Consider the following 41,565-nt stretch of genomic DNA (forward strand, 5'->3'; position numbering starts at 1 on the left):
CTCGGGGGGGGGCCACAGCCGTGCCTGCTGAGGAGAACGAATGAGCAATCCCCCCACGCATGCCCGCCGCCTGCCCGCCGCAGTGCTCTGGGACATGGACGGCACGATCGTCGACACCGAACGTCATTGGATCGCGGCGGCGGAACGGATGCTGGCGGACGCAGGCATCGCGGCACCGCAGAACGCCCTCGACCGACTGGTCGGACTCGCCCTGCCCGATGGGGCGCGCGTCATCCGCGAGCTCGGTGGATCAGGGTCCGGTGACGCGCTCCTCGAGCACTGGATCGAGCTGGCGACCGCCCACACGAGGCGGGAGGGGATCACCTGGCGGCCGGGCGCGCGGAATCTGCTCGCCGCCCTCGGCGCGACCGGCGTGCCGCTCGCCCTGGTCACGATGTCGTACCGCGACTACGCCGATGAGATCCTCGCGGCGCTGCCTCCCGGCACGTTCGACATCACCGTCACCGGAGACGAGGTCTCCCGGGGCAAGCCTTCTCCCGACGCGTACCTGCGCGCCGCCGAGCTGCTGGGCGTCGACCCGGCCGACTGCGTCGCGATCGAGGATTCCCCCGTCGGTCTCGCCGCGGCCAGGGCCGCCGGTGCGGCCACGATCGGCGTCCCTCACGACGTGCCGCTCGTCGAAGCCGCCGCCGATGTGCTCTGGCCGACGCTACGAGGACGCGGGCTGCAGGACTTCCGTCTTCCTCTGCGCGCAGACACGAAGATCGGTGGTTTCGCCCAGCAAATCACCGGTTAGCTCTTCCAAGTGGGAATTTGCGCAGGTAAGCTCGCGGTTATGCGCGAAGATCCAATCCCGCAGTGGCCGCGCCACGGCGTCGAAACACTTCCCTGGCAGCAGCAAGTTCGTGGTGGCACCCGCGAAGACCGGATGATGCGGCACGTGGATGGGACCATCCCCCCATTCATCCGCGAGCTCGACTACATGCCGCCGCTGATGGTGATGGTCCACACCGAACGCGCACTGCTTGCTGTAGCCCAGGCCGACACCGACGCTGAGGGCCACTCCGCCGCCCTCAGCCGCTTCATGGTTCGCTCAGAGTCCGCCGCCTCGTCGAAGATCGAACGCATCAACGCTTCCGCCCGCGACTACGCCAAGGCGCTGGCCGGCAACAAGGGCAACAGCTCCGCCACCAGCATGGTCGCAGCCTCCGCCGCACTCCACGAGCTGATCACGAAGGTCGGTGAGAGCGGTCACTTCAAGCTCGACCATCTCAAGAGCGCCCACCGTGCGCTCATGGCCGATGATCCCCAAGAAGCCGACTACGCCGGTCGCCTCCGCGACATGCAGAACTGGATCGGCGGTAGCGATCACTCCCCTCGAGGCGCACTCCACGTTCCCCCGGCGCCCGAACGCGTGCCCGAACTGATGGATGACCTCATCGCCTACCTCAACCGGGACGACGTACCAGTGATAACGCAGGCCACGATCGGTCACGCCCAGTTCGAGTCGATCCACGCCTTCACCGACGGCAATGGTCGCGTCGGCCGAGCTCTCGTATCCGCCGTGCTGCGGCGTCGAGGTGTCACCCGAAACGCGGTGGTCCCCCTCGCCAGCGGCCTGCTCGCGCATCGCGACGACTACTTCGCCGCCCTCGACTCCTACCGACTCGGCGACCCTGCACCGCTCATCGATCTGTTCGCGCTCTCTACGCGTGCGGCCGCCGAATGCTCCCGGGAGACCATCGCCCGCCTCAAGGGGATGCCCGCACTGTGGACTGCAGAGTTGAAGCCACGCGCGAAATCCGCTGCAGCTGCGCTTATCCAGACGTTCTACGACCACCCCGTCATGAGCGCCGACGAGATCGAAGCCGCAGTCGGTTCCCCCACCGCCGCCTACAGGGCGATCGACCAGCTGGTCGGCGCCGGCTTCATCGAGGAGATCACGGGACGCAAGAAGGACCGTGTCTGGGCCGCATCCGAAGTGATGGCCGAGCTCGACGACCTTGACCGCCGCATCCAAGCAGCCATGCACGAAGTAACGCAGGACTGATGTTCGACTGGATCTGAGAGCGAAACAGAAAACCCCCGGTTCCGTAGAACCGAGGGTACTGTCTCAATTAATGGTGCGCCCGAAGGGACTCGAACCCCTAACCTTCTGATCCGTAGTCAGATGCTCTATCCATTGAGCTACGGGCGCATATCTCGGCCCACATCTCTCGAAGTGGGCCTCAGCAAGAATACATGACGAAGCACCCCAAAGCGAAACCGGGCGTCAGGCGCCCTGCTCCTGCTCGCGCTTGCGCCGCGCCCGCTGCTCGGATGACAGCGCCTGCAGGTCGACGAGCCGCAGCGCCTGCATCCGCGCTTCGCGCATGACGGCGTAGTCGGGGTCCTGGTCGGGACGCATGCCCTCGACGTGGAGACGGCGATCCAGGTTGCCGCGCACATCGGCCCACGCGGCTTCACGCGCTCCTTCGACGAGGGCGCCGAGCTGCTCGGGGTCTTCGGCGATCGCCCTCAGCTTCTCGGCCACACCGGCCGACTGCTTCGCCCGGCGACGGAGGTTGCGCACATCGCGGTCGCGGTAGTCGTGCGTGCTCGCCGGATCGGAATGCCGCCCCCGCGCGCGCTTGCGCCACGTCGTCACCCGCTCCGCTGCCTGCTCGGATTCGGCGGCCATCGCCAGCAGCGCTTCGCGCGCATCGGCCAGATATCGCGCGGCGTCGAACACACCGCCCTGGGCGATCGTGCCGACGAGGATGCGATTCTTCACCGTCAGGCGCGCCGCAGCCGTGCCGATGGCGACGCCTTCGGCCACGGCATCCGCAGTTCGTCCCACCACAACCTCCTCCCGAAATCGTACCGTCACCATCTGACGCCGGAGGGGGGCCAGAATGGAAACGACAGGTTCTCCCCACCTGCGATGAAGCGAACGGCACGAACCCGAACCGTGCCAGGAGGAGGATGCATGAGCCGGCTGACCCTTGCCGGGAGCACCACCGTGATCACCGGCGCCGCCAGCGGCATGGGCGCGGAGCTCGCGCGGCTGCTCGCCGCCTCGGGCGTGCACCTCGCCCTGCTCGATCACAACGCGCAGGCGTTGGCCTCCGTCGCGGCCGATCTGCCCGGCACCGTCACCACGCACATCGTCGATCTGCGCGACGATGACGCCGTCGCTCTGACCGCCGCAGAGGTCGTCGCCGCGCACCCGCGGATCAATGCGCTCATCACGTGCGCTGGGTCGTCGATGCTGGGCAGCCTCGAGCAGCTAACGATGGAGGAGATGCGCTGGCTGGTCGACATCAACCTCTGGGGCACGGTGTCGATCACCAAGGCGCTGCTTCCCGCCCTGCGCTCGCAGCCGGCCGCGCACATCACGCACCTCGCCAGCGTCTACGCGCTCGCCGCCCCCGCGGGGCGCATCCCGTACGCGATGAGCAAGTTCGCCGTGCGGGGCTTCTCCGAAGCGCTGCGGCATGAGCTGGAAGGCAGCACGGTGACCGTCGGCGCGATCTATCCGGCCGGCGTGCGCACCGGCATCATCCTGCACGGCCGCTACGCCGCCGCGATCGACCCCGCCGTCGCCGCGCGCGCAGCATCGGCGCAGGCGGCGATGTATCACACGGAACCCGCGGATGCCGCTGCGCGCATCATCCGCGCCACGCAGCGGCGCAGCATCCGCACGATGGTCGGACGTGAGGCGCGACTGGTCGATGTGCTGACGCGCCTGGCGCCGAACCGCTACTGGCGGGTCATGCGGACAGCGCTGCGGCAGGCCACCGACACGACGACGCCCGTCGGCTGACCGGCCGGGCTCACGTCTCGTCGACCCCGAACCGCTCGAGCGCCGCGATCGTTCCGAGCTCGAGGTGCCTGGTCACGAGCTCTCGAACGAGTTCGACGTCGCGGCCACGTATCGCCTCGTACAGCGCACGGTGCTCCACGGCTTCGGCCATGAGATCCTCGTGCCGCCCGAACAACCACCTCAGGCGCGTGACGAACACCGCCGCGAGCTCCATGAACATCTCGTTGCCTGCCAGCACCGCCATGCATTCGTGGAATCGCCCCGCCAGGTCCATGGCTTCATCGACTCGACCGGCGACGGCGGCTCGTTCTTCTCTCTCGAGCACCTCGAGCAGCCGCTGCAGCCCCTCGGCGTCATGGCGCTGGGTCGCGAGGATGAACAGCTGCGTCTCGACGGTCGCCCTCACCTCCGCGAGGTCCTCGACCTCCTTGCGTGTGAAGCGACGCACAGTGGCCCAGCTGCGTGGGCGGCCGGTGACGATGCCCTCGTTCACGAGCGCACGGATGGCCTCACGCACCGGAAGACGCGACACGTTCAGCTCGGCTGCGATGTCGCGCTCCACCAGCCGTGCGCCCGGAGGCCGCCGCCCCAGCACGATATCGTCGCGCAGCATGCGTCTCACGCGCACAGATTCGAGTTCCCCGTTTTCCGCCCCCATTTGCGCATTCTCGCACTCATACGGGCTTTGCACCAGGTTTGGTATCCCGAATGCGCGCGGTCGGCGGCCGCTGTCAGGGCAGCCGATCGGCCTTCTCGAGATTCGCCCGCAGCTCCGACGCCGTCTGACGCACGACGTACGCCGGACGGTCGCGCTCGACCCGCCAGGACTCGCTCAGCGGACTGACGTCGACCGTGTCGAACCCGAGCTCGTCGTACAGCCTCGTCACGAACTCGACCGCCTCGGGGAAGTCGCTCGAGGTCGCGAGGGCGCGGCGGTTCGGTGCGCCTGCGGGCGCGACGTCGACGGTGATGTCGCGGGATCCAATGTGGTTGAACGCCTTGACGACCTTCGAGGTGGGAAGGTGCTCCTGCACCAGTTGGGAGACGGTCGTCTCACCCTTGTCCAGGGCCTCGATGCGTCCGTCGCGCTCGAAATAGTAGTTGTTGGTGTCGAGCACGATCTTGCCCGCCAGGGGCTCGACCGGGATCTTCGACAGCGCGTGCAACGGCACCGTCACCACGACGACGTCGCCGGCCGCACCGGCCTCGGCAGCCGTCGCCGCCTTCGCCTTCGACCCGAGTTCTGCGACCAGATCGGAGAGCGTCTCCGGTCCGCGCGAGTTCGATATCACGACGTCGTATCCGGCGGCGATCGCGGCGCGTGCGACCTGGCTGCCGATGTTTCCTGCACCGATGATTCCAAGAGTTGTCATACCAAGGGGCAACCGGCAGTGGCCCTCGCTATTCCTCCGTGACGGAAGATGACGCGCTGGGCGTCACACCCGTGTCAGTCGCCCCTCGGGGAGGATGCCGACGGCGACGGGCCGCCCGCGGGTGTTCGACCACTGGCTCCATGATCCGGGGTACACGAGGGCGCGGATGCCGGACTGCTCCAGCGCGAGCGCGGTGTGCATCGCCGCCACTCCTGAGCCGCAGTAGACCGCGACCTCGGTGCCGGCCCCCACACCGGCGGTCGCGAAGATGCGGCGCAGTGCATCCGGATGCTGCAGTCGCCCGTCGCCGGTGACCGTCGCCATCGCCGGCAGGTTCACCGCCCCGGGGATGTGCCCGCCGACCGGGTCGGTCGCCGTGTGAGCACCGCTGTACTGCTCGGGTGTGCGCACATCGAGCAGGACGCCGTCGCCGCGGAACGCCTCGACCTCGTCGAGCAGGATCACTCCCCCCGGTTCGCCAGTGAGAGTGATGCGGCCCGGTTCGGGGAGCACGTCTCCGCGCTCCAGGGGCATGCCCTCGCCCGCCCAGGCGCGGATGCCCCCGTCGAGCACCCTCACGTCGACCCCGAAGCGGTGCAGCAGCCACCACACCCGCGCGGCGGGCACGCTGCGGTTGTCGTCGTATGCGACGACGATGTCGCCGTCGCAGAGACCCCACCCTCGCGCCGCGCGCTGCAGGTCATCGATGTCGGGGAGCGGATGCCGACCCTCCGTCGGCTCGCCTCGGCGCGCGAGCTCGTGCTCCAGATCGACGTAGACGGCACCGGGAAGATGCGCCGCCAGGTACTCCGGCCGTCCTTCAGGACGATCGAGCCGCCAGCGCACATCGAGCAGCCGCACGGCGGGGCCGGTGCGGTGCTCTTCGGCGCGCTGCAGGTGGATCAGCTGCGCCACGCTGACCAGGTGGCTCATGTCCCCAGCATCCGCACGAAGACCGCAGCGGTCACGCGTCGACGACACGGTCGTTAACGCAACGACACACGACGTCACATGCGGGGCCGGGGCCCGCTGGTCAGCGCAGTTTGCGGATCGCGTCCTCCGCCGCGACCCATGCGAGCATCGCGCACTTCACGCGGGCGACGTAGCGCGAGACGCTGCCGAGCGCCGCGGCATCGCCGAGCAGCTCCTCATCCGGCTCGATCTTGCCCCGCGAGCGCATGGCCTCGCGGAACGCATCGATGCGCGTGGTGATCTCCGGCACAGTCATGCCCTCGACCAGTTCGGCGAACAGCGACGCCGACGCCTGCGAGATGGCGCAGCCGTGCCCTTCCCACGCGATGGCCTCGATCGTGCCGTCGGCAGCCGCGTGCACCTGCAGCGTGATCTCATCGCCGCAGGTCGGGTTCAGCTGATGCGACTGCGCCTCGACCTCATCGCGCAGACCGAAGCCGTGCGGGGTGCGCGAGTGGTCGAGGATCAGCTCCTGGTACAGGTTCTGCAGATCGCTGGAGGTCACGAGCGCACTCCGAAGAACTCGATCGTCGCCGCTACGCCCTCGAGGAACGCATCCACCTCATCCTCGGTCGAGTACAGATAGGTGCTCGCGCGGGTCGACGAGGTGACCCCGAGGCGACGGTGCAGCGGCTGGGCGCAGTGGTGCCCGACGCGAACAGCGATCCCCTGATCGTCGAGGTACTGCCCCACGTCGTGGGAGTGGATGCCGGGGATGTCGAAGCTCGCCAGTCCCACCCGCGGCAGATCGATGCGCGCCCCGAGTACCCGCACGCCGTCGATCGCGGCGAGGCCGTCGATCAGCCGACGCCCGAGAGCGGCCTCGTGCTCGGCGATCCGCGCCATCCCCACCGCCGAGAGGTAGTCGACCGCTGCGGCGAGCGCGATCGCCTGCGACACCCGCTGGGTGCCGGCCTCGAAACGCTGCGGCGGCGGCAGGTACTCGGCCTCGGTCGTGGTGACGGTGGTGATCATGGATCCACCGGTGAGGAACGGCGGCATCACCTCGAGCAGCTCGCGACGTCCGTAGAGCGCGCCGACGCCCGTCGGGCCGAGCATCTTATGCCCGGAGAACACGGCGAAGTCGACGTCGAGCGCCTTCACGTCCAGCGGCAGGTGCGGCGCGGACTGGCACGCGTCCAGCAGCACGAGCGCACCGACCCCATGGGCGGCGGCGATCAGCTGCTCGACCGGGTTGATGACGCCCAGCACGTTCGAGACGTGCGTGACGGCGACGATCCTGGTGCGAGGACCGATGAGCGCGGCGGCTTCGTCGAGGCGCAGCGCGCCGTCGTCGTCGAGCGGGATGACACGCAGCGTCGCGCCCGTCCTGGCGGCGAGCTCCTGCCACGGGATGAGGTTCGCGTGGTGCTCCATCTCGGTCGTGACGATCTCGTCGCCTTCACCGAGCCGGAACCTCTCGGCAGCCGCTCCCCCGCGTCCCGCAGATGCGTTCGAGAACGCGTATGCGACGAGGTTGATCGCCTCGGTGGCGTTCGAGGTCCAGACGATCTCGTCGTGCTCGGCACCGACGAACCGCGCCACAGTGGCCCTGGCGTCTTCGAAGACCTCGGTGGCCTCGGCGGCGAGCGTGTGCGCACCGCGATGCACTGCGGAGTTGAGGGTGGTGAGGAACTCGCGTTCGGCATCCAGCACGGCCAGGGGGCGCTGCGAGGTCGCACCGGAATCGAGGTAGACGAGCGGATGCCCGTTCACCTGCGTCTGCAGGATCGGAAAGTCCTCACGGAGGCGGAGTATCTCGGCATCCGCCATTGAGGTGACATCGAGGGAAGCGCTCATCCTTCAAGTTTCTCACTCGCGAGCGCCACCGGGGGCATCGGGATCAGGCCGGGGAATCGTCCGGGTTCAGCGACTCCAGCGTGTCCTCCTCGACGGCGTTGTCTGCGTCGAGCTGCTCCTCGGTGGTCTCGTCGCCACCCAGGGGCGCGCCTTCCTCATCGTGCGCGGCCGGGGTGTCGGGGCGTCGTTCCTCAGCGGGGTCGGGTCGGTGATCGTCCATACCGAGCACGGTACGCCTGTGCGCTCGCGTGCGCCACGCCTGGCCTCGATCAGGCGGCCGGCGCCGTGCTCTCGTTCTTGACCAGTGCACCCGCAGTGATGAACGCGAGCGCCGCGACGAAGTGCGCAACGACCCAGATCCACCCGCTGAACCCGAACGGGAAGATCGGATTCCACAGCACGGCGACGGCGATGAAGACGATGCTCCACCACCACTGCCCCGCCTGGAACGCGAACCAGGCCACGATGACGGCGAGGATCGCGACGAGATACAGGATCACGGTCGCCACCACACCGTCCGGGAACAGCGGAGCGAGGAAGAGCGCGATCGCCGCGAGCAGGCCGGGTGCGAGTGCGTTGCGCTGCGTCTGCGGGGCGGAGGAGGTCATGTCATCCATCTTCCCGCACTTCCAGTTTACCGGTGGGACGGGGGCTTGCGGCAAGGGCCCCGTGCGGGCGCATACTTGTCGATCGTGTGCACGTCCTCCTGCGCGCACGAACGATTCGGAGCCGTCATGAATCTTGCCGCGACCAGCGCTTTCCACCTTCCCGACCGTCTCGCCGCGAAAGCCCATCCCGCCCTTGTCGTCTCCGACGAGGAGCACTTCGCCGCGATCGCCCGTACCGTCGACGACAGCATCGCGGACGCCTCCGCCCGCCTCGACCGCGCACTGAGCGCCCCCAGCGGCGTCGGCGGCGAGGCCGTGGAACGCGACCTCGAGATCCACCGGCTGAACGCGCGCCTTGCCATGTTCCGCCGCTACGGGATCGACATGTGCCTGGGCCGCATGGTCACCACCGATGGCACCCGCATCTACATCGGCCGCCTCGGACTCACCGGTACGGACGGCCGCCAGCTGCTGGTCGACTGGCGCGCACCCGCGGCCGAGCCGTTCTTCGGCGCGACGCTGGCTCAGCCGATGGGGCTCCTCAGCCGCCGGCGCTACCGATGGAGCGGCGGTCGCATCAGCGACTACTGGGACGAGGCGTTCACCCCCGAGGCCTTGGAACAGGGTGGCGCGCTCGATGATCAGTCGTCCTTCATCGCGAGCCTCGGCAGTTCCCGGTCGACGCGGATGCGCGACGTGCTGGCGACGATCCAGGCCGATCAGGACGCCATCATCCGTGCCGGATCGCAGGGCGCCCTCGTCGTCGACGGCGGCCCCGGCACCGGCAAGACCGTCGTCGCGCTGCACCGCGCCGCGTATCTCCTCTACTCCGACACGCGCATCTCCCGCGGCAGCGGTGGCGGCGTGCTCGTCGTCGGCCCTCACCAGCCGTACCTCGCCTACGTCGACGACGTGCTGCCCAGTCTCGGCGAGGACCGCGTGCAGACGTGCACGCTGCAGGGCCTGGTTCCGGATGCCGGGCGCAGCCCGCTCGAGACCGACCCTGCCGTCGCGCGGCTGAAGGCCGACGGCCGGCTCGTCGACGCCGTCGAGACCGCAGTGCGCCTGTACGAGCAGCCGCCGCAGCGGACGACGATCGCCGAGACCCCGTGGGCCGATCTGCGCGTGCAGGCGACGGACTGGCAGGAGGCCTTCGACACCGACACGGATGCCCCGCACAACGAGGCGCGCGACGAGGTGTGGGATGCGCTCCTCGACATCGTGCTCGACAGGTTCGCCGAGCAGATCCCGCGCAGCCGGCTGAGACGGGTGCTCGCGCAGGACGAGGCGCTCACGCAGACCTTCAATCGTGCCTGGCCGCTGCTCGATCCGATGGGACTGATCGCGGCGCTGTGGAGCAGCCCCGGCTTCCTCAAGCGCTGCGCCCCCTGGCTCAGCGACGCCGAGGCGAGACTGCTGCAGCGCGAGGACGCACGGGCGTGGACGGCATCCGATCTGCCGCTTCTCGACGCCGCGAGAGGGCGCATCGGCGACCCGCATGCCGGACGCCTGCGCCGCGAACGCGAGCGAGCGAAGGCGGAGGAGAGGGAGTACAGGGCGAGTGTCGCCGACTATCTGATGCAGTCCTCGGATGACGATCTCGGACTCATGTCGATGCTGCGCGGAGAAGACGTGCAGAACAGCCTCGACGATGACGACGCGCTCCCCCGGCGCAACGCCGATCCGCTGGCCGGCCCCTTCGCCCACATCATCGTGGACGAGGCGCAGGAGCTCTCGGATGCCGAATGGCGGATGCTGCTGCGCCGCTGCCCCTCACGCAGTTTCACGGTCGTCGGCGATCGCGCCCAGGCGCGTCACGGCTTCACCGAGACGTGGCAGGAGCGCCTCTCGCGCGCCGGCCTCAAGGACGTCCACATCGCCTCTCTCACGGTCAACTACCGCACGCCGGAGGAGATCATGATCGAGGCCGAGCCGGTCATCCGTGCTGCCCTTCCCGACGCGAACGTCCCGACCTCGGTGCGGGCGAGCGGCGTACCCGTGCGTCACGCTTCTCTGCACGAGCGCGACGCGATCGTCGACTCCTGGCTCCGCGACAACGAGGAGGGCACGGCCTGCGTCATCGGCGATGAGACCTTCGCAGCCACAGAGCGCGTGCGCTCGCTCACGCCCGCGTTGTCGAAGGGTCTCGAGTTCGATCTGGTCGTGCTGGTCGACCCCGAGAGCTTCGGCGGCGGGAGCGGCGGCATCGAGGGCGCCGTCGACCGGTACGTCGCGATGACGCGCTCGACGCGCGAACTCGTGGTGCTCACGCCCTGACCGATCACGCCGGCGGGAAGTGCGGGATCTCGTTCGGCCGCGTCGCGCGGGAGACGGTCACTCCGCCTGCGACGGCGGTGTCGAGCTCGGCGAGCAGTTCCTCGAGATCTCGGTAGCGGGAGCGTGTCGGGCAGGGGCTGCGCAGCCAGAGCACTTCGAGCGTGCCGGTGTCGTTGCGGTCGACGTACGCCACCAGGCGCCCAGGGTCGGTCTGCTTTCTGGAGCCGTCGCTGATCCGCCACGCACCGTGTCCGAGGGGGATGACCTCCCAGGTCGTCGCGTCGGACCTCGGAGGCTCCGGGGCTGTCATGGTCATAGTGGTTTTCCTCCTGTCACCGGCAGTACGGCGCCGGATACGTACGATGCCTCGCCCGACGCGAGGTACACATAGGCCCCGGCGAGCTCGGCCGGCTGTCCGGCACGGCCCAGCGGGGTGTCTGCGCCGAACTTCCGGACCTTGTCGGCATCCCAACCGGTGGCGGGGATGAGGGGCGTCCAGATCGGCCCGGGGGCGACCGCGTTCACACGCACGCCTCGGGGGCCGGCCTCTTCGGCGAGCGCCCGGACGAATGCCACCTGAGCGGCCTTGGTCATCGCGTAATCGATCAGACCGGAGGACGGTTCGAAGGCCTGGATGGATGCGGTGACGATGATGCTGGAACCCGGCTGCAGGTTCGGGAACGCCGCCCGCGCCGAGAACAGCATCCCGGCGAGGTTGGTGTCGAACACCCGGCGCATCGCCTCGGTGTCGAGATGCGCGAAACCCGCGACATCGTGCTGGTAGCCCGCGTTCAGCACGAGGATGTCGAGATCACCGAACGCCCGCCTGGCCTCCAGCACGCATTCCGTGGCGAAGTCCTCGTCGCGGACATCGCCGGCGAGACTGAGCCCGGTGCGGCCGGCCTCTCGGACCAGGCGCAGGGTCTCGTCGGCATCCGACTGCTCTTCCGGCATGTGGACGATGGCGACGTCGGCTCCTTCACGGGCGAACGCGAGGGCGACCGCCCGGCCGATTCCCGAATCACCGCCGGTGATCAGAGCCCGGCGTCCGGACAGTCGCCCGTGGCCCTCGTAGGAATCCTCTCCGTGGTCGGGTGTCGGTCGCATCTCCTCCGTCTGACCGGGCTGGGTCTGCTGCTGCGCGGGGAATCCATCGTCCGGGTGTGCAAAGCGGGGATCCTCGGTGTGCATTCTGATCTCCTCTCGCTGTCGAGTGTCCACACACCTTCCTTCGAACCACCCGACCCGGCCAAGGGGGTTGACACTTCGGCGGCCTAATGAGATCGCGTGCAGATGTCAACGGGGAGGCGGCGCGCACGGATCGGTTGAGAGGATGCGGCAACGACGGATGAAGGGAGCCGACATGAGTGACGTCACGATCCTCGCCCCCTCTCCGACACTGACGGTGACGGTGGAGGATCACCCGCAGGGTTCGGAGATCCATGTGCACGCGGGCGGGCAGGGCGTGTGGCAGGCGCGGATGCTGCGCAGGCTCGACGTCTCGGTCACCATGTGCTGCGTGCTCAGCGGCGAGATCGGCCGCACGCTTCAGCATCTGCTCGAGGATGAGGGGATCACGGTCGTGGCCGTCGAGCGCGAGGGTCGCGGATCGGCGTACCTGCACGATCGACGTCAGGGTCAGCGCATCGTGATCGCCGAAGAGGACGGCGACCCCCTCGACCGTCATACACGCGATGACCTCTACGGGGCTGTGCTGCGCAGCAGCGCCGATTCCCGAGCCGTCCTGCTGAGCGGACCTGCCGGTGCGGAGACGGTGCCAGCAGACATCTACCGCCGCCTGACGATCGATCTGCGCAGCGCGCAGCGCCCGGTCATCGCCGACCTTTCGGGCGAGCGTCTGCAGGCCGTCGTCGACGGAGGCGTGGACGTGCTCAAGGTCAGCCATGAGGAGCTGAAGGCCGACGGGCTCGCCAGCGACGGGTCGGTGCCCGAGATCGCGAGAGCGATGCACGAGCTGCGCAAGCGCGGCGTCGGGGCAGTGATCGTCACCCGGTCGTCGGAACCGCTGCTGCTGCTCGATGAGCACGGCGTGCTGGAGGTGTCGCTGCCGCGCCTGGAGGAGAACGAGACGCGCGGCGCCGGCGACTCCCTCACCGCCGGTGTGGTCGCCGCTCTGACGCGCGGCGAGGTATTGCGCGATGCCGTGACCCTCGGGGCTGCGGCAGGGGCGCTCAACGTCACGCGTCACGGCCTCGGCACCGGTGACGCGGATGCGATCGCGCAGTTGCGCGAGGGCGTCCGGGTGCACGAGCTTCCGCAGTTCGATGCGGATGCGGCGGTTCCTCAGGGAAGGGTCAGTCCCGACGGATTGGCCGCGCTGGCCGAGACGGACGAAGAGGAGGAGTGATGCACCGCGCACTGATCACCAACGACGACGGAATCGATGCGCCCGGATTGGCGGCGCTGGCGGATGCTGCGGTCGACGCCGGCCTCGAGGTGACGATCGCCGCACCCGCGACGCAGTCGAGTGGCTCCAGCGCGTCGATCATGGCCGGCGAGTCGCACGGACGCATAGCCGTGGACCGGCGCACGCTCGATGCGCTGCCTGACGTGCGCGCCTTCGCCGTTCACGGCGGTCCGGGGCTGATCGCCATGATCGCTGCGCGTGGAGCATTCGGCCCTCCCCCGGATCTGGTGCTGTCGGGTGTGAACCACGGCGCCAACGTGGGGCGGGCGATCCTGCATTCCGGTACGGTCGGTGCGGCTCTCACCGGTGCGCTCAACGGTGCATGGGCGATGGCCGTGTCACTCGATGTCGGTATGAACCCGACGTCGTTCCACTGGGAAACCGCCGCGCGCGCCGCGATCAGCCTGCTCCCGGTGCTGAGCGCGCAACCGCGCGGCACGGCCCTGAACGTGAACGCGCCGAACCGGCCCGATCCCCGCGGCGTGCGTCAGTGCACGCTCGCACCGTTCGGAATCGTGCAGACCACGGTCGCGGAGAGCGAGGAGAGCTACGTGCGCCTTGCCGTGGAAGAGCTGCCCAACGTCCCCACCGAGGACAGCGACGCCGCGTGCCTCGCCCAGGGGTGGGTGACGCTCACGAGCGTGGACTCGGTCACCGAACGACCCATCGACGTCGAGCCCGATCAGCTGATCGGCGGCACCGTCGACATCTCGGCGGTCCCGGGGGCATCCCCGTTGTCCGCCGGCTCGGGCACGAGATAGAGGCCGGCCGGCGAATTGGCGGTGAAGGCGAGCGCGTCGACCCACGCGCGATTCACCGACGGCTGACGCCCGCCGTAGTACTTGTAGACGATCGAGCTGCCCGGGTGCACCCACACCGTCGTCCGGCCGCCGCCCACGCTGGCGTCCTCGCGCCAGCTGAACGCGAACGGCTCTCCTCGGCGCAGCTTCGCGCTGATCACGAGCTGCATGTGCAGCAGGGCGCGATCTTCGATCTCGACCTTGACGCCGCCCTCGTAGATGAACTTACCCATGGGTGCCAGCCTCCTTCACGTTCGCTGCTCGTCCGCGCGTGCGCTCTCCCGAGCGAACGCCTCTGATTTACCCTAATGCGATGGGAATGATCTACTACGGCGGCGCCGCCGAACCGATCTCCGTCGAGGATCGTGCGCTCGCTCACCTCAAGGTCGTCATCGCCACGAAACTGCGTCGCAACGAGAGCTTCACCCTGTCCTGGAAGCACCCGGAGGGCGACCGTCCCGGCCGTTCGACGATCTGGTTGCATCCCTCGATCCCGTTGCGCTTCGTGTTCGATGAATCGGAGCCGCCGACGCTGAGCGCCGAGTGGATCACGGCGATGGCCAACTCCGCGAACTCGAGCGGAGGCATCACGCTCGTGCCCGAGTACATCCGCAGCTCCGCGGGCTAGCCGCGACGGCACCCAGGGTCAAGGCCCTCGCACCGGGGCTCGCGGCCGTCCTACTCTGACGGTTCAGCGAGCTCGAAGGGACCGGACATGACCGACCAGACTGCCCCGGGATACGACCCGACAACGACCCACGCCGAGTGGGGAGCGGGAGATCCCCGTCTGCTCATCTCGCGCGAGGATGACCGTACCGTGCATCACATCACCACGGACACCGTGCGCATCGGCCGCGCGGACGGCAACGAGCTCCGGCTCGCCGACACCGACCCGGTGCATGCGACCATCACGCATGACGAACGGGACGAGTACGTGCTCACGTTGCACGGCACGGGCGAGATGAACGCGAATCCCCAGTCCGCGGAGACCGACGGAGGAGACCGGTCGGAGATCCTGCGCACAGGCGCACGCTTCACGGCAGGACCCTGGACGCTGGTCTTCAACAGGGACGAGTTCGCCGACCACGGCCGCCCTTTCGGCGGGCGGGAGGGCGGAGAGTTCGACGACCAGCCGCCGCAGCCGGCGCGCCCCGACTACACCCAGGACACCAGCGCCGGGACGGACGCGGGGCTGGAAGTGAAGGACGGCTAGAACCGCCCGAGTGAGCACGACCGGAAGCTGTCAACCCCCTCTGCGACGCCGACGGCGCACGTCTATCGTCACCCGGAGCGAACGAACGATGAGACGCAGCGAAAGAACACGAGAGGAAACGACCATGACGCTGACGCGGGACATCATGACCCCTGCACCACGGTGCATCGGCGAGAACGACTCACTCAGCATCGCCGCATCCCTGATGTCTGAGTTGGATGTGGGCGCATTGCCGATCTGCGGCGAGGACAGGAAACTGAAGGGCATGCTCACCGACCGCGACATCGTGGTCAGAGCCGTCGCGGAGGGTCTTGATCCCGAAAGCACGCCGGCACGCGCACTCGCACAGGGGAAACCTGTGACCGTCGACGCGGGCGACGACATCCGCGTCGCATTGGAGAAGATGCAGGAGCATCAGATCCGTCGGCTTCCCGTGATCGACGATCACATGCTGGTGGGAATCATCAGCCAGGCCGATGTCGCGCGTTCGTTGGCCCCCGAAGCCACCGGCGTGACGGTCGAGAGCATCTCCCGCTGAGGGCGGTGGACATGCCTCCTGGCGAAGACGTCACCCGCCTCAGCGAGCTGGCACGTGCGGACGGTCTGCGGATCGCGGTCGTCGAATCGCTCACGGCCGGGGGCCTCGCCCACGCGGTGGGCGGCGGTGAGGGCGCGAGCGACTGGTTCGCCGGCGGGATCGTCGCCTACATGACAGACGTCAAGCAGCATCTGCTCCACCTCTCGGCCGGCGTCGACCCGTGCTCGGCGGAGTGCGCGGAGCAGCTCGCGGTGGGCGGCCTCGATCTTTTCGCCGCGGACGTCTGCGTCGCGACCACCGGAGTCGGCGGACCGGATGCGGAGGACGGTCATCCTCCGGGTACGGTCTACCTCGGATGGGCGATGCACGATCAGCACGGGCATGAGCATCGGCAGTTCGACGGCGGACCTGACGCCGTGATGTCTGCGACCATCGACGCGGCCGTAGCGATGCTGCGTGTGCGAGCGGAGGCTTTCAGCCCTGACACCGACCGTGTCGGCGCACGGGCGCACCACTCTGTCTGACCGAACATCCATGGAAGGAGAAGATCATGCCACGCGGAGCGAACTCGCGGCTGAAGGATCCGGAACTCTACGAGGAGCTTCGAGACGACGGCGCGTCGAAGGAGAAGGCCGCACGCATCTCGAACGCGACCGGCGGCACGAAACGCGGACGTTCAGAGGTCGGCCGACGCGGCGGAAAAGCCGGTGATTACGACGACTGGACGGTCGACGAGTTGCGCGGTCGCGCGAAGGAGCTCGGGCTCACCGGGTACTCCAAGAAGCGCAAGTCCGAGCTGATCACGGCCCTTCGGAACCACTGAGCGCCAGCACGCGGTCGAGGTGCCCGTTGCGGAACTTTCCCTGCGGATCGACGCGCGATGCCAGCGCGGCGAAGTCGCCCAGACGCCGGAAGGCGCCGGCCTGATCGAACTCCGTCGAGTACACCTTGCCCCAGTGGGCCCGCGGTGCGAACGGTCGGAGCGCGGCCTCGACATCGGGGAGGAGTGCTGCGACCTCGGCGGGGCGCTGCCGCCAGGTGAAGTGGATGGCGAGGCGTCCGCCGCCTTCTCCCCCGCTGAGCCAGAGGTCGTCGCCTGCGAACGTGCGGAATTCGCTCACGTGCAGCAGCGGGTCGATCCGATCGCCGAGCGGGCGCAGAGCCCGCAGCGCGTCGACGGCGAACTCACGCGGCACGAAGAACTCGGACTGGATCTCGTCGCCTCCCGCGCTGGGGGCGCGATCGAAGCGGAAGTGCGCGAGCCTGCCAGACCAGGCCCCGCTGGTCCCGAGCGGCGTCATGTTGTCATCGGGTGCGTCGCCGTCGATCACGGCATGCACTTCGGCGGTGACGCGTTCGCCGCCGAACAACTGCCGTGCAGCATCCGCCTGGCCGATCTGATTCGCGAGAGACCGCTGCTTGAGCCAGAGAGTGGAGAGCGTCGGGACGCTCCAGCGTCCGAGCACACTGACGCTGTACGCGGCACCCATGATCTCGTCGAACTCCTCGAGGAGCACGTCCCAGCTCACGCCCGTGTACACCTGCTGCGTCACGTCGAACGTCGGTTCGACCGCCAGCCGGATCCGGGTGATGACGCCGAGTGCCCCGAGCGCCACGACGCTGCCGTTGAAGTCCGGGTCGCCGGACTGCACCCAGGTCAGCTCGCCGTCCGCGCCGATGCGCTCGATGCCGCGGACAGCGGTGGACAGCACGCCGTTGCCGTCGCCTGAGCCGTGCGTGCCCGTCGCGGTGGCGCCCGCGACGGAGATGTGCGGCAGGGAGCCGAGATTGTGCAGCGCCCAGCCGTGCTCCTGCAGGAACGCGGCGACAGCGCCGTAGGGTGCGGCACCAGGCACGGTGACCGTGCGGGCGTCCTCATCGAGTTCGAACGGCGAGGAGACGTCTGCGAGCGAGATCAGCTGGGGGGCATCGGCGATGTCGTTGAACGAATGCCCTGTGCCGAGCGCCCTGATGCGAGCAGCGTCTGCGACGAGCTGCTGCGCCTCCGCGACGTCTCGGGGGCGCAGGACGTCCGTCGGTGTGAAGACGACGTTGCCTGCCCAGTTGCGGATCGCGTTGAGTGCCATCCGACCATCATGCCGCGACCGGCGTCTGCCGGTGAACGGATGACGTCGCGCGTCACCTGCGCGGCAGCACCGTCAGCACCCGCTGCACATGATCACGGAACTCGTTCATGTACGTGCGGAGGAACTCCTCGGTGTCCGGTTTCGTGATCGTGCCGTCTTCATGGAAGACCTCTTCGGTGAAATGGATGTACGCCTCCGGCGAGGTCATGTGACGCGTGTTGCAGAACGCGAGAACCGCACGGAGGCTCTGCTGCGCGACCGCGGTGCCGATGACGCCGATGGATGCGCCGATCACCGCGGTGGGCATGTGATCGAACGAGTTCTGCCCCCACGGCCGTGATGCCCAGTCGATCGCGTTCTTGAGCGCGCCGGGGATCGATCGGTTGTACTCCGGAGTCACGAACAGGATCGCGTCACTCGCGCTGATGGCCTGCTTCAGTGCACGCGCCTCGGCCGGATAGTCGTCATCGTGATCGGGGCTGTACAGGGGCAGGTCGCCGATCGGGATCTCCGCGAACTCCAGCTCATCCGGGGCCACCTGCATCAGTGCCTTCGACAGCACCCTGTTGATCGATCTGGACGACAGGCTTCCGACGAAATATCCGATTCTGTACGACATCTGTGCTCCTCTCGACTGAGTGAAGACACCAGTGTGCGCCCCGAGCGCCGGGAACGATACCCCCTTTCCCATCCGATGCACCGTTGTCAAGGGTGCTCCCCCGCGCGACGGTGTGGGCGAGGATCGTGTCCATCACGAGAGGAGCAGACGTGCCGGACAACCACGTGCCACGGGTCGCCATGCGCACCGCATTCTGGTCTTGGACGGTGATCATCGTCACCGGGCTGGTCGTCATGATCGCCCTGCCGCTGGTGGGACGGTGATCGGCGTGCGTCGCTTCCTTCGCAGCAGCAGCCTCAGCATCGCCTTCCTGATCATCTTCGCGCTCGCGATCATCGGGCAGGCGATCGCTGGGCACGCCTACAACAACGAGCAGCTCTCCCAGCACGGGCAGCCCCCGGTGGGCTTCTTCGACTTCGTCACCTCCTCCGAGTTCGTGATCGACGTCGCAGAGAACTGGCAGTCCGAGTTCCTGCAGTTCTTCCTGTTCATCCTCGCGACCATCTGGCTCATCCAGCGCGGCTCACCCGAATCGAAGAAGCCCGGCGACGAGGGCACGGGTACCGACGAGGAGCAGCTCGTGGGCGAGCATGCCGAACCGGACTCGCCGCGCTGGGCGAAAGTGCGGGGCGTACGGCTGTGGATCTACTCCAACTCGCTGCTGATGGCGATGGGGGCGGTGTTCCTGTTCTCGTGGCTGGCGCAGTCGCTCGCGGGCCACGTCGTCGCCAACCAGGAGAACGCGCAGCACGGAATGCCGCCGGAGACCTGGGGCGATTACCTCATGTCCGCCGACTTCTGGAACCGCACCCTGCAGAACTGGCAGTCCGAGTTCCTCGCCGTGGGCGCGATGGTGGCGCTGTCGATCTACCTGCGCCAGCGCGGCTCGAGCGAATCCAAGCCGGTGGGGGTTCCGCACCACATCAGCAGCGTCGAATCGGAGTGACGATGACCGCTCGCCTGCGAGGCGCTCTTCTTGCGCTGGTGATGATCGCATCTCTGACAGGATGCGGGATCACGGTGCCCACCGATCCCGACGGCACACTGCACAGCGTCACCGGCGGCGAGTTGCGGGTCGGCGTCTCCGCCGACGAGGGGCTCGCCGATGCATCCGGTGCGAATCCGACCGGACCGCTCGTCGATCTCGTCGACGGATTCGCCGCGTCGCTCGACGCGGAGGTCGACTGGACGGTCGGCAGCGAGGAGACGCTCGTCGTCATGCTGGAGGAAGGTGACCTGGATCTCGTGGTCGGCGGGCTCACCGACCAGACGCCATGGGCCGACCGAGTCGGCGTCACACGCGGATACCAGGGGATCGACGGCGCCGAGAACCGCGCGATCGTGATGTTCGTCCCTCTCGGTGAGAATGCATTCCTCACGAGCCTGGAGACGTTCCTCGACACCGAGGTCGGACCGTGAACGCGTATCACCGCTTCGGCCGGACCGATCTGCCCGCCGAGCAGCGGGAGGCTCTGAGGAAGGCCGTGCGGTGGGAGTACGCCACCATCTCGTACACGATCCTCACGATCGTCCTCGTCGCGTTCGTGGTCGGGAACTCGCAGGCCATGCGCACCGCGTGGATCGAGGACATGCTCTCGCTCATCCCGCAGATCGCGTTCCTCGTCGCCCTGATCTTCGTGCGGCGGCGTCCGAGCCTGCGCCACCCGTACGGAATGCATAGAGCGATGGGCGTCGGGCACATGGTGGCGGGCGTCGCTCTGCTCGCCGTCGGGCTGAACCTCGCCTACGAGGCCGTCTCCGGGCTCGTGGCGACGGAGCATCCCACGATCGGCACCGTCGTCGTCTTCGGGCAGACGATCTGGCTGGGCTGGCTGATGATCGCCGTCATGAGCGTCATCGTGATCGGCCCGTTCATCTACGGCCGGGCCAAGGCGAAGCTCGCGCCCGTGCTGCACAACAAGCTCCTCTATGCCGACTCCGACATGGCGAAGGCTGATTGGCAGACCAATGCCGCCTCGATCGTCGGCGTTCTCGGCGTCGGGTTCGGCCTGTGGTGGCTCGACGGCGTCGCGGCGCTGTTCATCTCGCTCGGCATCATCTGGGACGGAGTGCGCAACACCAAGGGTGCCGTGATCGATCTCATGGATCAGCGCGCGCGCAGTTACGACGACAAGGAACCGCATCCGCTCGCGCGCGAGATCGTCGAGCATCTCCGCGCGCAGCCCTGGATCCGGGATGCCGCGGTGCGCATGCGCGATCAGGGACAGGTGTTCCACGTCGAGGCGTTCATCGTCCCGCGTCGACGGCGTGTGCCGATCGCGCGGATCGACGAGATCTCGGAGAGCATCGCCCGACTGGACTGGAAGATCCAGGACGTGGTGGTCATCGCCGGCAGCGCCCTCCCCGACGAGGCGGACACGGGCCTGCGCCCCGAGAACGACTCGACGATCGGGTGAGCGTGTGCCCTCGGGCGCAGGCTCAGAGCTCGACGCGCAACGTGTCCGGCTCGGTCTCCGCGACCTCAGGGTGCCGTGCGAGGTTCACGATCGCGGCGATCAGTCCGCCCCAGACCGTGACCATCGCGATGATCATCATGGTGATTGCCGTCGCGGTCATGCGCCCGCTCCCTTCTCGTGCGTCGCTGCGATCCGGATGGTGTCGGTCTCCGGGTCGGGGTCGTAATGCTCGTCGACGAGGAACTCGTCGTAGTCAGGGTCGTCCTTGGCGTGCGAGCGTCCGCTCCACGGCATGAGCGAGAGCAGGACTCCGATCACGACCAGTGCGATCACCATGCCCCAGCCGAAGAGGCCGAGGAACCAGGTGGGGTACCCGCCGTAGGGCTCGGAGATCTTCGTGATGAGTTCGCTGACGAGCAGATAGCCGAGCACGACCGGTGCGAGCACCCCGACCAGCAGCATCCAGATCCGGCCGACGCGGAAGCTCGATCGTCGGTTGAGGTGCGCCTTCAGCACGGGCAGCTTGTAGAACACCCAGGCGACGACGATGACCGCCACGAGGGCGACGGCCATGATGCCGAAGGCGTTGACGAAGGCGTCAGCCGTGTCGAGCACCGTCAACGCGGTCGTCGTGGAGAACAGCGCCATCGAGATCACCGCGAGCGGGATCGACACCGTGAGGGTGGTGCGCACACGGCTCCAGCCGAGCTTGTCCTGGAGGGCAGCGACGATCACCTCGAGGATGGAGATGAGCGAGGTGATGCCAGCGAACACGAGCGCCCCGAAGAACAGCACGCCGATGATCGAGCCGCCGGTCGCCTGCGAGACGATGGTCGGGAACGCGACGAACGCGAGTCCGATCCCCGAGGATGCCACACCGGACACGTCTGTGCCCTGCGCCTGCGCCATGAACCCGAGTGCGGCGAAGACACCGATTCCGGCGAGGATCTCGAAGCCCGAATTGGCGAATGCCACGACGAGACCGGAGCCTGTCAGGTCGGTCTTGCGCTTGAGGTACGACGAGTAGGTCACCATGATGCCGAACGCGACCGACAGCGAGAAGAAGATGTGACCGTACGCGGACGCCCATACGCCCGGATCGGCCAGCGCCTCCCAGTTGGGGGTGAAGAACGCGTTGAGGCCCTCCATGGCCCCCGGCAGGAACAGCGACTGCACGACGAGGATCGCGAACATGACCGTGAGCAGTGGCATCAGGATCATGTTCGCCCTACCGATGCCGCGCTTGACGCCGAGCGCCATGATCACGATCACGACGAGCCAGACGACGACCAGCGGGATGCCGACCTGCGGCACGAAGTCCGTCGAGATGCCGCCTTCGGCGACGTCGGCGGACTGCAGGAAGTCGGTGAAGAAGAAGTCGTTCTCGTTGCCCGGCCCCCACGTGAGCTGGGCGGAGAACCAGGTGTACATCGCCGCCCAGGCGATGATGACCGCGTAGTACACGGCGATCACGACGCAGATGAGCACCTGCCACCATCCGAGCGGCTCTGCGGCGCGGTGGATGCGGCGGAACGCGAGCGGGGCTGAGCCGCGGAAGCGGTGCCCGATCGCGTAGTCGAAGAAGAGCAGCGGGATGCCGGCGGTCAGCAGTGCGCACAGGTACGGGATGAGGAAGGCGCCGCCGCCGCCCTCGTAGGCGACGTAGGGGAAGCGCCAGATGTTCCCCAGGCCTACGGCGGAGCCGATCGCCGAGAGGATGAACACATTGCGTGAGCCGAATGCCTCACGTCTGCGGGTCTGCGTCGTTGCGGTGGCCATGCCCGAGACGTTACCTCAGACCGGATGCGCGTGTCGCGAAGCGCGCCAGGCCCGCTCAGCGAGCGACGGCCGGACGGCGTGCGATGTGCACGTTGACGCCGGCGTCCTGCATCCGCTCGATGTGCCGGCGATCCGTCGCAGCGTCGACGACGACCACGTCGAAGTCGGCCAGGGGCAGCATGGCGTGCAGCGCGCGCTTCTCGAACTTCGTCCGATCCGCCAGCAGCACCCGCTTGCTCGCCGACTCGAACATCGCCCGCTTCACGTCGACGGTCTCCAGTGTCTGGTGGAAGCAGATGTCGTCCACGATGGCCGAGGTCGACATCACGAAGAGATCGGCGCGCAGCTCCGCGATCTCCCGCACGGTGATGCGCCCCATGAACGAGCTGCACCAGTTGTAGAACTCTCCGCCGAGGCCGATCATCTCGATGCCGCGCATACCGCGCAGGTCGTTCATGATCGTCAACGTGTTGGTGATGACGGTGAGGGGCGTCTTGGTGTGCAGGTGCGGAAGCAGATGCATGGTCGATGTCGAATCGTCGAGAATGATCGCCTGCCCCGGCTCGACGAACTCCATGGCCGCGACCGCCATCGCCTCTTTCTCGGCCTGTTGACGACCCACGCGGTACACATCGCTGGATTCGACCAGCGCCGTGGAGCTCGCGGTGGCGACCCCTCTGCTCTTGCGCAGCAGTCCCCGATCCTCCAGTTCATCGAGATCGCGATGCACCGTCATCACGCTGATGCCGAACCGCTCGGCGATCTGCTCGATGCGCAGGGATCCGGCGGCCATCACGGCCTCGCTGATGGCGAGTTGACGCGACTGCTGTCGGTCCGTTCGCGATGGCACGGCGGGGGAACTGCTGGTCGTCACGTTCTTCTCCACTTCAGCGTGTGCTGACGGCCTCGTCGATGATGCTCGCGAACGCCTGCGGCTCGTGGGCGAATCGGCCGAGGAACAATCCGTCGACACCTGACCCGAGCGTACTCAGCAGTCCGGGCTTGGCGCTGCCGCCGTAGATGACTGCCGCGTGGTCGAGGCCGCGCTGCGCCAGATGGGAGCGCAATCGGCCGGCGACCTCTGTCACGTGATCGGGCGAAGCGGGTTCGGCCTGACCGATCGCCCACTCGGGTTCGTAGGCGACGACGAGGTCGCTGAGCTCGCCGGCGTCGGCGACCGCCGATTCGATCTGCTGGATGCAGGTCTCAGCCGCAGACACGGCGGATTGCCGCGTGACTTCGCCGACGCAGAGCACCGGAGTGAGTCCGTTGCGTACCGCGGCCGCCAGCTTTCGCCGGATGACCGTCTCGTCCTCACCGAAGACATGGCGTCTTTCCGCGTGACCGACCTCGACGTACCGGCATCCAAGACGTGCGAGGTCGGCTCCGCTGACCGCCCCCGTGTATGCGCCCCGGTCGGCCCAGAACAGGTCCTGGGCTCCGACCGCGATGGGCGATCCTGCGACGGCCGCGATCACGCGGTCCAGCGCAGGCAGCGAAGGCAGCACGAAGAGGCCGACCTCTCCGGAGATGACGGCAGGGTGCGCGCGTGCGATCGCTGCGAGCGACTCCGCCCACGCCACGGTCGCGTCGACGTCGAGATAGAGCTTGAGGCTCGCTCCGAGCAGAACCGGCCGGCCGGCATCCTGCAGCGGAGCGCGAGACGGTTCGCCGTCGTCAACCACAGGTCCCCGTGGCCTCGTACCCGTCGATGACTGCCACCTTCTGCGCCGATGCGGAGGACTCGTCGAACTCGTATCCGAGCCATTCGCGCGCCAGACGGCGTGCCAGTTCCAGCCCCACCACTCGCTGTCCGAATGTCAGCACCTGAGCGTTGTTGCTGAGCACGCTGCGCTCGACGCTGTAGCTGTCATGGGCCGTGACGGCGCGGATCCCCGGCACCTTGTTCGCCGCGATCGCGACGCCCAGACCGGTGCCGCACACGAGCAGAGCCCGGTCTGCCTCACCCGCACGGACCTTCTCCGCCGCCGCGATCGCGACGACGGGGTATGCCGTGCCCCCGCTCGCGTCGACGCCGACATCGATGACCTCGGCGACCCGCGGGTCGTTCAGCAGGTCCTTCTTGAGGGCTTCCTTGTACTCGAACCCCGCGTCGTCGGATCCGACGACGATTCGCCATTCACGTGTCATGTTCAGTCCTTCTCTGTTCTGCTGTCGTCTGCGAGCACCTGGCCCGCAACGGTCATCGCCCGCGCGAGCGAGATCGCGCCGGGGTCGGGAGTGCCGAGGCTCTTCTCCATGTGAGGGCGCGCACGCCCCATGCGCGGAAGAAGAGCGGATGTCGCCTCTGCCGCGCTCGTGGCCTCGGCAGCTGCGGCTGCCCATGCCGACGCCAGCGGAGTGCCGGCCGCCACGCGCGAGGTCAGTCCCTCGGCGAAGGGCACCAGCGCATCGACCATGGTCTTGTCGCCGACCGCGGCCTTGCCGTAGCTCTGGATGGCCGCTCGTGCGGCGTCGACCGCCGCCGCGACATCGTGCCCCTGTGGTCTGATGTCGTCGCCGATGCGCTCCCCCGCTGCCCGGAGCGCGGCGCCCCAGAGGGCACCGGAGGTGCCGCCGGCCTTGTCGGCCCACGCATCTCCCGCGCGGCTGAGCACTGTGCCCGCGCCCGCTCCGGCGGTGACGGCTTCACGGGCGGCGGCAGCGCCGGCGCGCGCGCCCCGCTGCATGCCGATGCCGTGGTCTCCGTCGCCGGCGATCGAATCCAATCGGCCGAGTTCGTCGACGTCGCGATCGATCATGTCGCGGATCGCGTCGATGATCGCGAGGGCGACCGCGCCGACCTCGACGGAGTCGGTCGATGCAGCAGGGATGGCCTCGGCATCGAGGCCTGCGTCCTGGACGGCATCGGCCACGGCATCCGCGCCAGACGACTGGACGGCGCCCTTGCGGTACGCCGGCGTGTACGCAGGTGATGACCATGCGGTGGCCAGCTCATCGTCGAGCCAGAAGAGGGTCAGTGAGACGCCCGCCATCTCGAAGCTCGTCGCATACTCGCCGACCTCGGGCTCGACGATCGTGACTGCGGCCTCTGCCAGGAGCTCGATCACCGTGGCGTAGATCACGAACAGCTCTTCGGATTTGACCGCGCCGAGTCCGTTGAGGATGACCGCGGCGCGCGCACCGTCGACGGAGACGCCGTCAGGCACCTCGCCGAGCAGCCCTTCGACGAGCAGTGCGGCGATGTCGCGTGCAGACGGCAGCGGCACGACGGAGATACCCGGTTCCCCGTGGATCCCCATCCCTACGGCCATGTGCCCGGAGGGGACGGTGAAGAGCGGCTCGGATGCTCCGGGGAGCGTGCATCCGGAGAACGCGACGCCGATCGACCGGGTGCGCTCGTTGGCGCGGGCTGCGATCTCGGCGACGTCCTCGAGAGACATGCCCTGCTCAGCCGCCCACGACGCCGCGCGGAACACGGCGAGGTCTCCGGCGATGCCTCGCCGTTTGGACTTCTCCGCCGGTGAGGCGCTGTAGATGTCGTCCGTCACCCGCACTGTGCGGCACGGGATGCCCTGATCGCGCAGCCGCTTCTCGGCCTGATCGAAGTTGAGCACGTCGCCGGCGTAGTTCCCGTAGCTGAGGAGGACGCCCGCCTCCGTCGCGACGGACTTGGCCACGGAGTAGATCTGCTGCGCGCTCGGCGAGGCGAAGACGTTGCCCATCGCGGCGCCGTGGGCGAGTCCGGCTCCGACGAGGCCGGCGAACGCCGGATAGTGTCCTGATCCGCCGCCGATGACGACGGCGACCTGCCCGGACGGCGTGGCCTGCGCGCGGGCGACGCCACCGGGCACCCGCCGCACGAGTGCGCTGTGGGCGGCGACGAAGCCGATCACGGATTCGTCCGCGAAATCGGCGGGGTCGTTCAGAACGTAGCTCATGTTGCCTCTCGTCAGTGACTTGAGATCAGTGCCCGCGAGGGGCGAAGTGTGTGGACGGGGGCGGATGCCGAACGGCACCCGCCCCCGTGTTCACCGCACGGGAGCGCGGTGCGGATTACTCGGTGTAGGTGAAGGGTTCCGTCATCTTGTCGGCGTTGTCCTTCGTGATGAGGATGCAGTCGAACGACTGCTTCTCGGTCTCCGGCGCGGTGCCGGTGCGGATGTACTCGTCAGCGAGCTCGACGGCCTTCTTCGAGAACACCGCGACGGGCTGGAGGACGGTGTACGCCATCTCCCCCGCGATGACAGCGGAGACGGCATCCGGCGCACCGTCGAAGCCGCCGACGACGACGCCCTCGAGCTTGCCTGCTTCCTTGAGGGCGGCGATCGCGCCGAGAGCCATCTCGTCGTTGCCCGACATGACTCCGGTCAGCGACGGGTTGGACTGCAGCAGCGACTGCATCTTGTCGTGACCCTTCGTGCGGTCCCAGTCCGCGACCTCTTCGCCGACCTCGACCAGCTCGGGGTACTGGCTGATCACGGTCTGGAAGCCGTTCGAGCGGGTCTGCGCGTTGTTGTCGGAGGGAGCACCGAACAGCTCGACGTAATCACCGGCTTCGCCCATCTGAGACACCCACTCCTGGGCGCCGAGTGCGGCTCCCTGAGCGTTGTTGGAGACGAGCTGCGCCTTGGCGATGCCCGCCTCGTTGATCTCGGCGTTCACGAGGAACACAGGGATTCCCGCAGCTTCCGCCTTCTTGACCGCGGCGATCGACCCGTCGGCGTTGGCCGGGTCGAGGATGATCGCGACCGACTTGTTCGAGATCGCCGTGTCGATGAGGGTGTTCTCTGTGTTCGTGTCGCCCTTGTGCGCGCCGACGCTGGACTCGTAGCCGAGTTCCTCCGCCGTTGCGGCGGCGACATCCCCCTCCGTCTTCCAGTAGGGGTTCGCCGGGTCGTTCACGATGATGGTGATGAGACCGCCGGCTTCTCCGCCTTCGGCATCCGTCGGAGGAGCGTCCGTGCTGCCTCCGGCGCATCCGGCGAGCGAGATGATCAGCGCACCTGTGGCGATGATCGAGGCGATTGCCTTCTTGCGCATCATTTGATGCGTCCTTTCTCTTGGTGGGTGTTGCAGGTTCTGTGGATGCGGATCAGCTCTTCGCGGCGGGCTCCGCGACCGGCGGGGTCGCCTTCGCGGGCGGCGTCGCGGCAGCGGGGCGACGACGACGGCCGTACTGCAGGCTGTTCAGCAGCACTGCGACGACGATCACGGCGCCGATGAAGACCATCTGCCAGTACGCGGAGACGCCCACGATGACGAGGCCGTCGGAGAGGAAGCCGATCACGAAGGCGCCGAGCAGCGTGCCGCGCACATTGCCCCGGCCGCCCATCAGCGATGCGCCGCCGATCACGACCGCGGCGATCGCGGTCAGTTCGTAGGTGTTGCCGGCCGTCGGGCTGGCGCTGGTGAGGGTCGAGGCGAGGATGAGACCGGCGATGGCTGCGCAGATGCCCGAGATCACGTAGACCCAGATCTTCACGCCGCGCACCGGCACACCCGAGAGCTCTGCGGCGCGCTCGTTGCCTCCTGATGCGTACAGCCAGCGACCGAAGCGCGTGCGCCCGAGGAGGAAGCCGAGCACGATAGCGATCAGGATCATGATGATGACGCCGATCGGGATGTTCAGAACGCGGTTGAAGCCGAGCCAGTTGAAGCCCGTGTTGCCCAGGGCCTCGTCGCCCGACAGGTCGTTGATCGTCAGACCGTTGGTCATCAGGAGCGCGAGCCCGCGCACCACGTAGAGCATGCCCAGCGTCGCGACGAAAGGAGCGACCTTGAACTTCGACACCAGGATTCCGTTGACGAGTCCCACCGCTGCGCCGACAGCGCAGGAGATCACCACGACCACGGGGATGCTCGGGTAGAGGATCACGCCGAAGATGTTGATCGGCACGCCCTGCATCAGGAAGCCGGCTATCACTGCGGAGAAGCCCAGAGTTGACCCCACGGAGAGATCGATGCCGCCGTTGAGCACGACCAGCAGCATGCCGAGGCCGAGGATGGCGTAGATCGCGACGTGCGACGCCATGATCAGGATGTTGTCGAAAGTGAGGTAGTTCGGTGACATCAGTGAGAACACCACGATGATCAGGATCAGGGCGAGGAACGCCCTGCCTTCGATGAGCACTCGGGTGAACGAGAACTTCTTCTTGTTCTCGAGGATGGCGGTCGTTGTCGTCGTCATTGTCGGTCCGTTCTCAAGTTCTCTAGGCGGCCACGGCCTCGCCGGAGGCGGCCATGATCATTTCCTTCGTGGCGTCCGGACCGAACTCGGCGGAGATCTGGCCGCGTCGCAGGACGATGATGCGGTGGGCGATGCTGAGGCATTCGCCCACCTCGGATGTCGAGTACACGACGGCGAGCCCCTCGCGGGCACGCTCGGCGAGAAGCCGGAACACCTCGCCCTTGGCGCCGATGTCGATGCCTCGGCTCGGTTCGTCGAGGAGCATCACGCGCGGATCGGTCGCGATGACCTTGCCGATGACGACCTTCTGCTGATTGCCGCCCGAGAGCGAGCCGATCGGCAGTTCGGGTCCGGGAGTCTTCACGGTGACCGTGCGGATGAGGTCCTGTGCGATGTTCTTCTCGACGCGGCGCGAGAGCACGCCGTTGCGCAGCGAGTCGCCGAGGCTGGCGAGAGTGAGGTTCGTGCCGACGTCGAAGGTCTGCACGAGACCATCGCGCTGGCGGTCCTCCGGTACAAGTCCGATCCCGAGAGCGATCCGCTCCGCGATCGTGTCGTCGCCGAGCGCCGTGCCGTCGAGCAGGATCTCGCCGCCGTCGATGCGATCGCGACCGGCGACGGCCTCGAGCAGTTCGGTGCGCCCGGCACCCATCAGCCCGTACAGGCAGACGATCTCGCCCGCGCGCACATCGAGGCTGAGGCCGTTCACGATCGAGCGCTCCGGGTTCTCCGGGTCGAGGACTCGGAGGTCGCGGATGCTGAGGATCGTGTCGCCGAACTCGTATCCGGTGGGCGGGGATCCGAGGTCGAAGTTGTCTCCGACCATGTTCCGCACGATCCACTCGAGATCGATGTTGGCCCGTTCGTCCTTCGCGGTCATGGTTCCGTCCCGCAGGACGACGGCGTGATCGGTGATCTCGAGCGCCTCCTCGAGATGGTGGGAGATGTACACGATGGCGACACCGCGGGCGGTGAGGTCGTGGATGATCCCGAAGAGGATCTCCACCTCCGCTGCGGCGAGAGCGGAAGTCGGCTCATCCATGATGAGGATGCGCGAGTTCACCGAGAGTGCACGAGCGATCTCGATGATCTGCTGCTGGCCGACCCGCAGATCGTTGACGTGGGTGTCGGGCTCGACACCGGGAAGCAGATCGGCGAGGAGCTGCCGCGTCTGCCGCGCCTCTTCCGCGAAGTCGATCCCGAACGGCCCCGTGATCTCGCGTCCCATGAAGATGTTGTCGCGCACCGAGAGGTTGGGGGCGAGGCTCAGCTCCTGATGGATGATCGAGATGCCGCGCTCGCGCGCGTCGTTCGTGGAATGGAACACGACCGGCTCGCCGTCGAGGATGATCTCACCGGAGGTCGGCTGTTCGACGCCGGAGAGGATCTTCATCAGCGTCGACTTGCCGGCGCCGTTCTCTCCGAAGAGGGTCGTCACCGTGCCGCGACGGATCTCGAAGTTCACGCCCTTCAGCGCTCTGGTTCCACCGTATGTCTTGACGACGTTGCGCGCCTCGAGGACGACGTCGTCGAAGTCGTCGCTCATTGCACGCTCAGTTCGACCGGGGTGACGAGCCAGGAGCTCGGATTGATCAGGGTGAAGGCGCCGGTGACCTCGATCGTCTTGCCCGTCAGGGCCGTCGTGTCGATGTCGGCCAGCACCTGCGTCTTCAGCTCCTCGTTCAGTGCCGCCGCGGCGTTCTGGAAGTCGATCTGGTTGACGAACTGACCGAACTCGATCTCGCCGGTCGCATCGCGCAGCTCGGTGCCGTTGACGGCGGGACCGGTCTGGACACGGATCAGGAGGTCTGCGGGCAGGCCCTCGACAGCCACCTCGTAGATGCCGGACTGACCTTCGCCGACGACGCCGGTGAACGTCGTGCTGTACACGGGGCCGCCGGAGCTCTGCACCGCATACTCCTCCGCAGCCGCTGCCGGGTCTGCCGCGACGGCGGCGGCGAGGACGTCGGCCTCGACGGCGCGATCGACGATCTCGGACTGGACCGTGGGGAACTCCTCGGCGCCGTATGTGGCCGGGTCGAACTTCTGCGTGCCCTGCGCGAGCGGGTCATCGGCCGGTACGACCCGCGTTCCCAGCACCAAGCCGAGGATCACGAGGACGACGACACCGATCCAGATGCCGCGCTTGGCACCGGTCGACAGCGATCGACGCGGCTTCTTCACCGATGCACTCGCGGTGGTCGACGCGCTCACGGGATCAGCACCCTGGACTCGGTGTCGTTCGGGCGGATCTGGAGCTTGCGGCCCGAACCACGACGGAACAGCTCCAACGCCTCTTCGTAGTCGTCGAGGATGAAGGAGTGGCTGATCATGGCCTTCGCGTTGATCGCTCCTGCCTCGAACATCTCGACCGCGCGCCCGAAGGAGTTGAGCACGGCCATCGTCCCGACGATCGAGATCTCGTCGCGGTACACGCGGAACGGCGAGAACTTCGCGGTGCCGTCGGCGGGAGCGACGCCGAAGTCCTGGAAGAACCCTGCCGGCTTGACGCGGGTGAGCGCGTCTTCGATCGCGCGCAGGTTTCCGGTGCAGTCGATCACCACGTCCCACTTCTCGCGATCGGCGTCATCGGCCGATGTGTAGCGCAGCTCGATGCCGCACTCCTCGGCGACCGCGAGGCGGTCGACGTTGAGGTCGACGATGCTCACCGATGCCGCACCGGCGCGCGTGGCCAACTGCGCCATCAGCAGCCCCATCGTGCCTGCGCCGTAGACGAGCACGTGGTCGCCGATGCGGCGGGGCAGCACGTCCCACCCGCGGATGGCGCAGGCGAGCGGCTCGATCAGCGCGGCCTCGTGGATGTCGGTCTCCGGCTTGAGCTTGTAGACGTTGCCGGCCGGCGCGGTGAAGAACTCCTGCGATGCGCCGTCGGAGGCGACGACGCCGAGACCGTTCCAGAACCGGCAGAGGTTCTGGTGCCCGTTGAGGCAGAACTCGCACTCCCCGCACGTCGTGCTGGGGTTGACCGCGACATGGTCACCGACCTTGAAGTCGAACACACCGCTGTTGACGCCTTCGCCGAGCGCGACGATCGTGCCAGTCGCCTCATGACCGGGAACGAGCGGGAAGACGGTGCCCTCGAACTCGCCGTCGAAGACGTGCGTGTCGGTTCCGCAGATACCGACCGCCGCGGTCTCGATCAGGATCTCCTTGTAGCCGGGCGTGGGCTTCGGCCGCTCTTCGAGGGACAGCTGCCCCTCCGCCGTGAATACAACTGCTCGCATCTTTGCTCCCGATCTGCGTCTCCCGCGACGCGAACACCGTCTCGTCGTCGGGATGTGTCGATGTGACTGGCGTGCCCCCTGGCAGTGCCGAGGATCCCGCGGAGAGGCTCAACTCTCATGTTATGTTCCTGTGATCAAATCACATGACCACGTTACATTCACCATACTTCGCGGTAATATCGAGTGTCAAGAGAGCCCGCCACGGCCTGACGCGACAACGAAGAACCGCATCGAGGAGACCGCATCATGACTGCAACGACGCACGTACCCGAATACATGGCCGCCAATGTGCTGATCCGGGCGCGCCACGTCGAGATGCAGGAGCGTCGCGTACCGACGCCCGCCCCTGACGAGGTTCTCGTCAAGGTCACCGCTGTGGGCGTATGCGGCTCGGACGTGCACTTCTTCCATGAAGGGCGCCTCGGAGACTGGGTCGTCGAGGAACCGCTCGTCCTCGGTCACGAGTCGGGCGGCGTGATCGTCGCGGTGGGCTCGGATGTCTCACCCGAGCGCATCGGCGAGCGGGTCTCGATCGAGCCGCAGCATCCGTCAACCACATCCGCTGAGACGCTGAGGGGCGACTACAACCTCGACCCGCACATGCGCTTCTACGCCGTACCTGGCACGGACGGCGCGTTCCAGGAGTACGTCACGATCCAGAGCCATTTCGCGTTCGCGATCCCGGACTCGGTGAGCGATTGGGCAGCCGCCCTGCTCGAACCCCTGTCGGTGGCCGTGGCGACCGGCCGCAAGGCCGGCTTCTCCGTCGGCGATCGCGTGCTGATCACCGGAGCAGGACCGGTCGGTCTCGCCGTCGCGCAGGTGGCGAGGGCCGCCGGTGCGACCGAGGTCTTCGTCTCGGACATCAGCGAGGCGCGTCGGGACGCCGCGCTGCGTTTCGGGGCGACCACCGCTCTCGACCCGATCACCGACGCCGATGCGATCCGCACCGTCGCCGCGGACTCGTTCGTCGACGCCTCGGGTGCAGCTGCCGCCGTGCGCAGCGGGATCGACTCGCTCCGCCCAGGGGGCCGCGCCGTGCTCGTCGGCATGGGTTTGCCGGAGCTGGCACTGCCGATCACTCAGATCCAGAACAAGGAACTCGTGCTGACGGGAGTCTTCCGTTATGCGAACACCTGGCCTGCGGCGATCGCCCTCGTCGCGTCAGGCCAGGTCGACCTGGACGGTATGGTCACCGGCACGTTCTCACTCGACCACGTCAAGGACGCTCTCGAATCCACGACCGACGCCGGCACGATCAAGTCGGTCGTAGAACCTCACCGGCGCGGCTAGATCAGCTGGACGCCGGGTAACCGGTCTCGCGCAGGAGCCCTGCCAGGTGGATCGCGTTGGTCAGCGAGGTCGTGATCGATGCGCTCACCTTCTCCGGCGTCTGCTGCAGGTCCTTGTAGTCGGTGGTGTGCATCGCCTCGCCGTTCCAGTACACCGAGCCCTGTGCCGGAACCGTGAAGCCGACGTCGTTCAGCGCCTGGAAGAGTATGGCCGTGATGTGATGCGCACCGTCCTCGTTCCCCAGGACGCCGGCGACGGCGACCTTGTCGAACAGGATCGGCCGCCCCTCGGCATCCGTCTCGCTCAGTTCGGCGTCCAGGCGCTCCAGCACCCGCTGAGCGACGCTCGAGTGCTGACCGAGCCACGTCGGCGTCACGAACACCAGGATGTCGGCATCCAGGACCTTCTCGCGCAATGCCGGCCACTCGTCGCCCTCCCCCATGTCCTTCTCGACGCCGGGAAGGATCATGTGGTCGACGGCCCGGACTCTCTCGCAGGTCACGCCGTTCTCGGTGAGGAACGTCGACACCTGGCTGCCGAGCACCTCTGAACTCGACTCCGCAGGCGACGGCTTGAGGGTGCAGTTGACGACGAGGGCTCTCATACGGCACCACCGTGCTCGGCCGGTCCCTTGGAGCCGACGCCCGGAGCGTCGCTCATGGGTGAACGGTTCGCGACCGAGGCCTCGTCTTCGGGATCGACCTGGACCGCATCCACCGACCCGGAGTCCGCTCCCGCTCCGCCCGCTGGCACGTCGGCGGCGAGCACATCCGGCTCGTCGGCGACGGCAGGCTCACCCAGCGACGACTCTTCCTCGCTGGCGAGACGGTCGGCTTCGGCGCTGTCGATGAGGTTCTCATCGGCGTCCGGATCGAGCACGGCGTCGCCGTCGACGTCCATCGTCGCCTGCTCGTCGCGGTCGTCGTCCGGAAGCGGAACCGACGTGAAGTTGGGGTTCGACATGGTTGCATCCTTTCCTCTGGTGGGCCAACGCTAAGCCCGCCGGTGGTCGCACCCGAGCGGGTTGACCGTCGACTTCCCGGCGGGTATAGAGCTCACGCCAGCCCGGGGTCGAGACGCTTGCGCATGAAGAGCTGAGCCGTGCCGTCGTCCTGCTCGACGCGCTCAGTGACCCGGTAGCCGCAGCTCTCGTACAGTCGCACGTTGGCCTCGCTCAGGCTGCCCGTGAACAGCTCCGCCTCCGGTGCGCGCGAGTCGTGTTCGGCCGCCTCGAGCAGCGCCCTCCCGATTCCCGCGCCCTGCATGTCGGGCGCGATGGCGATCCGTCCGATGAGCAGCAGATCGTCGGTCTCCCTCACGCGGATCGCTCCGACTAATCGTGGTCCGATCCTCGCCACCCAGCCGTTCGCATCCGCCAACTCGGCGCGCAGCTCGTCGAGCGTCTGCGTGAGCGGTGGCATGTCGGGCGTGCCGTAGATCAGTGCCTCGGAGACGAACGCGGCTCGCTGCACCGTGAGCACCTCACCGGCGTCCGCCGGCGAGATCCGCGACAGCACGACGTCCGACTCATGTGTCATGTGCCGCCCCGTTTCGACGCCGCGCCCACTGCGCGAGTGCGAACAGCCCCAGACCGACCAGCAGCAGTGCGGCGCCGAAGAGCCATACGACGGCGCGCTGCTGGGTCAGCAGCAGGATGCACGAGCCGATGCCGAGCACGGGAATGAACGTCCAGACGCGGAAGTGATCGTGCTCGACCCGGTCCCGCCGCAGCACGAGCACGGAGACGTTGGCGCTGAGGAAGACGAACAGCAGCAGCAGGACCACGGTCTCGGCGAGCGTCGCGAGATCGCCGATCAGCGTCAGCAGCATCGCCACCACGCTCGTCGCCAGGATCGCCACCCAGGGGGTCCTCCTGTCCGGCAGTACCCGTCCGAGGCCGTCGGGCAGCAGCCCCTGCTGCGCCATGCCGTACGTGAGCCTGCTGGCCATGATCATGGTGAGCAATGCGCCGTTGGCGACGGCGATCAGCGCGATCAGGCTGAACAGCCAGGACGGCACACCTACTCCGGTCGCCTCGACGACGGCGAGAAGAGGTCCGCTGGACTGCTGCAGCTCCTCCGGGGGAAGCGCCACCGCGCTGGCCAGCCCCACGAGCACGTACACGGCGCCGGCCGTGAGAAGAGCCGCGAACAGCGCCTTCGGATACGACCTCGACGGCTCCTTGACCTCCTCGATCACGTTCGCCGAGGTCTCGAAGCCGACGAACGAGTAGTACGCGATGATCGCACCGCCCAGCACCGCCACCCCGACGCCGGTGTCCTCCGGAGCCTGCATCACGCGCGATGCGTCTCCGCCGCCGCCCGCGACGAAGAATCCGACGACCGCGATGACGATCACGAGTCCGCTCAGCTCGATCGCCGTCATCACGAGGTTCGCCCCCATCGACTCCCGGATACCACGCGCGTTGATCGCACCGACGATGACGAGGAACACCATCGCGGCGGGGATCGCGGGGACGGGGAGGAAGGTCTGGAGATAGTCGCCTGCGAACGCGATCGCGAGTCCGGCTGCGCTCACCACCCCGGCCGCGAGCATGCTGAAGCCGACGAGGAACGAGACGATGCGGCTGCGGAACGCGCGCTCGGCGAAGACCGCCGCGCCTCCGGCACGCGGATACTTCGTGACGAGTTCGGCGTACGAGCCCGCCGTCAGCAGCGCGAGCAGCAGGGCCAGCAGCAGCGGGGCCCACAGCATCCCGCCCACTTCGGCCGAGAGCACGCCCATGAGGGCGTAGATCCCTGCACCGAGCACGTCGCCCAGGATGAAGGCGAACAGCATGGGCCCGGTGATCGCACGCCGCAGTCGTGAGGGCGCTTCGGTCGGTTTCGTCATCGCCCCAACCTAGAGTCGGTTCGAGATGGGATCACGGCCCTTGACACCGCCCCGTGCTCATGGGGTATGTCCCGGTTCCTCCTCGTCGGCGCGTATCCGACGGGCCCTGGCCTCGTCTGTTCTGTCCCTGTGCACCGTCTTCGCGATCCGACGAGCATCGCGCAGGGGAAGCTGCACCTGGGTCTCGGCGGGCACCCCTGCGCGGAGCTCGCGGATGCGCTCCACCTCCGCATCGAACTCCACTCCGACGAGCAGCGCCATGTTCGCTATCCACATCCACAGGGCGAACACGATGACTCCGGCGAATGATCCGTAGATGCGGTCGTAGTTCGAGAAGCCGGCGATGTAGATGCCGAAACCGGCGGATGCGACAGCGAGCACGACGATCGCGACCGCGGCGCCGAGGCTCATCCAACGGAAGCGCGGCGGCCGGATGTTCGGTGTGTAGTAGTAGAGGAACGCGACGACGAACACCACGAGCAGCACCAGCAGCGGCCATCTCGCGATGCGCCAGACGAGGAGAACGGCTTCGCCGATCCCGAACGCGTCTCCCAGCGCCTGCGCGACGGGCCCTGAGCCGACGATGAGCAGGACAGCGATCGCCGCGCACAGGATGGCGACCACGGCGATGGCGAGCTGGGTCGGCTTGAGCGTCCAGATGGGCCGCCCCTCCTGCACGCCGTAGATCCGGTTCATGCCGCGGCCGAGCACGGCGACATAGCGTCCCATCGACCAGATCGAGAGCAGCACGCCGAACACGAGCAGCAGGCCCGACATCCGCAGATCGGCGAGCTCGCGGAGGAAGTCCCCGACCCCGTCTGCCGCTTCCTCAGGAGCCACCGCGCGCACGACGTCGAGCAGCAGCCGTGCGGTCTCGTCGTCGCGGCCGAGCACGCTGAGCAGCGAGAACCCGACCATCGTGGCCGGCAGAAGCGCGAGGAGGGCGTAGAACGCGAGACTCGCGGCGACGTCAGCGCATCCGTCCGCGGCGAACGCGCGGAGGATCCGCCGGAGCGCGAAGGTCCATGAGCGTGTGGCCATCCCCACACTCTGGGCCGTCACCGCCGCGGCGCGATGCCCCTTGACAGCGCGCTGATGCGGCTGCGGGGCTCAGTCCTGTGTCTCGAGCACCTCATCGACGAGGGTGATGCCACCCGTCGAGTTCGCCGTGTGCATGAGTTCTTCGATCCACCGGGGGTTCAGCGGTGCGGCCTCGGGCTCATCGAACACGAACCGCAACGGGATCGACGGGTGGACCCAGATCGTCGACCGTCCGGCTGCCTCGCCCTCAGGATGCTTCCACGACAGGGTGAAGGACTCCTGGCGACGGAGCTTGGTCGCGATGACGACCTTGAGGTGCGCCAGAGCGCGGTCCTCGATGTGGATCGGATCCTCTGACCCGCCGTACTGAATCGAACCCATACGCTGACCGTAGCGCATGGCGGATGCTGTCTCGAACGCCCGCTCAGTTCTCGACGTCGCCCCTCCACGAACCGGTCTCCGCGCCTCGGCTCTCGATGAACTCCTTGAAGTTCTTGAGGTCCTTCTTGACCGCGTGAGATCCCGCGCCGAGGGCCGCGCCCACGCTCTCCACGAGCCCGCTCGGCTCCCAGTCGAGCTGCACGCTCACGCGGGTCGACGTGTCGGTGAGTTTATGGAATGTCACCGCTCCCCCGTGCGCGGTATCGCCGCCCGTGCTCGTCCACGCCACACGCTCGTCGGGATGCTGCTCCGTGATCTCCGCGTCGAACTCGCGCTCCACACCCCCCACGTTGACCTTCCAACGGGTGAGAGTGTCGGTGACCTGCGTCAGCGACACCACCTCATCGAGGAACTCCGGGAAGCTCTCGAACTGGGTCCACTGGTTGTACGCCACGCTGACGGGGACGTCCACGTCGATGGTCTCGATGATCTGCGCCATGAGATTCTCCTCACTTGTCGGTTGTCGTTCCATTCAGCACGTGACGCCGCACTCGTGTCAGGGGGCTTGACGGGGGCTGCGTCATGCGCGATCGTGCGTGCTCCCCGGTGCCGGATCATTCACGCGCGCGAAGGAGCAGGAGGATGCGCCGCAGGTGCATGCAGATGAGGACGCCGGGACCGATGGTGCGGCCGGAGCTGACGGCGACCTGATCCACCTCGTCCAGCAGCATCCGCACCGCTCTCGCGGCGTTCTCGCGCGACCTGTGCGCGTCCGCACTGTCGTCCTCATCCTGTTCGATGCAGTCGGCGACCCGCCTGCAGGCCTCGCTCAGAGGCTCCGCCAGCGTCGGATTCAGCCCCAGTCCGCCCGGTCGCTCCCAGATGGCGTCGGCGAGGGCGTCGGAGATGTCGCGTATGCGCACGGCGATCAGCTCGAGCGCCTCGAGACGGTCGTGCACCTCGCCCGTGTCGTGCCGTCCCCGCATCGCTCGGGGATTGCCCTTCCGGCTGGCGTCGGCCTCGTCCAGCGCCTGCCGCACGTCACGCGACGTGTCGGCGAGGGCCGAGGCATCGCGCACCCACCCGTCACGCTCCGGAGGCCACGATTCCGACACCGCTTCACCGATCTCGTGCAGGTGCCTCGCGAGCTGGGTACGGAAGTCGTCGACGCGCGCTGCCGCGACACCGGTGAGCACTCGAGGAAGGATCAGCAGGTTGACCGCGAGCCCGACGGCCACCCCGACCGCCATCTGGGTGAGATATCCCAGCGAGTAATCGTCGGAGTTCTGACCGCCGATGATCAGCACGAACAGCGCCGCTATCGGCACGTACTCCCGCCCCACGCCGAACCAGCCCGTGCCCGAGAGCAGCACGCCCACGCCTGCGACGAGGGGTATCGTCCACCAGTTGGGCCCGACGGTGACGACCACGGCGAGCGCGAGCCCGATGCCGACGGCGAGGCCCATCAGGGTCTGCAGACCCGACTTGGCCGACTCCATCAACGTCGGGTACATGCTCAGCAGCGCACCGAGCGGGGCGTAGTACGGATACTCGTCCGTCACGCCGGGCATGTGCGGCGCGAGCGCCCACGCGATCCCCACCGCGAGGGCGGCCTTCGCCGCGAACAGCAGACGCGGGGCTCGGAACGCGTTGCTCAGGGCTGCGAACCGTTCACGGGTCGCCCCGGAAGGCATCGGCGCCCGCCTGTCGTCGTGCCGCCGATCGTCATTCGTCGCCGTCGGCGGGTTCCGGCCCGCTTTCGACGTCGACTGAGTCGGCACTGTCGGCGTCGGCACTGTCGGCGTCGGCACTGTCGGCGTCGGCACTGCCGGCGTCGGCACTGCCGGCGTCGAAGTCGGTGGTCTCCTTCGGCGGGATCCGCTCTTCGGGGATGAACGGTCGCTCCTCATCGGGAATCGCGCGGGGATCGGACATGGCGCCTCCTGTGCATCGTCGTGGAACTCGTCGTCGTGGAACCTCATTCTGGACGTCGTGCGCCGATGACGGCCGGGGGTTGACATCGCCGCGCGAGTCGGTCGCGCCGCGCGCCGGTAGTGTCGGACACGGCAGAACGTGAGGCGTCGAAGGAGAACCCGTGCATGCACTGATCGCGAGCGGGACGGGACGGTACGCCGACCCGTGGCATCCGTTCACGCGTACGAGTCCGCTCATCGCCGAGATCCTGTCCGATTCTGGTTTCGATGTGAGCATCGACGACGACGTCGATCGCGCCATGCGCTCGCTGGGCGCCAGCGATCTTCTCGTCGTGAACGCCGGCGACCCGTGGCGCGCGGAGCAGCCGGTCGCAGCGCCGCCGGAGGATTCACTGCTCGGTCTCGCGACGGCACTCGACCGCGGCATCGGCGTGCTGGCGCTGCATTGCGCTGTCGCATCGCTGCGGGATTATCCCGAATGGGCCGCCGCGATCGGCGCCGTCTGGCTGCCGGGCCTCTCACACCATCCGCCGTTCGGGCGCACGGACGTCACCGGCGCGCCGATGCCTGACGGCACGGAGATTCCCGACTTCACCCTCGACGATGAACGCTACTGCCGCCTGCAGGGCATCGGCACCCGCCGGATCGTGGCGACCCACTCCGGCGACGGATCGGCGGAGCCTGCCGCGTGGGTGCGCGAGGTCGGGGTGTCACGCGTCGCCGTGGACGTGCTCGGTCACGACGAGCGATCGTACGAATCCGCGGGCCATCGACTGCTCATCCGCCGGCTCAGCGAGTGGGCGGCCCGAGGACGTTCAGACCGTCCGCCAGTCGTGTGATGTGATGGCCGCTCCGGCTTGCGGCCCCATCTGAAGCATGCCGCCGTCGATGACCAGCGTCGTGCCGGAGATGTATGCGGCCTCCGGCGACGCCAGGAACGCGATGAGCGCCGCGACCTCGCGGGCGTCGCCCGGGCGTCCCAGCGGGATGCCCGGTCGATCGATCTGCTTCGGATCGGCGCCGCTGTCACCGGACGCGGACGTCGCGATGGCTCCCGGTGCGACATTCACAGCAGTGATGCCGTGGGAGCCGAGCTCGAGCGCGAGGTTCTTCATGAGCCCGCTCAGACCGTGCTTGGCGGCGTCGTAGGCGCTGTAGCCGACCATGGGCTGGTGCGCGTGAACGCTCGTCACCGCGATCAGCCTCCCGCCGCGGCCCGCCGTGACCATCGCACGCGCGGCCCGCTGCAGGCACACGAAGGCACCAGTCAGATCGGTGTCGAAGACGCGGTTCCATTCGCCGAGCGAGATGTCGAGGAACGGCGTGTGGGTGCCGATGCCTGCGTTGTTGACGAAGACGTCGAGACCGCCGAGTTCGCCGATCATCGCATCGACGGCGTCACCGCACGCCGGGATGTCGGTCACGTCGAGCTGAGCGACGATCGCCCTCGCGCCGTGACCGCGCACCTCCGCCGCCGTCTGCTCCGCCCCTTCGCGGTCCGTGTGCCATGTGACGGCGACGTCGTGGCCCGCCGCGGCGAGCGCGCCGGCCGGCGCGCGGCCGATGCCGGAGTCCGATCCGGTCACGATCGCCCGGGGCGGTTCGTGATCAGCTCGCATCGCTCGCCTCAGCGTCGTCCGCCCAGCGCAGCACCGCCACGGGGTCCCGCACGGCTCGGCTCTCGCGCGGCGCATCCTCTGCCGTCGGCTCATCGTCCTCCACCAGCACGCGCGCGTCCGTGAGGATCGCTGCACGCGCCAGCGCCTCGGCCGCGTGCACCCGCGCGACGACGTCGGCGCCGAGGCTCTCCGATTCGTCGCCGGCGACCCACGGCGGTGCGTCGAGCGCGAGCAGCGTGCGTTCGTCGTCGAGCATGCGCCCGTCCAGCAGGAGCGTCTCGACGCGCGCCTGCTGCAGCGCCGCGATGACCTCCTCCAGTCCGGTCGCTCCGCCGCTGCCGCTGTCGGCAGCGGCCCGGTCGCGCCCCTCG

51 protein-coding genes, 1 tRNA gene and 1 pseudogene are annotated in these 41,565 nt (G+C 67.9%); 17 read left to right on the top strand and 36 right to left on the bottom strand.

Translation table 11 applies throughout. From position 1 onward, the window contains the following. Positions 1–40 precede the first annotated feature (40 nt). Entirely contained in the window at positions 41–757 is a 717-nt protein-coding gene (locus ACNPNP_RS12795) for an HAD family hydrolase (RefSeq protein WP_448966419.1), read from the top strand. 39 nt (positions 758–796) lie between these two features. Beyond that, positions 797–2,011 (top strand): Fic family protein, encoded by a 1,215-nt coding sequence (locus tag ACNPNP_RS12800; RefSeq protein ID WP_448966420.1) that lies wholly within the window; start codon positions 797–799, stop codon positions 2,009–2,011. Positions 2,012–2,082: 71 nt separating this feature from the next. On the opposite strand, the gene ACNPNP_RS12805 is transcribed toward ACNPNP_RS12800, so the two are convergent. Continuing rightward, positions 2,083–2,158, bottom strand: a tRNA-Arg gene (locus tag ACNPNP_RS12805). Between the two features lie 75 nt (positions 2,159–2,233). Beyond that, complete coding sequence (locus ACNPNP_RS12810) at positions 2,234–2,800, bottom strand: asparagine synthase (protein WP_448966421.1); 567 nt, start codon at positions 2,798–2,800, stop codon at positions 2,234–2,236. A gap of 129 nt (positions 2,801–2,929) precedes the next feature. Between ACNPNP_RS12810 and ACNPNP_RS12815 the strand changes: the two genes are divergently transcribed. Next, positions 2,930–3,766 carry an SDR family NAD(P)-dependent oxidoreductase gene (locus ACNPNP_RS12815; protein ID WP_448966422.1) on the top strand — a complete coding sequence of 279 codons (837 nt, stop codon included), beginning with the start codon at positions 2,930–2,932 and terminating at the stop codon, positions 3,764–3,766. A 10-nt stretch (positions 3,767–3,776) separates the two neighbouring features. Here ACNPNP_RS12815 and ACNPNP_RS12820 read toward each other — a convergent pair whose 3' ends face one another. The 7 genes from ACNPNP_RS12820 to ACNPNP_RS12850 form a co-directional block, all read right to left on the bottom strand. Further along, positions 3,777–4,388 (bottom strand): GntR family transcriptional regulator, encoded by a 612-nt coding sequence (locus tag ACNPNP_RS12820; RefSeq protein WP_448966423.1) that lies wholly within the window; start codon positions 4,386–4,388, stop codon positions 3,777–3,779. 109 nt (positions 4,389–4,497) lie between these two features. Then, complete coding sequence (locus ACNPNP_RS12825; RefSeq protein WP_448966424.1) at positions 4,498–5,139, bottom strand: NADPH-dependent F420 reductase; 642 nt, start codon at positions 5,137–5,139, stop codon at positions 4,498–4,500. 63 nt (positions 5,140–5,202) lie between these two features. Next, the gene (locus ACNPNP_RS12830) at positions 5,203–6,072 is read right to left on the bottom strand and encodes a sulfurtransferase (protein WP_448966425.1); all 870 of its coding nucleotides are present in this window, start codon (positions 6,070–6,072) and stop codon (positions 5,203–5,205) included. A 100-nt stretch (positions 6,073–6,172) separates the two neighbouring features. Beyond that, on the bottom strand, positions 6,173–6,616 hold the full coding sequence (gene sufU / locus ACNPNP_RS12835) for a Fe-S cluster assembly sulfur transfer protein SufU (RefSeq protein WP_448966426.1): 444 nt from the start codon (positions 6,614–6,616) through the stop codon (positions 6,173–6,175). Then, positions 6,613–7,911 (bottom strand): aminotransferase class V-fold PLP-dependent enzyme, encoded by a 1,299-nt coding sequence (locus ACNPNP_RS12840; RefSeq protein ID WP_448966427.1) that lies wholly within the window; start codon positions 7,909–7,911, stop codon positions 6,613–6,615. The genes sufU and ACNPNP_RS12840 overlap by 4 nt, the downstream gene beginning before the upstream one ends. A 43-nt stretch (positions 7,912–7,954) precedes the next feature. Beyond that, positions 7,955–8,131 (bottom strand): hypothetical protein, encoded by a 177-nt coding sequence (locus ACNPNP_RS12845; RefSeq protein WP_448966428.1) that lies wholly within the window; start codon positions 8,129–8,131, stop codon positions 7,955–7,957. 49 nt (positions 8,132–8,180) lie between these two features. Further along, positions 8,181–8,519 carry a DUF6804 family protein gene (locus ACNPNP_RS12850; RefSeq protein ID WP_448966429.1) on the bottom strand — a complete coding sequence of 113 codons (339 nt, stop codon included), beginning with the start codon at positions 8,517–8,519 and terminating at the stop codon, positions 8,181–8,183. A gap of 126 nt (positions 8,520–8,645) precedes the next feature. Between ACNPNP_RS12850 and helR the strand changes: the two genes are divergently transcribed. After that, positions 8,646–10,796 (top strand): RNA polymerase recycling motor ATPase HelR, encoded by a 2,151-nt coding sequence (gene helR / locus ACNPNP_RS12855; protein ID WP_448966430.1) that lies wholly within the window; start codon positions 8,646–8,648, stop codon positions 10,794–10,796. A 4-nt stretch (positions 10,797–10,800) separates the two neighbouring features. On the opposite strand, the gene ACNPNP_RS12860 is transcribed toward helR, so the two are convergent. Continuing rightward, positions 10,801–11,112, bottom strand: coding sequence for a hypothetical protein (locus ACNPNP_RS12860; protein WP_448966431.1), 312 nt, complete (start codon positions 11,110–11,112; stop codon positions 10,801–10,803). Beyond that, positions 11,109–11,987 (bottom strand): SDR family oxidoreductase, encoded by an 879-nt coding sequence (locus ACNPNP_RS12865; protein ID WP_448966432.1) that lies wholly within the window; start codon positions 11,985–11,987, stop codon positions 11,109–11,111. Before ACNPNP_RS12865 ends, ACNPNP_RS12860 begins: the two co-directional genes overlap by 4 nt. 172 nt (positions 11,988–12,159) lie before the next feature. Between ACNPNP_RS12865 and ACNPNP_RS12870 the strand changes: the two genes are divergently transcribed. Beyond that, positions 12,160–13,164 (top strand): 1-phosphofructokinase family hexose kinase, encoded by a 1,005-nt coding sequence (locus ACNPNP_RS12870; protein ID WP_448966433.1) that lies wholly within the window; start codon positions 12,160–12,162, stop codon positions 13,162–13,164. Beyond that, on the top strand, positions 13,164–13,985 hold the full coding sequence (gene surE / locus ACNPNP_RS12875) for a 5'/3'-nucleotidase SurE (RefSeq protein ID WP_448966434.1): 822 nt from the start codon (positions 13,164–13,166) through the stop codon (positions 13,983–13,985). The genes ACNPNP_RS12870 and surE overlap by 1 nt, the downstream gene beginning before the upstream one ends. On the opposite strand, the gene ACNPNP_RS12880 is transcribed toward surE, so the two are convergent. Then, a complete protein-coding gene (locus ACNPNP_RS12880) occupies positions 13,907–14,257 on the bottom strand; it encodes a DUF7882 family protein (RefSeq protein WP_305687546.1) in 351 nt (116 codons plus the stop codon). The two genes, surE and ACNPNP_RS12880, sit on opposite strands and share 79 nt — an antisense overlap. An 80-nt stretch (positions 14,258–14,337) precedes the next feature. On the opposite strand from ACNPNP_RS12880, the gene ACNPNP_RS12885 reads away from it, so the two are divergent. The 5 genes from ACNPNP_RS12885 (at position 14,338) to ACNPNP_RS12905 (ending at position 16,598) form a co-directional block, all read left to right on the top strand. Continuing rightward, positions 14,338–14,652: a DUF7882 family protein gene (locus tag ACNPNP_RS12885; protein ID WP_448966435.1), complete on the top strand. Its 315-nt coding sequence runs from the start codon at positions 14,338–14,340 to the stop codon at positions 14,650–14,652. 87 nt (positions 14,653–14,739) lie between these two features. Then, on the top strand, positions 14,740–15,237 hold the full coding sequence (locus tag ACNPNP_RS12890; RefSeq protein ID WP_448966436.1) for an FHA domain-containing protein: 498 nt from the start codon (positions 14,740–14,742) through the stop codon (positions 15,235–15,237). A gap of 124 nt (positions 15,238–15,361) precedes the next feature. Further along, a complete protein-coding gene (locus ACNPNP_RS12895) occupies positions 15,362–15,775 on the top strand; it encodes a CBS domain-containing protein (RefSeq protein WP_448966437.1) in 414 nt (137 codons plus the stop codon). 11 nt (positions 15,776–15,786) lie between these two features. Continuing rightward, a complete protein-coding gene (locus ACNPNP_RS12900; protein WP_448966438.1) occupies positions 15,787–16,299 on the top strand; it encodes a CinA family protein in 513 nt (170 codons plus the stop codon). A gap of 26 nt (positions 16,300–16,325) precedes the next feature. Next, positions 16,326–16,598 (top strand): DUF7218 family protein, encoded by a 273-nt coding sequence (locus ACNPNP_RS12905; RefSeq protein WP_448966439.1) that lies wholly within the window; start codon positions 16,326–16,328, stop codon positions 16,596–16,598. Here ACNPNP_RS12905 and ACNPNP_RS12910 read toward each other — a convergent pair. Both ACNPNP_RS12910 and ACNPNP_RS12915 read right to left on the bottom strand, forming a co-directional pair. Continuing rightward, the gene (locus ACNPNP_RS12910) at positions 16,576–17,862 is read right to left on the bottom strand and encodes an FAD-binding protein (protein WP_448966440.1); all 1,287 of its coding nucleotides are present in this window, start codon (positions 17,860–17,862) and stop codon (positions 16,576–16,578) included. The genes ACNPNP_RS12905 and ACNPNP_RS12910 overlap by 23 nt on opposite strands. Positions 17,863–17,914: 52 nt before the next feature. Continuing rightward, positions 17,915–18,481 carry an NADPH-dependent FMN reductase gene (locus ACNPNP_RS12915; protein WP_448966441.1) on the bottom strand — a complete coding sequence of 189 codons (567 nt, stop codon included), beginning with the start codon at positions 18,479–18,481 and terminating at the stop codon, positions 17,915–17,917. A gap of 125 nt (positions 18,482–18,606) precedes the next feature. Here ACNPNP_RS12915 and ACNPNP_RS12920 point away from each other — a divergent pair, with 125 nt between their 5' ends. From ACNPNP_RS12920 to ACNPNP_RS12935, 4 genes are read left to right on the top strand one after another with little or no spacing between them, the layout of a single operon-like run. Further along, positions 18,607–18,744: a hypothetical protein gene (locus ACNPNP_RS12920; protein WP_448966442.1), complete on the top strand. Its 138-nt coding sequence runs from the start codon at positions 18,607–18,609 to the stop codon at positions 18,742–18,744. Positions 18,745–18,749: 5 nt separating this feature from the next. Next, a complete protein-coding gene (locus tag ACNPNP_RS12925) occupies positions 18,750–19,427 on the top strand; it encodes a DUF6766 family protein (RefSeq protein WP_448966443.1) in 678 nt (225 codons plus the stop codon). A 2-nt stretch (positions 19,428–19,429) separates the two neighbouring features. Continuing rightward, positions 19,430–19,900, top strand: a complete 471-nt coding sequence (locus ACNPNP_RS12930) for a transglycosylase SLT domain-containing protein (RefSeq protein WP_448966444.1) — start codon at positions 19,430–19,432, stop codon at positions 19,898–19,900. Further along, positions 19,897–20,898, top strand: a complete 1,002-nt coding sequence (locus ACNPNP_RS12935) for a cation diffusion facilitator family transporter (RefSeq protein WP_448966445.1) — start codon at positions 19,897–19,899, stop codon at positions 20,896–20,898. The genes ACNPNP_RS12930 and ACNPNP_RS12935 overlap by 4 nt, the downstream gene beginning before the upstream one ends. Before the next feature lie 22 nt (positions 20,899–20,920). On the opposite strand, the gene ACNPNP_RS12940 is transcribed toward ACNPNP_RS12935, so the two are convergent. The 11 genes from ACNPNP_RS12940 to ACNPNP_RS12990 all read right to left on the bottom strand — a co-directional run bounded on the left by ACNPNP_RS12940 (position 20,921) and on the right by ACNPNP_RS12990 (position 32,073). Next, positions 20,921–21,058 carry a methionine/alanine import family NSS transporter small subunit gene (locus tag ACNPNP_RS12940; protein WP_448966446.1) on the bottom strand — a complete coding sequence of 46 codons (138 nt, stop codon included), beginning with the start codon at positions 21,056–21,058 and terminating at the stop codon, positions 20,921–20,923. After that, the gene (locus ACNPNP_RS12945) at positions 21,055–22,677 is read right to left on the bottom strand and encodes a sodium-dependent transporter (RefSeq protein ID WP_448966447.1); all 1,623 of its coding nucleotides are present in this window, start codon (positions 22,675–22,677) and stop codon (positions 21,055–21,057) included. The genes ACNPNP_RS12940 and ACNPNP_RS12945 overlap by 4 nt, the downstream gene beginning before the upstream one ends. A gap of 55 nt (positions 22,678–22,732) precedes the next feature. Beyond that, a complete protein-coding gene (locus ACNPNP_RS12950; RefSeq protein ID WP_448966448.1) occupies positions 22,733–23,551 on the bottom strand; it encodes a DeoR/GlpR family DNA-binding transcription regulator in 819 nt (272 codons plus the stop codon). A 13-nt stretch (positions 23,552–23,564) separates the two neighbouring features. After that, on the bottom strand, positions 23,565–24,362 hold the full coding sequence (locus tag ACNPNP_RS12955) for a triose-phosphate isomerase family protein (protein ID WP_448966449.1): 798 nt from the start codon (positions 24,360–24,362) through the stop codon (positions 23,565–23,567). Continuing rightward, positions 24,355–24,828, bottom strand: a complete 474-nt coding sequence (locus tag ACNPNP_RS12960; RefSeq protein WP_448966450.1) for a ribose-5-phosphate isomerase — start codon at positions 24,826–24,828, stop codon at positions 24,355–24,357. Before ACNPNP_RS12960 ends, ACNPNP_RS12955 begins: the two co-directional genes overlap by 8 nt. A gap of 2 nt (positions 24,829–24,830) precedes the next feature. Continuing rightward, on the bottom strand, positions 24,831–26,579 hold the full coding sequence (locus ACNPNP_RS12965) for a dihydroxyacetone kinase family protein (RefSeq protein ID WP_448966451.1): 1,749 nt from the start codon (positions 26,577–26,579) through the stop codon (positions 24,831–24,833). Positions 26,580–26,694: 115 nt separating this feature from the next. Then, positions 26,695–27,684, bottom strand: coding sequence for a D-ribose ABC transporter substrate-binding protein (locus ACNPNP_RS12970; protein ID WP_448966452.1), 990 nt, complete (start codon positions 27,682–27,684; stop codon positions 26,695–26,697). A gap of 49 nt (positions 27,685–27,733) precedes the next feature. After that, positions 27,734–28,828, bottom strand: coding sequence for an ABC transporter permease (locus tag ACNPNP_RS12975; RefSeq protein WP_448966453.1), 1,095 nt, complete (start codon positions 28,826–28,828; stop codon positions 27,734–27,736). Between the two features lie 22 nt (positions 28,829–28,850). Beyond that, positions 28,851–30,374 carry a sugar ABC transporter ATP-binding protein gene (locus ACNPNP_RS12980; protein WP_448966454.1) on the bottom strand — a complete coding sequence of 508 codons (1,524 nt, stop codon included), beginning with the start codon at positions 30,372–30,374 and terminating at the stop codon, positions 28,851–28,853. Further along, positions 30,371–31,042, bottom strand: a complete 672-nt coding sequence (locus ACNPNP_RS12985) for a DUF2291 family protein (protein ID WP_448966455.1) — start codon at positions 31,040–31,042, stop codon at positions 30,371–30,373. The genes ACNPNP_RS12980 and ACNPNP_RS12985 overlap by 4 nt, the downstream gene beginning before the upstream one ends. After that, the gene (locus ACNPNP_RS12990; protein WP_448966456.1) at positions 31,039–32,073 is read right to left on the bottom strand and encodes a zinc-dependent alcohol dehydrogenase family protein; all 1,035 of its coding nucleotides are present in this window, start codon (positions 32,071–32,073) and stop codon (positions 31,039–31,041) included. The genes ACNPNP_RS12985 and ACNPNP_RS12990 overlap by 4 nt, the downstream gene beginning before the upstream one ends. A 246-nt stretch (positions 32,074–32,319) precedes the next feature. Here ACNPNP_RS12990 and ACNPNP_RS12995 point away from each other — a divergent pair, with 246 nt between their 5' ends. Then, positions 32,320–33,366, top strand: a complete 1,047-nt coding sequence (locus ACNPNP_RS12995) for an NAD(P)-dependent alcohol dehydrogenase (protein ID WP_448966457.1) — start codon at positions 32,320–32,322, stop codon at positions 33,364–33,366. Position 33,367: 1 nt separating this feature from the next. On the opposite strand, the gene ACNPNP_RS13000 is transcribed toward ACNPNP_RS12995, so the two are convergent. The 9 genes from ACNPNP_RS13000 to ACNPNP_RS13040 all read right to left on the bottom strand — a co-directional run bounded on the left by ACNPNP_RS13000 (position 33,368) and on the right by ACNPNP_RS13040 (position 39,576). Continuing rightward, entirely contained in the window at positions 33,368–33,970 is a 603-nt protein-coding gene (locus tag ACNPNP_RS13000) for a flavodoxin family protein (RefSeq protein ID WP_448966458.1), read from the bottom strand. Then, positions 33,967–34,329: a hypothetical protein gene (locus tag ACNPNP_RS13005; RefSeq protein WP_448966459.1), complete on the bottom strand. Its 363-nt coding sequence runs from the start codon at positions 34,327–34,329 to the stop codon at positions 33,967–33,969. Before ACNPNP_RS13005 ends, ACNPNP_RS13000 begins: the two co-directional genes overlap by 4 nt. A 92-nt stretch (positions 34,330–34,421) precedes the next feature. Next, positions 34,422–34,904: a GNAT family N-acetyltransferase gene (locus ACNPNP_RS13010; RefSeq protein ID WP_448966460.1), complete on the bottom strand. Its 483-nt coding sequence runs from the start codon at positions 34,902–34,904 to the stop codon at positions 34,422–34,424. Continuing rightward, positions 34,894–36,219, bottom strand: coding sequence for an APC family permease (locus ACNPNP_RS13015; RefSeq protein ID WP_448966461.1), 1,326 nt, complete (start codon positions 36,217–36,219; stop codon positions 34,894–34,896). Before ACNPNP_RS13015 ends, ACNPNP_RS13010 begins: the two co-directional genes overlap by 11 nt. 57 nt (positions 36,220–36,276) lie before the next feature. Beyond that, positions 36,277–37,260 (bottom strand): YihY/virulence factor BrkB family protein, encoded by a 984-nt coding sequence (locus ACNPNP_RS13020; protein WP_448966462.1) that lies wholly within the window; start codon positions 37,258–37,260, stop codon positions 36,277–36,279. A 69-nt stretch (positions 37,261–37,329) separates the two neighbouring features. Beyond that, positions 37,330–37,641, bottom strand: coding sequence for a DUF7882 family protein (locus tag ACNPNP_RS13025; RefSeq protein WP_448966463.1), 312 nt, complete (start codon positions 37,639–37,641; stop codon positions 37,330–37,332). Positions 37,642–37,684: 43 nt separating this feature from the next. Further along, on the bottom strand, positions 37,685–38,140 hold the full coding sequence (locus ACNPNP_RS13030) for an SRPBCC family protein (RefSeq protein ID WP_448966464.1): 456 nt from the start codon (positions 38,138–38,140) through the stop codon (positions 37,685–37,687). A 115-nt stretch (positions 38,141–38,255) separates the two neighbouring features. Continuing rightward, positions 38,256–39,335, bottom strand: a complete 1,080-nt coding sequence (locus ACNPNP_RS13035; RefSeq protein ID WP_448966465.1) for an FUSC family protein — start codon at positions 39,333–39,335, stop codon at positions 38,256–38,258. Positions 39,336–39,366: 31 nt separating this feature from the next. Then, the gene (locus ACNPNP_RS13040) at positions 39,367–39,576 is read right to left on the bottom strand and encodes a hypothetical protein (RefSeq protein ID WP_448966466.1); all 210 of its coding nucleotides are present in this window, start codon (positions 39,574–39,576) and stop codon (positions 39,367–39,369) included. A gap of 160 nt (positions 39,577–39,736) precedes the next feature. Between ACNPNP_RS13040 and ACNPNP_RS13045 the strand changes: the two genes are divergently transcribed. Next, entirely contained in the window at positions 39,737–40,414 is a 678-nt protein-coding gene (locus ACNPNP_RS13045; RefSeq protein ID WP_448966467.1) for a ThuA domain-containing protein, read from the top strand. Here the strand turns inward: ACNPNP_RS13045 and ACNPNP_RS13050 are convergent. Next, a complete protein-coding gene (locus ACNPNP_RS13050) occupies positions 40,391–41,194 on the bottom strand; it encodes an SDR family oxidoreductase (protein ID WP_448966468.1) in 804 nt (267 codons plus the stop codon). The genes ACNPNP_RS13045 and ACNPNP_RS13050 overlap by 24 nt on opposite strands. Then, positions 41,184–41,565: pseudogene (locus ACNPNP_RS13055) on the bottom strand (hypothetical protein); the annotation flags it as partial. The gene ACNPNP_RS13050 and the pseudogene ACNPNP_RS13055, both read right to left, overlap by 11 nt.

The sequence above is a fragment of the Microbacterium xerophyticum genome (assembly GCF_053543555.1).

Coding starts and splice junctions, on each gene's coding strand:
- ACNPNP_RS12970 (WP_448966452.1), bottom strand. CDS start 27,684: ATGATGCGCAAGAAGGCAATCGCCTCGATCATCGCCACAGGTGCGCTG.
- ACNPNP_RS13020 (WP_448966462.1), bottom strand. CDS start 37,260: ATGGCCACACGCTCATGGACCTTCGCGCTCCGGCGGATCCTCCGCGCG.
- helR (WP_448966430.1), top strand. CDS start 8,646: ATGAATCTTGCCGCGACCAGCGCTTTCCACCTTCCCGACCGTCTCGCC.
- ACNPNP_RS13015 (WP_448966461.1), bottom strand. CDS start 36,219: ATGACGAAACCGACCGAAGCGCCCTCACGACTGCGGCGTGCGATCACC.
- ACNPNP_RS12825 (WP_448966424.1), bottom strand. CDS start 5,139: ATGACAACTCTTGGAATCATCGGTGCAGGAAACATCGGCAGCCAGGTC.
- ACNPNP_RS12830 (WP_448966425.1), bottom strand. CDS start 6,072: ATGAGCCACCTGGTCAGCGTGGCGCAGCTGATCCACCTGCAGCGCGCC.
- ACNPNP_RS12885 (WP_448966435.1), top strand. CDS start 14,338: ATGGGAATGATCTACTACGGCGGCGCCGCCGAACCGATCTCCGTCGAG.
- ACNPNP_RS12915 (WP_448966441.1), bottom strand. CDS start 18,481: ATGTCGTACAGAATCGGATATTTCGTCGGAAGCCTGTCGTCCAGATCG.
- ACNPNP_RS12850 (WP_448966429.1), bottom strand. CDS start 8,519: ATGACCTCCTCCGCCCCGCAGACGCAGCGCAACGCACTCGCACCCGGC.
- ACNPNP_RS12865 (WP_448966432.1), bottom strand. CDS start 11,987: ATGCACACCGAGGATCCCCGCTTTGCACACCCGGACGATGGATTCCCC.
- ACNPNP_RS12860 (WP_448966431.1), bottom strand. CDS start 11,112: ATGACCATGACAGCCCCGGAGCCTCCGAGGTCCGACGCGACGACCTGG.
- ACNPNP_RS12910 (WP_448966440.1), bottom strand. CDS start 17,862: ATGGCACTCAACGCGATCCGCAACTGGGCAGGCAACGTCGTCTTCACA.
- ACNPNP_RS12990 (WP_448966456.1), bottom strand. CDS start 32,073: ATGCGAGCAGTTGTATTCACGGCGGAGGGGCAGCTGTCCCTCGAAGAG.
- ACNPNP_RS12930 (WP_448966444.1), top strand. CDS start 19,430: ATGACCGCTCGCCTGCGAGGCGCTCTTCTTGCGCTGGTGATGATCGCA.
- ACNPNP_RS13005 (WP_448966459.1), bottom strand. CDS start 34,329: ATGTCGAACCCCAACTTCACGTCGGTTCCGCTTCCGGACGACGACCGC.
- ACNPNP_RS12940 (WP_448966446.1), bottom strand. CDS start 21,058: ATGACCGCGACGGCAATCACCATGATGATCATCGCGATGGTCACGGTC.
- surE (WP_448966434.1), top strand. CDS start 13,164: ATGCACCGCGCACTGATCACCAACGACGACGGAATCGATGCGCCCGGA.
- ACNPNP_RS12795 (WP_448966419.1), top strand. CDS start 41: ATGAGCAATCCCCCCACGCATGCCCGCCGCCTGCCCGCCGCAGTGCTC.
- ACNPNP_RS12995 (WP_448966457.1), top strand. CDS start 32,320: ATGACTGCAACGACGCACGTACCCGAATACATGGCCGCCAATGTGCTG.
- ACNPNP_RS12845 (WP_448966428.1), bottom strand. CDS start 8,131: ATGGACGATCACCGACCCGACCCCGCTGAGGAACGACGCCCCGACACC.
- ACNPNP_RS13030 (WP_448966464.1), bottom strand. CDS start 38,140: ATGGCGCAGATCATCGAGACCATCGACGTGGACGTCCCCGTCAGCGTG.
- ACNPNP_RS12960 (WP_448966450.1), bottom strand. CDS start 24,828: ATGACACGTGAATGGCGAATCGTCGTCGGATCCGACGACGCGGGGTTC.
- ACNPNP_RS13050 (WP_448966468.1), bottom strand. CDS start 41,194: ATGCGAGCTGATCACGAACCGCCCCGGGCGATCGTGACCGGATCGGAC.
- ACNPNP_RS13035 (WP_448966465.1), bottom strand. CDS start 39,335: ATGCCTTCCGGGGCGACCCGTGAACGGTTCGCAGCCCTGAGCAACGCG.
- ACNPNP_RS12890 (WP_448966436.1), top strand. CDS start 14,740: ATGACCGACCAGACTGCCCCGGGATACGACCCGACAACGACCCACGCC.
- ACNPNP_RS12815 (WP_448966422.1), top strand. CDS start 2,930: ATGAGCCGGCTGACCCTTGCCGGGAGCACCACCGTGATCACCGGCGCC.
- ACNPNP_RS13010 (WP_448966460.1), bottom strand. CDS start 34,904: ATGACACATGAGTCGGACGTCGTGCTGTCGCGGATCTCGCCGGCGGAC.
- ACNPNP_RS12800 (WP_448966420.1), top strand. CDS start 797: ATGCGCGAAGATCCAATCCCGCAGTGGCCGCGCCACGGCGTCGAAACA.
- ACNPNP_RS12905 (WP_448966439.1), top strand. CDS start 16,326: ATGCCACGCGGAGCGAACTCGCGGCTGAAGGATCCGGAACTCTACGAG.
- ACNPNP_RS12980 (WP_448966454.1), bottom strand. CDS start 30,374: ATGAGCGACGACTTCGACGACGTCGTCCTCGAGGCGCGCAACGTCGTC.
- ACNPNP_RS12965 (WP_448966451.1), bottom strand. CDS start 26,579: ATGAGCTACGTTCTGAACGACCCCGCCGATTTCGCGGACGAATCCGTG.
- ACNPNP_RS12880 (WP_305687546.1), bottom strand. CDS start 14,257: ATGGGTAAGTTCATCTACGAGGGCGGCGTCAAGGTCGAGATCGAAGAT.
- ACNPNP_RS12895 (WP_448966437.1), top strand. CDS start 15,362: ATGACGCTGACGCGGGACATCATGACCCCTGCACCACGGTGCATCGGC.
- ACNPNP_RS12975 (WP_448966453.1), bottom strand. CDS start 28,828: ATGACGACGACAACGACCGCCATCCTCGAGAACAAGAAGAAGTTCTCG.
- ACNPNP_RS12900 (WP_448966438.1), top strand. CDS start 15,787: ATGCCTCCTGGCGAAGACGTCACCCGCCTCAGCGAGCTGGCACGTGCG.
- ACNPNP_RS12870 (WP_448966433.1), top strand. CDS start 12,160: ATGAGTGACGTCACGATCCTCGCCCCCTCTCCGACACTGACGGTGACG.
- ACNPNP_RS12840 (WP_448966427.1), bottom strand. CDS start 7,911: ATGAGCGCTTCCCTCGATGTCACCTCAATGGCGGATGCCGAGATACTC.
- ACNPNP_RS12945 (WP_448966447.1), bottom strand. CDS start 22,677: ATGGCCACCGCAACGACGCAGACCCGCAGACGTGAGGCATTCGGCTCA.
- ACNPNP_RS13040 (WP_448966466.1), bottom strand. CDS start 39,576: ATGTCCGATCCCCGCGCGATTCCCGATGAGGAGCGACCGTTCATCCCC.
- ACNPNP_RS13025 (WP_448966463.1), bottom strand. CDS start 37,641: ATGGGTTCGATTCAGTACGGCGGGTCAGAGGATCCGATCCACATCGAG.
- ACNPNP_RS13000 (WP_448966458.1), bottom strand. CDS start 33,970: ATGAGAGCCCTCGTCGTCAACTGCACCCTCAAGCCGTCGCCTGCGGAG.